We start from the raw sequence: 57,671 nt of genomic DNA on the forward strand, positions 1-57,671 counted from the left end.
CCACAATGGCACACCGAGGGCCAGCGGGGGCGCCTACAGCTTCAGAACCTTGCAGAATTCAAACTGGTTTGACGGGCTGGAGCACGCGGTCGCGGCCGGGCCCAAACGAAACCTCAACGTCAGACGATAACTGCATGGAAAATGTTGCATTTGAGCAATAATGGTTACGAAACTGTTAACAGGTGAATTCTTAAAAAACAATCTCCCATAGCTTGCGAATACCCTGCCTGAAACGGTGATGGGGTTTTGTCGAATTGCAGGTTGCTGTTCTTCGGGATTGCACACGATTGCCATGTGTACAGGCTGCAACGGGTGCGAGGTTCGAGGGTAAAATGAAATCAAATCTGCTGTTCGCGGTTTCTTTTTTTGTTTTGATTTCAACAACATTGCACGCCGCACCTACTTCTGCCTCAAAGGTCGGCGATACGGTTGCCAACCCTGTAACCGGCCTGGATACTACCGTAAGCGCGCTGATTGTAGACCCGGCTTCGACACCAACTGCGGGGACAACGGCCTTTGTCGAAACGGCGGACGGCTATGTTTTTCTGGTCAAAGACGCGGGCGACACAATCTATAATTCCGACAATCCCCCGCTTGCTTTTAATATTGTTTCCATAACTGGAACGACGGCCCAAATCAGCAATTCCGGCGCGTCTGGCACGGCCAGTTTGTCAACGCAGATGACCGTTTCCCAATACGACAGCAACTTCAACAGTTCTGGCACAACCGGAACGGTGACCCCGCCCGAGGATGTCTCGGGACCCAACGGAGTTACCCAGGTTGTTTACGGGCAGAACGGAAGCAACGGGCGTGATGGTGCGCTGGTTGTGCCGCCAAGCTCGGGCGGAGACGGGAAAGACGGTCCAACTCAGACAAAGACCCTGACCACCGATGTCAACGCGACCAGCAATATCGGCTGGCAGGTCGGCAGTGTCGGCGGTGATGGGGGCCAGGGTGGTGACTCGTATCTGAGTTTCTGGAGCGGGCGTGACGGTGGTGATGGCGGCAAGGGGGGCACGGTCAATGCGACGCAAACTTCGACCAGTACGATTCAGACGTCAGGTGATGGCAATGACGGTATTTTTGCGTTCAGCCGCAGCGGCAAGGCAGGGGATGGCGGAAGCGGATTTGCGGCGCCGGGCGGCGGCACCGGTGGGCACTCGGCCGATGGCGGCAACGTAACCGTAAACCAACAGGGCACTATATCGACAACCGGAGATGCCGCCAACGGCATCTATGCGCTGAGTGTGTCGAACAACGGTGGCAATGGCGGATCTCAGTGGGGGTTGGTCGGGTCCTCCGGTGACGGTGGTTACGGCGGCAGTGGCGGTACGGTGACCGTCAACACGGCGTCTACCGGCAGCATCCTGACAACCGGCGATTTTGCGAACGGAATCTATGCCCAGTCCATTGGCGGTTCGGGCGGATCTGCGGGGACCAGTGGCAACCTGTTGGTTTCCTTGATCGGTGGCGCGGATAATGGTGGCAATGGCGGTCAGGTTACGGTTTCACATGGCGGTGCGATCGAAACGCAAGGCGATTTCGCACGCGGGATCGTCGCGCAATCCATCGGTGGCGGCGGCGGCTCGGGTGGTACCGCGGGAGGTCTGGTGTCCCTGTCTTTGGGCGGGGTCGGCTCGAATGGCGGTAGCGGCGATACGGTCAGTGTCGCGGTCCTGGGCAGCGGCAGCATCCTGACCTCGGGCATAGGCGCCGACGGTGTCATGGCGCAATCCATCGGCGGCAGCGGCGGAACAGGGGCGAACTCTTACGGTCTGGTCGCCGTCGGCGGCACCGGGTCCAAAGGCGGCACGGGTGCTGCGGTCAGCGTCAGCAACTATGGGCGTATCGTGACCGGCGAAGACGGGGCCCGCGGCATCATCGCACAATCCATCGGCGGCGGCGGCGGTGACGGCGGCTCGTCCGGAGGCATGGTGTCCGTGGGCGGCAGCGGCAGCGGTGGCGGCAGTGGCTCGACCGTGACCATCGTGAATGACGGCATCATCACCACATCCGGAGACGATGCGATGGGCATTCTGGCCCAATCCATCGGGGGTGGCGGCGGCAATGGCGGCTCGTCCGGCTCGGTTGGGGCGTTTGTGGGCGTGGCCATTGGTGGCAACGGCGGGGCCGGGGGAACAGGCGGGGACGTCAACGTCACCCTGTCCAACACTGACAGCAGCCAGCCTTCGGCGATTCAGACCTCGGGCGCCCGTTCGACCGGTGTGTTTGCGCAATCCGTTGGTGGCGGCGGCGGCAATGGGGGCGGAGCAGTTTCGGTTGCCGTGGGGGCCTTTGGCGCGGCGTCGGTATCGGTCGGCGGCAAGGCAGGCAGCGGCGGCAACGGCGGAGCGGTGACTCTCAGCGGCAGCGGTTCGGCTTCGGTGCAAACTGGCGGCGACGACGCGGTTGGGGTCATGCTGCAATCGGTTGGCGGTGGCGGCGGTAACGGCGGCTATGCCGTGTCTGTTGCGGTCTCTGGCGGTCCGGTGTCCGGTTCGCTGGCCGTGGGCGTTGGCGGCAGCGGCAGTTCCGGCGGCACGGGTGGTCCGGTGACAGTTGGCCAGTTCAACAGCAGTGGTGTTGCGACGGCTGCAGGCTTTGAAGGTACGGTTGTGACAACCGGCAACCGCTCGACCGGTATGCTGTTCCAGTCCGTTGGCGGTGGCGGCGGAAATGGTGGCCTGGCCGTGGCCGCGACCGGAGGGGCCTCGGCCCTGTTCTCGGGCAATGTCTCGGTCGGGATCGGTGGTCAGGCGGGCAGCGCCGGGAATGGCGGTCTTGTACGGGTCTATACCAAGGCGGATGTCACTACGACGGGGACAAATTCCAGCGGGATCATCGCGCAATCGGTTGGTGGCGGCGGTGGTAACGGCGGCGGCAGTATCGCGGCCGGGATCAGCGCTAGCGGCGGGGCCGCGGTTGGCATTAACGTGGGTGTCGGCGGTGATGGCGGCGGTGCCGGTATCGGCGGCAATGTCACTCTGATCGCGGGTGGCAGTTCGATCCAGACCAGCGGTGCGTTTTCAAGCGGTGTTGTGGCACAGTCCGTCGGTGGTGGTGGTGGCAATGGCGGCTATGCCGTCGGCGCCAGCGCCGATATCGGCGGCGCGGCGGCCGGGTCGGTCAGTGTGGGACTTGGTGGCAAAGCTGGAGGTGGCGGGGCAGGGGGAACTGTCACCGCTCAGGTCGACGCGGATGTCACCACGCGCGGGGACGATTCCGGAGCGGTCGTCGTTCAGTCCATCGGCGGTGGAGGCGGCAACGGCGGCTTTAGTGTCGCGGCTGGTCTGGCGGCTGGCGGTGCCGGTGCGGGGACTGTCGATGTGGGCCTTGGTGGCGACGGTGGCAGCGGTGGCATTGGCGGGACGGTTACCGGCGTGCGCGTCAGTGGTGACGTCCGGACCGAGGGCGCGCGGTCGACAGGCGTTGTGATTCAATCCATTGGCGGCGGCGGTGGCAACGGCGGCTTCAACGTCACCGCAGGTGTTGCAGCGGCGGGCGCCGGGGCGGGGTCCATCGGCGTCGGCCTTGGTGGCAGCGGGGCCACAGGTGGCGATGGCGGTGTGGTCGAAGGTCAGGTTGCGGGCAATGTCACAACGCTGTCCGACAGTTCAAGCGGCGTGGTGTTCCAGTCCATCGGCGGCGGCGGCGGCAATGGCGGCTTCAACGTCACCGCTGGGATCGCAGGCGCTGGTGCGGGTGGCGGCGCTGTCACGGTGGGCCTTGGCGGCGACGCTTCGGGCGGTGGCATCGGGAAATCCGTCACCGGTCGCGTGACCGGAACCGTCAGCACAGGCGGAGCGGATTCGACCGCGGTTCTGGCGCAATCTGTCGGAGGTGGCGGGGGCAATGGCGGCTTCAACGTCAGCGCATCGCTGGCGGGCGCGGGCGTGGCCAGTGGTGCGGTCTCGGTCGGCCTTGGCGGTGACGGCGGAACCGGCGCGGCGGGTGGGACCGTAAATCTGACAACAACGAACTCGATTGTGACCGCGGGCGACCGGTCTTCGGGCGTGGTTGCACAGTCCATCGGCGGCGGTGGCGGAAACGGTGGCTTCAACGTCTCGGGTACCGGGGCAGGCGCGGGTACGGCCAGCGGCGCGGTCAGCGTCGGGCTGGGCGGCACCGGCGCGGGGGGCGGAAATGGCGGCGCAGTTACGCTGACTTCGAACGGCACGATCCTGACCCAGGGCGACTCGTCTACTGCTTTCCTGGCGCAATCCATTGGTGGCGGCGGCGGTAACGGTGGCTTCAACGTCAGCGCATCGGTGCAGGGGTCGGGCACTGCCGGGGGCGGCGTTTCGGTTGGGCTTGGCGGCAACGGTGCGGGTGGGGGAGACGGCAACACCGTTATCGCCACGTCGAACAACGCCGTTGAAACCCGCGGGGACAGCTCCTCGGGTGCCGTGGCACAATCCATTGGCGGCGGCGGTGGCAACGGCGGCTTTAACGTGGCCCCGGTTCTGTCGGGCGCGGGCACGGCCAGCGGTGCCGTGAGCGTCGGGCTTGGCGGGTCCGGTGACACCGGCGGCAATGGCGGCAACGTCACACTGACCTCGAACGGAACCATTCTGACCGATGGTTTCGCCTCAAGTGGATTTGTCGCGCAGTCCCTCGGCGGCGGCGGTGGCAATGGCGGCTTTAACGTCTCGCCGACCGTATCAGGCGCGGGCACCGGCGCGGGGTCGGTGTCTGTCGGGCTGGGCGGTTCGGGCGACGCCGGCGGTGATGGCAATCTGGTCACGGCCAACACCACGGCGAATGTGGTGACCAAGGGGGATGCTTCGGTAGGCATTCTGGCGCAGTCCGTTGGCGGCGGCGGCGGCAATGGCGGCTTTAATGTCTCGCCCGCATTGGCGGCGGCTGGAACGGGCTCGGGCGCAATAACTGTTGGTCTTGGCGGGTCAGGCGGTAGCGGCGGTACGGGCGGTATCGTCAATCTGACCGTTGCCAACAGCGTGAGGACAGAAGGCGCGCAGTCCAGCGCGGTTGTTGCGCAATCTGTTGGCGGCGGTGGCGGTAATGGCGGTTTCAACGTCTCAGCCTCGGTCGGTGGCGCGGGTACAGGCTCGGGCGCAGTGGCCGTGGGTCTGGGTGGCCGTGGAACCGGTGGCGGCAGCGCCTCGGCAGTCACCGCAGATGTCACCGGCAACCTTGTGACGCTGGGCGACACCTCAACCGGTTTGCTGGCGCAATCCGTCGGCGGTGGCGGTGGTAACGGCGGCATGAATATCTCGGTCGCAATTGCCGCAGCGGGTACCGGCGCGGGCGGCGCATCCGTTGGCCTTGGCGGCGCATCCGGCACCGGTGGCAATGGCGGTACGGCGGAGGCCACCCTGAACGGCAATGTATCGACCCAGGGCGACGAGTCCGGTGGCGTCATCGTACAGAGCCTTGGCGGCGGCGGTGGCAATGGCGGCATGAACGTCTCGGCCACGGTGACGGTTGCCGGAAAAGGCAGCGGCGGTGCCTCTGTTGGGCTCGGTGGCAGTGGCGGTAGCGGCGGCAACGCAAGCACGGCCTCCGGTATGGTTGTGGGCAATGTCACTACGGCAGGCGATAACTCAGGCGGTGTCCTCGTACAATCCGCTGCAGGTGGCGGCGGTAACGGCGGGCTGAATGTCTCGGCCGCAGTGAATATTTCGGGCACCGGCGGCGGCGCAATTGGCGTTGGCATCGGTGGGTCCGGTGGCGATGGTGGCAATGCAAGTACGGCCACGGGTTCGGTAACCGGGGACGTCACCACGAGCGGCGACAATGCGACCGGCGTTCTGGTTCAGTCCGTCGGCGGTGGTGGCGGCAATGGCGGCGTCAACATCTCGGGCGCGCTGAGCATTGCGCGCACCGGGTCGGGCGCGGCGGGTATTGGTGTGGGCGGTTTTGGTGGCGATGGCGGCACCAGTGGCGTGGTCGACAATACTTTCGACGGCAATGTCAGCACCTCGGGCGCACGCTCGGCGGGGATCATCGCGCAGAGCCTTGGCGGTGGCGGCGGCAATGGTGCCACGAATATCTCTGGCGCGATCTCGGTGGCCAGCAACTACTCGGGCGCGTTGGGGATCGGTGTTGGTGGTTTCGGCGGCGATGGCGGCGCGGCCGAAAATGTCACGCAGCAGGTCACCGGCAATGTTACCACGACGGGCGACGACTCGGTTGGCATTCTGACCCAAAGCCTTGGCGGCGGCGGCGGTAACGGCGGCACCAACATTTCGGCCGCCCTGTCCCTGTCCCGGTCGGCCAACGCGGCAGTGGCTATCGGCGTAGGCGGGTTCGGTGGCGGCGGCGCAGATGCGGGTGCGCTGGTGCAATCGACCGTCATGGGCGGAGTCTCGACCAGTGGCAATAACAGTACTGCCATTCTGACGCAGAACCTTGGCGGCGGTGGTGGCAATGGCGGTACCAATATCTCGGCCTCGCTTGGCATCAGTCAGGAAAACGGCGGATCGGTCAGCCTGGGCGTTGGCGGTTTCGGCGGCGGCGCGGGCAATGCGGGTGAGGTGATCAGCACCTTGCGGGCCGCGACGGATAGCAGTGGAACGACCTCGGTGGTGACGACGGGCACGGACAGTATCGGCGTCATGGCGCAATCGGTTGGCGGCGGCGGCGGTAATGGCGGCCTGAATGTCTCGGGCGCGGTTAACCTGACGGGGAAATCCGGCGCGGCGGTTGCACTGGGCCTTGGGGGTTTTGGTGGCGGCGGTGGTGACGCTGGGGCGGTGACGCTGGATGTTCAAAGCGACGTTGTGACGGCGGGCGACGGTTCACATGGCCTGTTCGCCCAAAGCCTTGGCGGCGGTGGCGGTACTGGTGGCGTGAATATATCGGGGTCTCTGGCGCTGACCAAGCCTTCGGGGTCGGACACGATCTTTTCGGTCGCGGCGGGTGTTGGCGGCTTTGGCGGGTCGGGCGGTGACGCCAGCGACGTTGATCTGGATTACACCGGCAATTTGCAGGCTGTGCCGATGGTGCAGCAATCCGACGGTTCGTTCGCCGTGGATGAAAGCAAAGGCGCCAGCGGAATTATCGCGCAATCGCTGGGTGGCGGCGGCGGCAACGGCGGCACCAATGTGTCCGGCGGCATCGCGATCAGCGGCAAACCCGGGGCGGGTCAGACAGACAGCAGCAAGTCTTACGCTGTAGTCGTCGGTGTCGGTGGTTTTGGCGGCGGTGGCGGTGATGCCGGGAACGTCGATGTGAACATCGGTGCAGGCAGCACGATCATGGCGCATGGCACCGGGCAATCCGGCCTGCTGGCGCAATCGCTGGGCGGCGGTGGCGGCAATGGCGGCCTGAACGTATCCGGTGGGATCGTGTCCGACAGCTCTCTGATCGTTGGTGTCGGAGGGTTCGCGGGCGACGGTGGCAAGGCGGGCAACGTTACGGTCACGTCCCAGGCGGATATCACGGTTACGACGAACCCCGACGATATCTCGATCCCCGACACCACCACGTTTGAGGACAAGCTGCGCGACTTCCTGGGTGATACGATTGTAGATGAGACCGAGGAACTGGCCTCGACCTTCGGGCTGGAGCGTCTGTTCATCGACATGGGTGTCTTCAACGAAGAGAAACCGGATACCGATGGTTCGGCCGGTCTGATGGCGCAGTCCATTGGCGGCGGTGGCGGCAATGGCGGCCTGAATGTCTCGGGCGGTATTGCACTCAGCAAGGACGGCAAGATCCCGTCGGTCACTTTTGGGGTCGGCGGCTTTGGCGGTGACGGCAATATCTCGGGCGATGTGACCGTGGATCATGCTGGCACCGTATCGGTCGCCGGCAACTGGAAACACGGTGTTCTGGCCCAATCCATCGCGGGTGGCGGCGGCAATGGCGCGCTGAACGTGACCGGGCAGCTGAACTATGGCGATTCCAACAATTCTGACGGCAAGACTGATCTGAGCATCGTGGGCGGCCTGGGCGGTCATGGCGGCATCGGGGCGGACGCGGGCAACGTGGTGGTCACGCAAACCGGCGATATCTCGACCAATGGCTATCACGCTCGTGGTATCTTTGCCCAAAGCATCGGCGGCGGTGGTGGCACCGGCGGCATCAACGCGACCTTTGTTGGTACCAAGGACAGCTCGCCCATTGCCATGGGCATTGGTGGCTTTGGCGGCGGTGGTGGAGACGCAGGCGATGTGACCGTCGCGCGCGGCACGGCTGCACTGGCGGCGGGGACCATCACGACCGATGGCGTCGGCTCGCACGGGATCGAGGCGTCAAGTATTGGCGGCGGTGGCGGCGATGCTGGCATCAACGCGGTGGTGGGCATCAGCAAGACGACCGGCAGCCAGAGTAATGGCGGCACCGGCGATTCAACCGACCGCAAAACGCCGACCAACACGGGCGTCGATGACTCGGTCATCGCCAATTACAACAAGGTGCTGGACGAGCTGGAAGGCAAAACCAACCCGGCGGATTCTTCCGGCAACAAAACCGGTGTGTCGGCCGTTGTCGCCATTGGCGGCGATGCCGGAACTGCCGGGGATGGCGGTACAGTGGATATCGACCACTACGGCGATATCGTCACGTTGCAGGACAGCAGCCATGGCGTCTTTGGTCAGTCCATCGGCGGCGGCGGCGGTAACGCGGCCCTGAACCTTGGCATGACCTATGAGCTGGCCTCGGACGCCACCAACAAGGGCTTTGGTCTGGCCATTGGTGGTGGCACGGGTGAAGGCGGTATCGGCGGCTCGGTTGACGTCCGCAATACCGGGAACATCACCACTGTCGGGGCGAATTCCCATGGTCTGTTCGCGCAATCCGTTGGCGGAGGCGGCGGTAACGCGGGTTACAACTCGGCCTCGACTTCGGTGGATGGTGGCAACGTCAACATTCAGATCGGCCGGACCGGCGGCACTGGCGGCAGCGGCGGTGATGTCTATGCCAGCTCGAACGGGATCATCAGCACATCGGGCAACGGCTCTTACGGGTTCTTCGCGCAATCCATCGGTAACGGCGGCGGCAACTCGTCTTCTACCTCGATCAGTATCGGAACACCAAAAACCGGAGACAGCAAAGGTAACAAAGCCAGCCTTTCGGTCGGCTTGGAAGGCGGCACCGGGGGTGCTGCAGGCGACGTGACCTCGGTGGTAGCGGGCATGGTGGTCACGCAAGGCACCGACGCGCATGGCGTGTTCGCGCAGTCGGTCGGAGGCGGCGGCGGCACTGGCGGCAAGGCCAGCAACTCTGCCGGCAAGGGTATCTCGGTTGCACTGTCCATAGGTGGCACCGGCGGCAGCGGCGGTGTGGGCGGCAAAGTCGACGTGACCAACACCGCACGGATCGCCACGTTCGGAGATCGCTCGATCGGCCTGATGGCTCAATCCATCGGCGGGGCAGGTGGTACCGGCGGCATGGTTCAGGCTGGTCAGTCGAACCTCGACACGATCAAGGCAGTGGTTAATCCGTCGTCCGTGGGCACAACCGCGTCGATCAATATCGGCGGCACTGGCGGCGACGGCATGATCTCGGATACTGTGACTGTTGTCAGTGACGGGATTATCACGACCGAAGGTACCATGGCGCACGGCATCTACGCTCAGTCCGTCGGCGGCGGTGGCGGCATGGGGGGTGTGGTCGAAAACCGCATCATCAGCCTGCGGAAGGAGATCGGCAACACAGCGACCCTGTCCATTGGCGGCACTGGCGGCACGGGTGCGACGTCGGCAGCTGTTTCCGTGACCAACCGTGACCTGATCCAGACCACAGGCGACAAATCCGTTGGTATTTATGCGCAGTCGGTTGGCGGCGGCGGTGGTGACGCGCAACAGGTGCGCAACATCATTCTGGGCCGGTCCTCAGATGGGTCCACGACGAACGCCATTCTTATCGGAGGCACCGGCGGCACCGGCGGGGCAGGCAGCACCGTGACAGTTGTCAACGAAACTGATGGCACGATCCTGACCACCGGCGCGGAAAGCCACGGCATCTTTGCACAATCCGTTGGCGGGGGCGGCGGCAATGGTGGTTCGACCATTTCGGTTGATGGCCGCTATGGAGGGGCTGAGGCCAGCACGCGGCGCGCGCTGCAATTCGGCCTAGGCGGCTCGGGTGGCACAGGTGGTATCGGCGGTACCGCGTCGGTGACCAATGCCGGGACAATCGTGACCACCGGCGCCGGAGCCCACGGTATCTTTGCGCAGTCCGTCGGCGGTGGCGGCGGTAACGGCGGCAGCTCGATCACAGGGACACTGCGGCTCAAGACCGGGGATAATAGCTCTCCGACCGCGCAGCTGAACATCGGTGGCTCGGGCGGCAGCGGCAACATCGCGGGCAACGTGGTGGTCACCAACAGTGGCGACATCCGTGTGGATGGCGCTGGGGCCTATGGCATCTTTGCGCAATCCGTCGGTGGCGGCGGTGGCAATGGCGGGCTGGCCGTTGCCATGGATGTGAATGACCTCAAGAACACCATGACCGGAAAATCCTATTCCAAGATCGCCATTGGCGGGTCCGGAGGGGATGGCGCGGATGGCGGCGACGTCACGGTCAACCACACGGGTGCGATTGTGGTGAATGCCGCAAACGGGTTCGGTATCTATGCGCAATCTGTTGGCGGCGGTGGCGGCAATGCCGGGTATTCGGTATCGTCTCCGCTAGTCTCAGTGCTGGACTACACGATTTCGCAGGCTCTGGGAGCACGCGAAGGGTCCACCGGGTCGGTGGGCAACGTGACGGTCAATACAACCGGGGACATCCTTGTGAACGGCGAGGGCAGCCAGGCCGTCTTTGCCCAGTCCGTGAACGGCGGCGGTGGCAATATCAATACCTCTGTCGATTTCACCACCACGACCAGTGGCGCAACTGGCAGCGTCGTCAGCAGCGATATTGCCCTGGGTGGTGATGACGTTTCGGGCATGGCGGGCAGTCAGGTTGCACAATCGCATACCGGTAATATCGCAACGACCAGCGACAGATCGACGGCTATGATGTTGCAGAGCATCGGCGGCGGCGGCGGGAGTGCGGCAACCAATGTAGATGTACAGGATGGCGACGGTATCGACATCACCGCGCGTCTGGGCGCGATCAACACCAGCGATGCCGGTGGCGGAGATGTAAACGGTAGTCGGATGGGGGATGTGGGCACCGATGGCGCGTTCTCATCCGCGGGCTCGGCGCAGTCCATCGGCGGCGGCGGCGGCAAACTGGTGCTGAACAGCACCGGAGCAGTTGATACGAACAAGGCTGCGTCTGTGATCCTGGGGTCGGACCCCAGTTTCCGCAACGATGGCGGCGATCTCAATCTCTCGCTGAACGGTGACGTGTTCACCAGCGGTGACCGGTCCTTTGGTCAGAGCGTCCAAAGCATTGGCGCGGGTGGCGGTGAAGTTGTCATCATCGGACTTGGTCGTGCAGATGTAACTCTGGGCGCGCAAGACGATTCAACCGGTGACGGTGGGAAAATTGACTTCACCAATATCGGAGACGTGACCACCAGCGGCTCGGGATCGCATGGCTTTGTCATTCAGAGCATTGGCGGTGGTGGCGGCCTTGTGTCGACAGATTTGGAGCCAAGTCAGGTCACTGTAAATCTCTCGCCGGCCAATGGTGGCGATGGCGGTGACATTGTATTTACTCAAACCGGGAACATTGTGACGACCGGAGAGAACGCGATGGGCGTTGTGGTGCAGTCGCTGGGCGGCGGTGGCGGCATGGTAGACTCGGTCTTCCGCGGAACTGCGGGCGGCGCGGGGTCGGGCGGCGCCATCGACATGGCTCTGACCGGCAATATCCTGTCGGTCGGCGAAGGCGGCATCGGCGTTCTGGCGCAATCCGAAGGGCGCGACGGGGCAGAGGCCATCACGCTGGGCTTCGATGGTGTCGTCATGGGCGGCACGGGGCAGGCGGACTCTGTTGCCTCGATCGTTGTGGACGGAGGTGCAACCAACGCGCTGACGCTGTCGGAAAACACGGTGCTGCTTGCCGGGAACAACCAGTTGGTGAATGGCGGCGACGGTGACGAGCAGGTCTCGGTTGCGGGCGCAGCCCTTGGCAACATGAACCTAGGCGCAGGCGCCAACAGCCTGACCGTCGAGGATGGCGGCGCCTTCTATGCACTGGACACGATCAACCTTGGCGATGCCGGGGTGATGCAGGTCAACGGCGACTTCGTTCTGGGCGCGAACTGGGGCCTGAATACCGAGTTTACGTCTAGTGTTCAGGCTGGCGATTTTGTCTTTGCCGGAAACGTCAGCCAGACCACGAACCTGACCGGTAGCCTGGCCTTTGGCGCCACCGCAAGCTCGGTCTTTGACGTGTACTTCCTGACCTCGGGGGCTTCGGGCGGTGACAGCGATCTGATCAATGTCACCAGCGATGCCACCATGGGCGGCACCTTGTTGCCACAGCTGAACACGCTGGAACGGGCCTTGCCGCTGGTTATCGTCAACCCCGATGGCACCGCGGCGGATGCAGGTACAACGATTCAGGACACCGTGGTGCTGGATTACTCGATTGGCCTGAATGGTTCGACCTCGGACGGCAGCTCGATCGATCTGGTGATTACACCGGACTATTCGACCACCAACATGAACGCGAACCAGGCAGCCGTCGGGGATTACATCAACCAGGTACTGAACGGGCAGGGATCGGCCGCGCAAGGTGAACTTTTGGCGCTGATCGGGAACATGATGTCCGAGGTGGACGTGATCGCTGCGATTGAAGAACTGACTGTGGGGGATTACGCCTCGGATGCGGTAGATGCCTATCAGGGCAACCGTGTGTTCGCCGACACCCTGCACAATTGCGAGCGCTTTACTGACTATCAGGCGGGAGACGATCCGCGCAATTGTGTCTGGTTCAACGCAGGAAGGTCCTTCTACGACCGTGACCAGACCGGCATCTACGATGAGCTGGACATCAACGCCACCAACCTCACGGCTGGTGTCCGTCTGCCGGTCGGGGATGAGCTTTACGCCGGGTTTGCAGTGGGCCATGACCGGATCAGCCTGCGCAACGGGTCGCAATACAATGCGACCGGTGATCGGTTCAATCTTGGTGCGTCGCTGACCAAATACACCGGCGCGTGGGAGTTTGCCGCCATGCTGTCCGCCGGGTGGTCCGACTATGACACCCTCAGGGCGGGCGGGATCATCGGTATGCTGCCCGGCGGCGGCATTGTGGACACCGTTGGCGTCAGCGCGATCAAGCATAAGATGAACCACCAGAACCTGCGGCTGAGCTTTGCCTATGACCACAGGTTTGCCGGTGGCAGCTCTTATCTGCGGCCCGAAATCGCGGTAGATGCCATGCGTCTGGCAACCGACGCCAACGGCGACGCAACCCTGTCGGGGGTTGTCCTGCAGGACGACAGCGAAATGATCTATGCGCTGACACCGTCGCTGGAGATCGGAACGGAACAGGTCCTGAGCGCCTCGCAGAAATTGCGCGCAAGCTTGCGGGCCGGTGCCATTATCTCGTCGGACGACACCGTGTCGGTCAGCGCCGGGTTTGCGGGGGCCAGTGCCGCGGACGGAGGGTTCTCGAACACCAGCTATATCGGCGATACTCATGGGCTGGTCTCGGCCCGGTTGGGGCTGTTCGCGTTGGATGACAGCAGCTTTATCAATCTGAGCCTTGATCATATGTTCGGAGACTCGACCGAGGCCGTGCAGGTCGGTCTTGGTCTGGGCGTACAATTCTAATCAATGAGGGACAGCAGTATGAAAACTTGGATTTGCGCAATGGGGGCCGCACTGGGCCTGGCACTTCCTCTTGCCGCGCAGGAAAACGACGCGCCGTTGTGGTCGGTCAATTGCAGCAATCTGGTCAACGGCACCGAACTGATCTGCGAAATGACCCAAAGCATTGTTTTGACCGAGAACAACCAAAGGCTTACCTCGATCGCGTTCGTGAAACCGGCGGGGAAAGACGAGGCCGAAACCGTGCTGACACTGCCGTTTGGTCTGCTGTTCTCTGAGGGACTGACTGCCAAGGTTGATGGCGCCGAGGTCGCGCGCCTCGAATTTCTGACCTGCGAAGCGCAGGGTTGCTTTGCCCGTTCCCCCGTTTCATCGGACTGGATGTCAGCGATGCGGGCCGGTGATCAGTTGACGGTCGAAGGCAAAAACAGGGTCGGAGATCCGATTTCTTTCGGGTTTGATCTGGCAGGGTTCAGCAAGGTGTCCGATCTTTTGCCCTGATCAGCCGATCAATTGCGAAGCGCATGATCCGGGCTAGTGTCTTTGCCGGAGGGTAACCCATGCAGAATGTCGCGCAGCTGAACGCGTGGTTGGTTTCGGACGGAAGGATGTTGGGTGATGAAACCCAGATCATCTCACGCTATTGCCACGCCTTGACGGAACTGGGCGTGCCCTTGTCCAGGGTTCGGATCGGGCAAAGCTATGCCAACCCTTTAATCAGCGCTTGGGGGATGATCTGGACGCCGGACGGGGCGCGGAAATACACCGTGCCCGCAGGGGTTTTGGCCACAAGCTCGTGGCAAGGCAGCCCGTTTCAACATGTTGTCGATACCAGAACCTGCCTGCGTAAGCGGATTATGGATCTGGACCTGACGGTGCAGCACGAGGTTTATGCCGAGCTTGCCGAGGGTGGCGTCACCGATTTCTTCGCCATACCGCTGGAATACGGTGACGGTTCGGTTCAGGGTTCAAGTTTCTGCACGGGTGATGCAGGTGGCTTCACCGATGCGCATTTGGCCGCGATCGAATCCACACGCCATGCGCTGGCGGCGGCTCTGGAGCCGATTGCGATGCGGGAAAGCCAGCAAAGTCTGCTGCGGACCTATCTGGGCGACGGACCCGCACGAGAAATCGGCAACCGCCATTTCAAACGTGGGGAACACAGAGCGGTGTCGGCCGCTATTCTGTTCGCCGACCTTCGGGGGTTCACGGCGAAATCGGAAACCTGGCCCGAGACCGAACTGCTGGCCATGATGGGGGATTACTTTGAAATGGTCGTCACTCCGATTCACCAGCAGGGTGGCGACGTCTTGAAATTCATGGGCGACGGCGTTCTTGCGATTTTCGAGGCCAGCGACGACGCTCAGACCGCCTGCGCGGCAGCGGTGAAGGCGGCAACACAGTCGCTGGACAATTTGCGGGATTACAATGCTGCGGCTGGCCGCAGGGGCGAGGACGCGATCGAGTTTGTCATCGGTATCGACTATGGCGCTGTGACTTTTGGCAATATCGGCAGCCCCGATCGTCTGGATTTCACCGTTGTCGGCCCGGCCGTCAACATTGCCAGCCGCGTGCAGGGTTTGTGCAAAGAACTGGGCGAGTCCCTTCTGGTGTCATCAAACGTGGCAGGACATGTCCGGCCGTTGGTCCAGACAATCGGAGAACATCAGGTCAAAGGGTTGGGGCAGGAGATCGAGATATTCCGAGTCATTCCGCAACCCGGATGATGATCAGAAACGGTCCCGCACACGTATGGCCGTTACTGCCCTGACAGCATCCTGCGTTTTTCGGCCATTGCCTCTCGGCGATTGCGTTCGATCCCCAATCTGAAGGACGCTTCGACAAAATCGATATGGTCTGTTGCGGCTTTTGCGGCGCGCGCCTCATCTCCGTCGATAACGGCCTTGCCCAGTTCCAGATGCTGGGCCAGCAATTTCTCTCCGGTGCCGTCAATCGTTTTCAGAAAATCGCGGTTATAGAAAACACCCTTGCGCGTGAGTTCGTAGATCGAAGCCATCATGTGGATCAGGGTCGCATTCTGGCTGGCATCCACGATTGCGGAATGCAGCGCAAAATCCGCTTCTTGCGAGGCCTTGGTGTCTTTTGCCTGCCAGGCCCGTTCATTCTCGGTCAGAATGTCTGCGATCCGCTCTTTATCCGCCTTGGTCGCACGTCGAGCCGCAAGGCGGGCGGCAAAGGCCTCTTGTTCGCGCCGGTATTCGAGATAATCAAAAAAGGCGGGTTCGTGCCGTTCGTACAATGCCAGCAGCGCGGGCATCATTGCCTGCCCGGTCAGCGCAGCCACAAACGTGCCCTCACCATGTTGCGTGGTGACCAGACCGCGCTCTTCCAGAACCGCCAGAGCCTCGCGCAGTTTTGGCCGCGATACCCGCAGCATCTCGGCAAGATCCCGTTCCGACGGAAGTTTGCGGCCCTGTTTCAGGATGCCGGACGCGATCAGATCCTCGATCTGGGCAACAACGGCTTCGGCCAGCGATTCGTGTCCGACCGGTTCAAAAATTGCCGTGGGGCTCATGGCGCTGCGCCTCCGCTAAGTGTCAGATTAGGAGTTATTGGTAAATAAATATAACCATGTCAGGCGAAAATTCAAGCGACCGTATTGGACGGAAAAATTGGGCACAGCCTTATGTATTCGAACGATTAATGGGCAAATCCCAAAGCTTGAAGTCGTAGAAATGTTCCGGAATAACGCAAATTTTGCGCAGACGTGGACGAGGGTGGTTTGACCAGTGGTAAATTAAATTGTTGACTGGTCTAGACTGGTAAAGTTAATTTACCACCGGAGAGGCGCTGGAAGAGCCTGCGCCACTGATTGGGGTAGACGCCCTGACCAACCTGGAGGAGATTTTATGAAAAAGACCCTGACGAGCCTCGCCGTGGCCGCCAGCCTGCTGGCCGCGCCCGCGGTTGCCGCTGACAAGCTGCTGCTGAAAACCCCGATCGCATTCTCGACCGAACTGCCGGGCCTGGGTTCGCCGATCCCGCGCGTGGCCGATCAGCTGGACCTGATGTCGGGCGGCACGCTGAAGATGAAAGTCTACGAGCCGGGCAAACTGGTTCCCCCGTTCGAGATTCTGGACGCCGTTTCCACCGGCAAGATCAATTCAGGCTACACCACTGCCGGTTACTGGGCGGGTAAAATCCCGGCCGCGCCGCTGTTCTCGGCCGTTCCGTTCGGCCCCGAGGCCGGCGAATACATGGCATGGATGTATTACGGCAACGGCCTGACACTGTATCAGGAGATGTATGATCAGGCGGGCTACAACGTCAAAGTTCTGCCTTGTGCCATCATCGCCCCCGAAACCTCGGGCTGGTTCGCAACCGAGATCAACTCGCCCGAAGACCTGAACGGTCTGAAGATGCGCTTCTTTGGTCTGGGCGGCAAAGTGATGCAGAAACTGGGCGTTGCAACCTCGCTGCTGCCGGGTGGTGAAATCTTCCCCGCGCTGGAAAAAGGCGCGATCGACGCGACCGAGTTCTCGATGCCTGCCATCGACGCGCGTCTGGGCTTCCACAAGCTGGTGAAATTCAACTACTTCCCCGGCTGGCACCAGCAAGCGACCGTGTTCGAACTGCTGATCAACAAGGACGTCTGGAACGAAGCCACCGATCAGCACAAAGCGATCATCGAAAACGCCTGTAAGGCCTCGATGGCGGACAGCTTTGCCGAAGGCGAAGCCATTCAGCACGCGGCTCTGATCGACAACGTTGAAAACAACGGTGTCACCATCAAGCAGTGGTCGCCCGAGATGCTGGATACGTTCCGTGCAACCTGGGAAGAGGTTGCTGCTGAAGAAGCCGCCAATGACGCCTTCTTCGCACAGGTTCTGGCCGACATGACCGAGTTTCGGGACGGCTACGACCTCTGGAAAACGAACGCTTTCCTCCCTCGTCAGTAATCTCCCTCACTGACGATGCCGGGGCGGCTTTGACCGCCGCTCCGGCCCTTATCCTTACTACTCGGAATTTCTAACCAATCACTGCCCGCACTCCGGGCTGCTGTGCGAGGAATGACCATGGCCAGCCAAAAGAACTTCAATGATCCGGTCGAAGCCTATGAAGGCATCCTGGAGCACCCCGAGACAGACCGTCAGAAGATTGCTGTCGCCATCGACTCTGGCGTAAAGGCCGTCGGCCATGTGGTCATGTGGGCAAACGTGCTGCTGATGGGCGCGATTTTCGCTCAGGTCTCGCTGCGCTACCTGTTCAGCCAGAACTATCCCAAGCTGGATGAAATCCAGTGGCATTTCTACGGCATCGTCACGATGATCGGCATTTCCTATGCCTTGATCACGGACAGCCATGTGCGCGTTGACGTGCTGCATATGCAGCTGTCGCGCCGCGCGCAGCGGGTTATCGAAGTGATCGGTATCCTGACCCTGCTGACCCCGTTCATCTATCTGATGGTGGATCAGGGATATGACTATTTCTACGAAAGTTTCCGCGTCAACGAACGGTCGGACAGCCCCACCGGCCTGCCTGCACGCTGGGCCTTCAAGGCAGTCATTCCGATCAGCTTCGTCCTGCTGGCACTGGCTGCGCTGGCGCGGTTGATCCACGACGGGCACGCGTTGCTGTACGGACCGGAATCCGAACGCGAAGGCGCACCGCTGCGCCGCATCCTGCTGGTGCTGGCCGTATTTGCCGCCGTCTGCGTCGGCCTGACTTTCCTGGTTGAAACGACCGAGGAAAAGCTGGTCATCGCGATGTTCCTTACCTTCATCGCGCTGCTGTTCACCGGTTACCCGGTGGCTTGGGTTCTGGCCGGTGTAGGTGTGGCCTATTGCGGTCTGGCCTATCTGTTCGACAACGACCTGATGCTGTGGACGGGGCTTGAGAGCACCTTTACTGGCCTCGACTACCTGACCCTTGGCGCCGTGGTGAACCGGGTCTATGCGACCATGTCCAACGCGGTTCTGGTCGCCCTGCCGATGTTCATCTTCATGGGTCTGATGCTGGACGAATCCGGTGTGGCCGAACGTCTGATGTCCTCGATGCAGCGCCTGTTCGGTACCGTTCGCGGCGGTCTGGCGATCACCGTGACCCTGATCGGGATCATTCTGGCGGCCTCGACCGGCATCATCGGTGCATCCGTGGTGCTGCTGGGTGTACTGTCGCTGCCCTCGATGATGCAGCAGAAGTACCAGCCGACGTTGGCTGCCGGCGTGGTTTCGGCCTCGGGCACGCTGGGCATTCTGATCCCGCCGTCGATCATGCTGGTGATCATGGCCGACCAGATGGCCCTGTCTGTGGGTGACCTGTTCATGGCTGCGGTCTTCCCCGGAGTGATCATCGGTGGCCTCTACCTGACCTACATCTTCATCCTCGCACTGGTGAAACGCGACGCGGCCCCCGTGCCCGAAGGTGCCACGGCCCCCGACTGGGCTGCGGTCAAGGATGTGCTGATCGCGGTCATCCCGACCCTGATGCTGATCCTTGCGGTTTTGGGTTCGATCTTTGCCGGTCTGACCACGCCGACCGAAGCCTCGGGCATCGGCGCGCTAGGTGCGACCCTGCTGGCCTTGGGCTATCGCAAGCTGACCTTCAAGAAACTGTGGAACGTGCTGGTGTCGACCTTCAACACCACCGCTTACATCTTCGCGATCTTCCTGGGGGCGACCGTGTTCTCGTATGTCCTGCGGGAACTGGGTGGGGACGAGTTGATCGAACACGTGGTGCAATCCACCGGCTTCGGCGCCAACGGCACGATCCTGTTCATCCTGTTCATCGTCTTCCTGCTGGGCTTCGTTCTGGACTGGATCGAGATCACGTTGATCGTACTGCCGCTGATGCGCCCCATCGTGAACGGCCTTGGCATCGACATTCCAGGCTTTGGCGTTCTGGATGAACCGGCGCTGGTGTGGTTCGTGATCCTGGTCGCGGTGACGCTGCAAACCAGCTTCCTGACACCGCCGGTGGGCTTCGCCCTGTTCTATCTGAAAGGCGTCTGCCCGCCCGAGATCAAGCTGATGCACATCTACAAGGGCATCATCCCCTTCGTACTGTTGCAGCTGACTGGTCTGGCGCTGGTCTTCCTGTGGCCGACCCTCGCCACCTGGCTGCCTTCAGTCGCTTACTAAGGAGCTGCCCCAATGCGTCTGAACCAATGCCATAACTTCCACGACTTCCGGCAGCTGGCCAAACAGCGGCTGCCGGGGCCGATCTTCAACTACATCGACGGCGGTGCGGATGATGAGGTGACATATCGGGAAAACACCAATGCGTTCGACCGATGTGATCTGTTGCCCTCGGTCCTGCGCGGGGTGTCGGATGTGGATATGTCGGTCACGGTGATGGGGCAAAAGCTGGATATGCCGGTCTATTGCTCGCCCACCGCCTTGCAGCGCCTGTTCCACCATCAGGGCGAACGCGCCGTTGCGGCGGCGGCCGAGAAATACGGCACCATGTTCGGCGTATCTTCGTTGGGCACCGTATCGCTGGAGGAGCTGCGGCAGAAACATAAGAACCCGCAGGTCTATCAGTTTTACTTCCATAAGGATCGTGGCCTGAACGCCGCAATGATGCAGCGTGCCAAAGAGGCGGGCGTCGAGGTCATGATGCTGACCGTCGACAGCATCACCGGCGGCAACCGCGAGCGTGATCTGCGCACCGGCTTCTCGATCCCGTTCCGGTTGACGCTGGGCGGCATGATCCAGTTCGCAATCAAGCCGATGTGGGGGATCAACTACGTCACCCACGAGAAATTCCGCTTGCCGCAATTGGAACAGCATGTGGATATGGGCGGTGGTGCCAGCTCGATCGGTGGGTATTTCACCGATATGCTGGACCCGTCGATGAATTGGGATGACGTGGCGCAGATGGTGCGGGACTGGGATGGTCAGTTCTGCCTCAAGGGCATCATGACCGTCGAAGATGCCAAGCGCGCGGCTGAGATTGGCTGCACCGGCATTATCCTGTCGAACCACGGTGGACGCCAGTTGGACGGCTCTCGCACGCCCTTCGATCAATTGTCCGAGATCGTGGACGCGGTCGGCGACAAGCTGGACGTGATGATGGATAGCGGTATCCAGCGCGGCACCCATGTCCTGAAAGCGCTGTCGCTTGGTGCCAAGGCTGTCGGTGTCGGGCGGCACTATCTGTATCCGCTGGCCGCCGCAGGGCAGGCCGGTGTCGAGCGTGCTCTGGGTTTGATGCGGGCCGAGATCGAGCGTGACATGAAACTGATGGGCGTCACCAGCGTCGACCAGCTGAGCCGTGAGAATATTCGGTTCCGCGCCGCATAAACCACTACGGGGGCTGCCGTGACCAATGATGAGCTGATCAAACATTTCCGTTCAATCGTTGGGTCGCGTCATGTCCTGACCGGAGAACGCGCGACAGAGCGGTTTCGTCGCGGGTTCCGCTCGGGCGAGGGCGAGGCGCTTTGTGTCCTCCAGCCCGGCAGCCTGCTGGAACAGTGGAAAGTGCTGCAAGCCTGCGTTGCGGCCGATAAGATCGTCATCATGCAGGCTGCAAATACCGGTCTGACCGAGGGCTCGACCCCGTCGGGCAGCTATGACCGCGACGTGGTTCTGATCAACACCCGCCGGATGGATACTCTGGTACCGTTGAACAATGGCGAGCAGATCGTCAGTTTTCCCGGCGCCACGCTGTTTGCGCTGGAAAAGATGCTGGCCCCGCTGGGGCGCGAGCCGCATTCGGTGATCGGGTCCTCGTGCATCGGCGCCTCGATTGTGGGCGGCGTGTGCAACAACTCGGGCGGGTCGCTGGTCGAACGTGGGCCGGTCTATACCGAACTGTCGGTCTATGCGCAGATCACCGAGGCAGGTGAGCTGGAACTGGTGAACCATTTGGGCATCGATCTGGGCAACACGCCCGAAGAAATCCTCTCCAGTCTGGACGCCGGAAAATTCGACCGCAATCCGGGAGCCACGAATAAACGCGCCTCGGCCAGTGATTACGCGCTGATCGTGCGGGACGTGGACGCCGAAACGCCGGCGCGGTTCAATGCGGACAAAGCCAAGCTTTTCGAATCCGCCGGATCTGCGGGCAAGATGGCCGTGTTCGCCGTGCGGTTGGATACCTTCCCCAAGAACCAGGCCGAGAAGGTGTTCTATATCGGCAGCAACAGCCCGGATGATCTGGCCGCATTGCGCCGTCATATTCTGTCCGATTTCAAATCCCTGCCGGTCTCTGCCGAATACATGCAGCGCGAGGTGTTCGACATCACGGCAAAATACGGCAAAGACACGGTTGTGATGATCGATAAGCTGGGCACTGACCGGCTGCCGATGTTCTTTGCCATGAAGGGCGCGGTTGATGCGCGGCTGCGGCGCATTCCGTTCCTGCGGAATTTCACCGACCGGTTCATGCAGGCGGCAGTCTCGGTCTGGCCACGGGTTCTGCCGAAGAGGATGATCGCGTTCCGCAACCGCTACGAACACCACCTTATCCTGAAAATGAAGGATGACGGTATTGCCGAGGCCAGTGACTGGCTACCCGAATTCCTGAAAGATCGCGACGCGGATTTCTTTGAATGCACCGCGCGCGAAGCCAAGATCGCAGGTCTGCACCGCTTTGCCGCTGCCGGAGCCGCCGTGCGGTATATGGCGATCCATGCGAATGAGGTTGAAGACATCATCGCTTTGGACGTTGCACTGCGCCGCAATGATCAGGACTGGCTTGAGAAACTGCCACCCGAGATCGAGAACCAACTGGTTCACAAGCTCTATTACGGCCATTTCATGTGCCACGTGATGCATCAGGACTACGTGGTCAGGAAAGGTGCCGACCCAAAGGCGTTGAAGGCCGCAATGCTAGCGCTGTTTGATCAGCGCGGTGCGGAATACCCGGCCGAGCACAATGTCGGACACCTCTACAAAGCCAAGCCCGATCTGGCGGCGCATTACAAGTGTTGTGATCCGACCAACTCATTCAACCCGGGCATTGGCAAGATGTCCAAGGCGCGCAACTACGGCGAGGACACCGCCGTCTAATCGATTTTGCGGCAGGCGCTGACCCAAACAAGCAGGCAAGGATCAGACTTGTGGGGCCCGGGCATAGGGAAGATGTCCTGTTTTCATCCAGACCTTGGCGCCGTCTGGGCCGGCAGTGGCGGACAAGGCTTGGTCTTCGGGCAGACGCAGCCAGTCGTTTTTGTTCAGAACGTCTCCGCCGGTTTTGATCGATCCGTCTATGATCAGGGCCTCGATCCCGCCAGATGCGCCGGATGCGAGGGTCGCGCCCGCGTCGAGGTGGCTATAGGTGACCACTTCGCGGTCGTCCTTGTGCAGGGTCGCGGTGGCGACGCCGTTTATCGGCGCGGACAGCTCATCCGCCATGGTTTTTCGGAACTGCGTACGATCATCCATGTCGAACTGCCAGAGCTTGACGAAGATGGTGCAACCGGGTTCTGATCCCGGCGTATGCTGCGATGTCGGCGGGTTGCGCACATAGGTCCCAGCGGGGAAATCGCCGTGTTCGTCCTGAAACACGCCATCCAGCACAATGAACTCCTCACCACCCGTATGGGTGTGCGCCGAGAATTTGCTGCCCGGTGCATAGCGCACGATGGTAGTTGCGCGTGCAACCTCACCCCCAATCCGGTCCAACATGCGCCGGTCTACACCTTTCATGGGCGAGGCCTGCCACTCTAGCTGATCAGAGTGAACAACGACGCGGGAAGAGAAGTCCGAGTTGAGTTCCATGAGGCGGGTTCCTTTCGACCTAAGGGGCTGCGATCTGCGCGCCTTTTTTTTACACCACATTTGAAGATGGGGCGGACGTTTGAGGATTTCCACCTTGCGAAATCGACAGAGGCGCTGAGATGCACTCTCAGGTCCCGCGCAACTGTGCTGCCAGATAGTCGATCAACGCTCGTATCCGCGCGGTCAGATGGCGGTTTTGCGGGTAGGCTGCATAAAGGCCGACGGAAACCGCCTCCTGCGGCTCAAAAATCAGTTGCAGCTGTCCCGCGTCCAGAAACGGCTGCGCGGTGTAAAGGGGAATGCGCCCGATCCCCAACCCGTCAGCTGCCATATGGGCCACGGCGCGTGGCGAGTTGGCTCGGAAATTGCCGGAAACCGGAACCGAGTATTCTCCGTCCAGTCCCTTGAAGGTCCAGTGATCGGCGGTGTTACCGGTGGTCTGCAACAAGCAGTTGTGAGAGGCCAGCTCTGCGGGGTCTTTTGGGGTTCCAAACTCCGCCAGATATTCCGGCGACACACAACATACGATCCGCATGTTCATGAGCTTGCGCGCCACGAGGTTCGAGTCTTTCAGGACGCCGAACCGAATGGCCAGGTCATAACCTTCCTCGACCATCGGGACATGATGGTCAGACAGGTGCAGCTCGATCGAAACCTTGGGATGCTCGGTCTGAAACGGTTTCAGCAGGTGGATCAGTTCCGCAGAGCCGAACCCGGTTGGCGCGGTGATCCGGATGCGGCCCGCCAGCTCGGTCTGGCGTTGCTGAACCAGCCCCTCAAGCTCATCGAACTGCTCCAGCAGGGGCAGACAGCGCTCGTAATAGGCACGTCCGGTGTCGGTCAGGGTGACGCTGCGGGTGGTGCGGTTGAACAGCTGGGCGTTCAGGCGGTCTTCGAGCTGGCTGACATATTTGCTGGCCAGCTTGGTACTGATGCCAACCTGCCGCGCGCCTTCGGTGAAGGAAAAATGCGCTGCCACGGCCACAAAGGCCCTCATGCCCAGAATAGTATCCATTATCTACGCTGTGTTCATAGTAAGTCACCAAATGGATATATTATCGCCTGCTGAAATTCAAACTAAGTCTGGTGCTCAGATGCTGATCCTCAGCCGAACCCTACCAATCAGAGAAAGACCCAACAGATGTCCAACGCTATCCGAATTCACAGTTTCCCACTGTCCGGCCATGCCCACCGCGCAGTTCTGATTGCCAGCCTTGCCGGTATCAAACATGACGTCATCGACGTTGATCTGGCCGGGGGCGAACACAAAGGCGGCGCATTTCTGGCGCTGAATCCTGTGGGACAGGTGCCGGTGCTGGAAGATGGTGATGTGGTCGTCAGCGACAGCAACGCCATCCTGGTTTATCTGGCCCGGAAATATGCTCCGTCCTACCTGCCGACAGATCCGGTGCTTGAGGCTGAGGTGCAGAAATTCCTGACCCTCGCCGCGGGCGAGATCGCCTTTGGTCCCGCCGCTGCGCGGCTGATCACCGTGTTCAACGCGCCGCTTGACGTGGAGTTCACCCATGCCACCGCCGCCAAGGTTCTGGGCAAGCTGGACGCACACCTTGAGGGGTGCGACTGGCTGGTCGGCGCCGCGCCCACCATCGCGGATGTGGCGATCTACAGCTACACCGCGCACGCGCCCGAAGGCGGTGTTTCGCTGGAGCCTTACGCAAATGTGCGCCGCCTGCTGGGCAATATTGAGGCGCTGGACGGCTTTGTTCCCATGCCCAGCACGGCGGTCGGTCTGAACGCCGCTTGACTCCAACCCTGTCCGGTTGCGCATTTGCGCAACCGGCCCCTTCGACACATGAGGTCCGCCATGAATGTTCCTGTCACCGTCGAAAAATCCCCTTTTCATGCAGGCGAACACGCCATGCAGGCCCGTGTGGGGAAGCGGGAAAAGGTCGAGAAAATGGGCCGGGACTTTATCCGCCCTTACATGCTCGACCAGCATCGGGAGTTCTTTGGCAAGCTGCCTTTCATCGTTCTGGGCAGCGTGGATTCCGACGGGTGGCCCTGGGCGTCAATGATCTCGGGCAGACCGGGGTTTGTCGGCTCGCCCAGTGACCGGCAGATGGACGTCGCTATCCGACCGCTGCAGGACGACCCACTGGGTGCTGCCTTGAAAATCGGCGCGCCTGTCGGCGTCGTGGGCATCGAACTGTCCACGCGTCGCCGCAACCGAATGAATGCAACCGTTCGCCATGTCGACGAGGATGGCTTTTCACTGGATGTTGTGCAGTCCTTTGGAAACTGCCCGCAATATATTCAAACCCATGATGTGACCTTTGTCCGCGAGCCCGAGGCTGATGTTGTACGCCCCCGCGGCGACCGGTTCTCTGAACTGGACGCGCAGGCCCGGGAAATGATTGCGACTGTCAATTCCTTTTACGTCGCCAGTTCTGTGAATACGGCTGAACACACAGGTGTAGACGTTTCACACAGGGGCGGGCGTTCGGGTTTCGTCAAGGTTGATGGCAACAGCCTTCTGGTCCCTGACTTTGCCGGCAACAACTTTTTCAACACGCTGGGCAATTTCCTTTTGAACCCCCGGGCAGGCCTGTTGTTTCCGGACTACCGGACCGGTGATCTGTTGATGCTGACCGGAACGGTAGAGGTTCTGGACGAAGACCATCCCGAAATCGCTGCGTTCCAAGGCGCAAACCGTGGCTGGCTGTTTCATCTGCGTCATGGGCTGCGCATCCATGACGCCTTGCCGTTTCGGGCCGAATTTCTGGAATTCTCGCCCAACAATTTGATGGGTGATGACTGGAAAACGGTTGAGGCCCGACAAAAGGCGGAAATGCAACGTAACCAGTGGCGCACCCTGCGGGTCGCCTCGGTGCGCGATGAAAGCGAAGTGATCCGGTCCTTTACCTTTGTGCCGACGGACGCGTTGCCCTTGCTGCCGTTCGAGGCGGGTCAATTTCTGACGCTACGTGTGCAGCCCGAAGGCGGGACGCCGGTGACGCGGACCTACACGGTATCCTCGGCACCGGGGGAGTCCAGTTACAGGATTTCGGTCAAGCGTGAGGCCGGCGGGGCGGTGTCGAACCATCTGCATGACACGCTTTCGGTCGGAGATCTTATTGAGGTTCAGGCCCCCAAGGGCCAGTTCTTCCTGAACCCGGTCGAGACCCGCCCCGCCGTTCTGTTCGCCGGAGGGGTCGGCATCACACCGATGATCTCGATGGTTCGCCACGTCCTGAACGAAGGCCTGCGCACGCGTCATACCCGCAGGCTGACCGTTTTCCACGCGGCGCAAACCGTGGCGCAGCGGGCCTTCCATGCGGATTTGCGTAGGGCCGAAGTTTCTGGCGACGGTAAGATCCGTTATGTCTCGATTATCTCGCGGCCCGAACAGGATGCGCGCGTGGGTGTGGATTTTGATGCCACGGGCTATATCACGCCCGCTCTGATCCGAGACACGCTGCCCTTGGATGACTATGATTTCTTCCTGTGCGGCCCACCGTCCTTCATGCAGGCCATCTACGACATGCTGCGCGAGCTGGGCGTACGGGATGATCGGATATTTGCTGAAAGCTTCGGCCCCGCCGCTCTGAAACGGCAATCCGATGGCGCCAAGCCCAAACCAAAGCCCGAGGCCGCAGTGGCGCAGGTCACATTTGAGGCCAGCAGTCGCAAGGCGCAGTGGGAACAAGGTGGACCGACCCTGTTGGAAACGGCCGAGGCGCAGGGGTTGGAACCGCCCTTCTCCTGCCGCTCGGGCTCATGCGGCAGCTGCCTGACGCGCAAAGTCGCCGGTAAAGTCACCTATCGTACCGAACCATCGGCAGATCATTCCGAAGACGAGGTTCTGATCTGCTGTGCCGTACCCGCCGCAGGGACAGACGAGGTGATACTGGATTTGTAGCACGGCCTGGCAGAAAGGGTTCGAGACATTGGCGCGGACGCAGGTTAGAAAGATAAGATTGCACCTGTGATCTTGTGAGGATTTCCGATGACCAACCCAAAACTCAGAACCACCTCGGGCAATGGCCGCATCTATGACAGCGTACTCGACACGATCGGCAACACGCCCACGATCCGTATCAACAATCTGGGGCCCGAAGGCGTCAACCTGTTCGTGAAGTTCGAGGCGTTCAACCCGGCCGGGTCGGTCAAGGATCGCCTTGCTGTCAATATCATCGAGGCCGCCGAGCGCAGCGGGGCCTTGAAACCCGGGCAAACCGTGGTCGAGGCGACCAGCGGCAATACTGGTATCGGTCTGGCCATGGTCTGCGCGCAAAAGGGTTACCCTCTGGTCGTCACAATGGCCGAGAGCTTTTCTACTGAACGCCGCCAGCTGATGCGGATGCTGGGGGCCAAGGTCGTGCTGACACCCAAGGAAGAAAAAGGCTTTGGTATGTACCGCAAAGCCGCCGAACTGGCCGAAAAGCATGGCTGGTTCCTGGCGCGCCAGTTTGAAACACCGGCTAATGCCGAAATTCACGCCGCCACGACCGCACGGGAAATTCTGGGCGATTTCAACGGGGAACCGCTGGATTACTTTGTGACTGGCTATGGGACCGGCGGCACGATCACTGGTGTCTCGCGTGTTCTGCGCGCCGAGTGGCCGGATACGAAAATCATCCTGTCCGAGCCTGCCAACGCGCAGCTGGTGGGCAGTGGCATTGCGACCGAGCGGGGCAAGGATAACGATCCCGTCGCCAGCCACCCGGCGTTTGAGCCGCATGTGATTCAGGGTTGGACGCCGGATTTCATCCCCTCGGTTCTTCAGGAATCCATCGACAAAAAATACTTCGATCAATTGATCCCAGTGCCTGGTCCGACAGGTGTTGAATGGGCCCAGAAACTGGCCAGCCAAGAGGGGATTCTGACCGGTATTTCCGGCGGTGCGACCTTTGCCGTGGCCATGGAAATCGCCGAACAGGCTGAACCCGGCGCATCTGTGCTGTGCATGCTGCCCGACACGGGCGAGCGGTATCTGAGCACACCTTTGTTCGGCGACATTTCGGTGGATATGACAGACGAGGAAGCCGAAATCTCGCAATCGACGCCCGGTTACCACGTCAGCTGACGCCGGGTCGCCTGACTGTGCCCGGACGCGTTCCTTGCCTAAAGCCCCCCGTAACTGCAATGATATTGGCAGGTTACGGGGAGTGATAGGGGGTGCAGATGCACAAAACCCGACTGTTTCTGCAGGCCGCGATCCTGCTGTCTCTGCTTTGCGTCTTCCCGCTCGTGGCTTGGGCGCAGACCCAGACTTGGGCCGAGGTGAAGCCGATCATGGATCGCCGCTGCGTTGTGTGCCACAGCTGTTATGACGCGCCGTGCCAGTTGAAACTGACGTCCCCGATGGGCGTCTTGCGCGGGGCCAGCAAGGAGGCCGTCTATCACACCGAGCGTTTGACCGATGCCCAGCCCACCCGGCTGGGGATCGATGCGCAGACTGTCCCGGAATGGCGAGGGCTGGGGTTTCATTCCGTTCTTCGCGGGCAGGATGCGAGCCTGCTTGAGCGGTATCTTGAATTGGGCCGTCAGAACCCGATGGTGACCGACGCTCCCCTGCCTGCTGAGCTTGGTCTGGCAATCGATCGCCCTCTGGTCTGCCCGACATCGGATGAGTTTGACGCGTTCAGCACGGCGCACCCGCTTGCGGGTATGCCTTATGGCACGGCACCGCTTGCCGAGGCCGAGTTTCAGACGCTGATGGGCTGGGCGCGCAACGGTGCGGATATGCCTTCCGCAGCGCCCGACATTCCCGACGCTATCCTGGCCCAGATCGCGGATTGGGAGGCGTTTCTGAACGCCACCGACCTCCGTAGCCAATTGATGAGCCGGTATCTGTACGAGCATCTGTTTCTGGCCCGGCTTCATTTCCAGGATGACGATCCTAGGCAGTTCTTCCAACTGGTGCGCTCGACCACGCCGCCGGGGGCTGAGATTGACGTAATCGCCACCCGTCGGCCGTTCGACGATCCGGGTGCGGCGCCGTTTTACTATCGGTTGCAACTGGTCACGGAAACGATCGTGCACAAGGAACATCTGGTCTATGCGCTTGGGCCGGACCGCATGGCGCGCTACCAACAGCTGTTTCTTGACCCCGATTGGACGCTGGCGGACCTGCCTCCGTTTGGGGACGCGGAAGGCGGCAATCCCTTCAGCACCTTCATGCAAATGCCCGCGCGCAGCCGTTATCAGTTCCTGCTGGATGATGCGCTGTTCTTTGTCCGCAGTTTCATCCGCGGCCCCGTTTGTCATGGAGAGACCGCCGTTGACGTGATCGAAGATCGGTTCTGGGTCAGTTTCCTTGACCCGGATGCGGATTTGTCGGTCACTGACCCCAGCTATCTGCAGGAGGGGGCCGCCTTTCTGGAATTGCCCGTGTCCGAGGCCGATGCCGGTGTGCTCGGCACATTGCAGGGGTTTTCGCACAAGAACCAGGTCAAGTATCTCGAGTTTCGGGACGCGCGATACCGGACCGCTCCGGTGTATCAGGCGGGGTTCGATTACAATTCGATCTGGGATGGCGACGGCACCAACACAAACGCCCTGATCACGGTGCTCCGGCATTTCGACAATGCGTCGGCCATGACCGGGTTTCACGGCGGTATCCCCGAAACCTCCTGGGTCATCGATTTTCCGATCTTCGAGCGCATCTACTATGACCTCGTTGCGGGCTACGACGTGTTTGGACGGGTTGAGCATCAGCTGTCCACGCGGCTTTACATGGATGAGTTGCGGATGGAGAGCGAGGATACCTTTCTGGCCTTCATGCCAAGGGACGTCCGGCCCCAGATACACAAACATTGGTATCAGGGCGTTCTGGCCGAATTGCACACCTATTGGCACCGCCGCCGCGTCGATGACAATTTCCCCACCGGCATTTCTTTCCAGACAGACCAACCAAAACAGGAATTCCTTCTGACCTTGTTGAACCGTGGCAACGGGTTGTGGCCAGTGACGGACCCAATCAACAGATGCGCGTCTGAGGCGTGCCAATCGGGTCAGCCAGCTGACGTGCTGCGTGATCTGGCCGATCAAACCGGCGAGTGGGTGAAATACCTGCCCGATCTGTCGGTTCTGGCGGTCGAACAAGACGGTGGAGAGACGGCGCTGTTCACCCTTGTGCACGACAAGGCGCATTATAACGTCGCTTTCCTGTTCGATGAAGAAGCGCGCCGGGACCCGGCGGCGGATGTTCTGACGATCCTTCCGGGGTTGATCGGCAGCTATCCGAATTTCTACTTTCACATCCGGCAGGATCAGTTGGCGCCTTTTGTCATGGTGCTGAAGAGCGCTCGGTCGCAAAGCGACTACATGGCTGCTGTAGAGCAATTCGGCGTGCGTCGGACCAGCCCTGAATTCTGGCCCTTGAGTGACCGGATTCACGATCTGTTTCAAAAACAGAAACCTATTCAGGCGGGCATTTTCGATCTGAACCGATACAAGGACCCGAAGCCAGGGGATGACCCCACTTAGGCGCTGCGCATTTGTTGGTCTGACACAAAGCTTGATCGACCGTGAGGGGCGTCAACTTGCCCGAAATCCCCTTGGTGCCTAAGTTAAACCTATGTGGTCCTTTGCAGATATCCGTCCTGCCTATAGCCGTGCCGAGCGTGTGAGCGACGGAGTTGTGCACATTCTGGGCGTCACGCTGGCCCTTGTTGCGGTCCCGGTGCTGATCGCGATCACCGCTTTTCACAGGTCCGAACCCGAGGCCATTCTGGGGGTCTCGGTCTATGGCGTCACGCTGTTGCTGATGCTGACATTTTCCGCGCTCTACAACATGATCGAAAGTGACAAGTGGTCCGAATTGCTGCGCCGTCTGGATCACTCGGGCATCTATGTGAAAATCGCTGGCACCTATACGCCGTTCCTTCTGCTCTCGGGCGGGCAGGGGCCGGGGCTTTTGATTGGGTTGTGGTCTTCGGCAACGCTGGGCTCGGTTTTGAAGTTGATTGATCCGGTCCGGTTTCGCTGGTTCGGGCTTGTCCTCTACCTGATGATGGGCTGGGCTGTTGTCTGGGCTGGCCCCTCCATGCTGAACGAACTGCCAACGGTGGTTGTTTGGCTGATGATCGCGGGCGGCGTGGTCTATACTCTCGGTGTTGTCTTTTATCTTCTGGAACACCTGCCCTTTCACAACACCATTTGGCACGTGTTTGTTCTGACCGGCACGGTCCTGTTCTTCATCGCAATCTCCGCCCGGATTCTGCTGGCGCCACACCCGGTTGCCTGACGGATTTCGGGGTAGGTATCTTCCCCGCACTCATGATCTGGCGCGAAGCCGTGGGTGTTTTCCCCTGACATAGGCCGCAAGGATTTCTTTCTGAGATTAGGGTCAAGAAATGAACACTTGGGGGGTTGACTTGCCTCGGTAGTAATCAACTAAAAGGGTCGGGAAAAATACCCGATAAAAAAAGTCGGACAGAACAAGGACTCCCCATGCTCAAACCCACGCTCAAATTCACTTCGGCGCTTGTTGCTGCGGCCCTGATCAGCGGTGCGGCCCTGGCCGATCAGGCCTATGGCCCGTTTCCGGTCACCGTTAAAGGCTATGAAGGCGACAAGACCAATTCGGTTTCGTATTCCGGTCAGATCGCGCGCCACGTGTTGCATGACAGCCTGAAAAAAGCGGCTGCCAAAGGCGATGGCGGCAACAACGCGGCCCAGGTCGAGGCGCTGATGCTGGCCTATTTCAACGGGTCGGAAGACGATCTGGAAATCATTGCACCCGCGTCGAAAGATGGCTTTCCGGTCAAGCAAGCGACCGTGAATGAAGTATCCAAGGGCAAGAACATCTCGGGCAAGTTCTACAACGGTGCCATGACCGCGTGGCCAGGCAACCAGTCGGGCGTCGACGTTGCGCTGCAGATGATCAAGATGGCTGCCGCATCCGAGCAGGGCTATGACCCGGTAAACGGCATGGACTGGGCGCAACTGATCTCGAAATTCACGCTGGGCGCGATGGCGTATAACCAGGCGGTAGACAACTATCTGGACGAAAAGCTGGACGCCGGCACCAAGCCCAACGACCAGCCTTATAAAGAAGGCGTCTACTATACCGGCAAAGAGCATGTCTGGGATGAAGCGTTCGGCTATTTCGGTGCCGCGGCGCATTCGGCCGGCCTGTCGCCCGAACAGATTTATGCCGTGGCCAAGCAGAAAGACCTGGCCGCTGCCGACGCCAATGGTGACGGTGTGGTTGATCTGAAAACCGAGATGGTCTTTGGCCCGGCTTACTATGCCGCCGGTGCCGACAAGGGTGGCAACCAGAACACCCAATACATGGCGACCATCTTCAACGCTTTCCGCGATGGCCGCGCGCTGATCGCCTCGGCCAATGGTGAAAAGCTGACCGACGCGCAGCGCGCCGAACTGAAAGCCTATGCCGATGTCATCGAAACCAACTGGGAGAAAACGCTGGCCGAGGCCACGTTCAAGTATGCCGGTTCGGTCTACAAGGATATCGACAAGCTGAAATCGGGCGAGGACAGCGACAAGGCCCTGCGCAACTACGTCAAACATTGGGGTGAGCTGAAGGGCTTCTCGATGGCGTTGCAGTCGGGCAAGAACAACCTGGGCGCAACTGCGATCGACCTGAACTGGATGATCGGCTTCAGCCCGGCGATGCCCGACGGCAAGATGGTCTCGGATATCGATGCCGACGGTAACTTTGTTCGCGAGCGCGAGATGACGCTGGATGACTATCAGGTCAACATGTTGAAAGTGCAAAAACTGCTGATCGACAAGTTCGGCATCGAAAGCCGCGCCAATGACGCAACCGCCGATCTGGCCGCGCTGGCCGAAAAGCTGGGCGCCACCGAGGCTGCCGAAACCGACTAAGGATCATCTGATCCTGTTCCGGCGGCCTCAGGGTCGCCGGGCTTTCCATCGAAAGAGACCCCTTGGAATTTCTCGATCACATAGGCGCGGTATTTGCCGATTTTTCGAACCCCAAGAAGCGCGTCTTCGTGGGGTATTTGTTTTTGACCGTTCTGCTGGCGCTGGTGTGGCTGGTGGCGGTGCGGCGGTCCTCGATCCGTGCGGCGTTGCGAGAGGTGTTTGATCGTACGATCCTGTTCTCACCATCAGCGCGGGCGGACTACAAGATCTTCTTGATCAACCGGGTTTTTACCCTGTTCATCTCGCCGCTGCTGGTGTCGCAGTTGGCAATCGCAACCGCGCTGTTTTACGCGTTGCACGACGTCGATTTCCTGCAGCGCGGCCTGTTCGCGGACACGCCTAAAGCTGTGATTGTCGCGCTCTTCACCGGGGTGATCTTTCTGGTGGACGACTTCACCAAATACCTCGTGCATCGCTGGATGCACCGTTGGCCGATGCTGTGGGCAATCCACAAGGTTCACCACTCGGCCGAGACGATGACTCCGATCACCGTTTATCGCGTACACCCGCTAGAGGGCGTTCTGTACGGTCTGCGCGCGGCGGTCGCACAGGGCACGGTGATGGCGGTGTTTCTGTTCTTCTTCGGCAGCGCAGTCGATCTGTACACCGTGCTGGGCGTCAATGTCCTGTCGTTCATTTTTCACGTGACGGGTTCGAACCTGCGGCACTCGCATGTTTCGATCCGCTATTGGCGCTGGCTGGAGCACATCCTGATCTCTCCGGCGCAGCATCAGGTGCATCATTCGATTGCGCGCGAACATCATGACAAGAACTTTGGCGTTGCCTTCGCTTTCTGGGATTGGCTGTTCGGGTCGCTGCACCTGTCCGAGCGGGACAGCAAGCTGACCTTCGGGTTGAAACCGTCCGAGGCCCATGCCTCGAACCTGCTTGATATCTATTTCCGCCCCTTTAGGGACATCGCGAGTGTTTTGCAGCGGCGGGTTGGGAAGGTACGCGCTGGACTGCAAAGCCGGTCGAAACAAGAGCGCGATCCCATAGCGTAACCCCTCAAACAGCTTTGGTTCGCCGGGCGGTTCCGCGCCGACCGGACAGTTAGCAGTTGAAATTTTCCGGTTTATCGATATTAGAAACTGCAGGCATGGAGTTTTGGACAGATTATCGATAAAATGGAAAACACCACCCCCACATGGACCCGCGAGGCGGCGCAGGCCGTATATGAACTTCCTCTGATGGACCTGCTGTTCCGCGCGCAGACCGTGCATCGCGAGAATTTTGACCCCAACAAGGTCCAGACCTCCAAGCTGCTGTCGATCAAGACGGGCGGCTGTGCTGAGGATTGTTCCTATTGTTCGCAATCGGCCCGGAACGGCTCGAAACTGTCGGCCTCGAAGCTGATCGAGGTTCAGCGTGTCCTGACCGAGGCCCGCAAAGCGAAAGACGGCGGTGCAACCCGGTTCTGCATGGGCGCGGCCTGGCGCGAGCCGAAAGACCGCGACATGGACGCGCTGGTTGCGATGGTCGAAGGCGTCCGCGACATGGGGATGGAGACCTGCATGACCCTGGGTATGCTGGATGACAATCAGGTGTTCCGTCTGCGTGATGCGGGGCTGGACTATTACAACCACAACATCGACACGTCCGAGCGGTATTACCCCGAGGTCATCACCACCCGCACCTTCGCCGACCGCATCGACACGATGAACCGCGTGCAGGAAGCGGGGATCAAAGTATGTTCGGGTGGTATTCTTGGCATGGGTGAAGAAATCGGCGACCGCGTCGATATGCTGGTCACCCTTGCCAATATGGGCCCGGCGCCCGAATCCGTGCCGATCAACATGCTGATGCCGCAGGAAGACACGCCGCTGGCCGATGCCAAGCCGATCGACCCGATCGACTTTGTACGCGTGATCGCAACCGCCCGCATCATGATGCCGAAATCTTATGTGCGCCTGTCCGCTGGCCGCAGCGACATGACCGAAGAGCTGCAGGCCATGTGTTTCTTCGCCGGTGCGAACTCGATCTTTGTTGGGGAAACGCTGCTGACCGCCGAGAACCCCGAGGAGGACACCGACGCAATCCTCTTTGCCAAGCTGGGGCTGCAGGCCGAAACCGTTGCCGGGCAAAGCTGTGCGGAAGCGGCTGAATGAGAGCATTGAGTCGCCTGCACTCAATGCTTGAAACGCTGGACGCCCGGCATCGTCGCCGGGCGCTCGCCCCGAGGCGTGGGCTGGACTTCGCCTCGAACGACTATCTGGGTCTGGCGGACTCGCCGTTGTTGCACCGCGCTGCGCAAAAGGCGCTGGAGCGGGGCGTGCCGCTTGGCTCAGGCGGGTCACGGCTGTTGCGCGGCAACCATCCTGAACATGAGGCGCTGGAGGAAGAGGCCGCCGCCTTTTTCGGGGCTGAGGCCGCCTTGTTCATGGGTGGCGGGTTTCAGGCCAATCAGGCGATATTCTCGACATTGCCAGCGGCGGGGGATCTGATCCTGTATGACGATCTGGTCCATGCCAGCGCCCATGAAGGGATGCGGACGGGCCGAGCCGAAACCCGGTCCTTTGCCCATAACGACGTGGCCGATGCCCGGCGCGTTCTGGCGGATTGGCAAGCCACTGGCGGATCTGGGCAGGTTTGGATCGCGGTGGAAAGCGTCTATTCGATGGAGGGCGACATTGCGCCCTTGACCGCACTGTCCGATCTAGCCGTCGAACACGGGGCCATTCTGGTCGTGGACGAAGCCCATGCCACCGGCGTTTTTGGTCCGAACGGAAAAGGTCTGGCACATGGCCTGACGACCGAAGTCTTGACCTTACACACCTGCGGCAAGGGCCTGGGCGTCGCGGGTGGCCTGATCTGTGGGCCGCGGGTGATGATCGACGCGCTGATCAACCGTGCGCGGCCGTTCATCTTTGCAACCGCACCATCGCCGTTCAATGCGGCCCTCGTACGGGCGGTGTTGGGCCATCTGCAAGCAGACACCAGCCTGACCGCCGCCGCAACCGCCCGACTGCACCACGCCCATGCCGAGGCACGCCGGTCGGGCGTGTCGCAGGATGTGCTGAACAGCCAGATCATTCCCGTCATTCTGGGGGACGAAGCGCGGACGATGCAGATGGCCGCGAGCTTGCAAGCGCAGGGCTTTGACGTCCGGGGTATCCGCCCGCCGACGGTTCCGCGCGGCACCTCGCGACTTCGGATCTCGGTCACCGGCAATGTGACCAACGCCGATATCAGCGCCCTGTTCGAAACACTAGCCCAGCACCAAAGCGAGGCCGCATGAGTACCGTAATTGTTGCCGGCACGGATACCGGCATTGGCAAAACCGCCTTTGCTGCGGGTCTGACCGCTGCCCTTGGCGCGCGGTATTGGAAGCCAGTGCAGTCGGGGCTGGAAGAGGCAACGGACTCGGAAATCGTCGCTGAGCTGACCGGGGCTGAGGTGCTGTCCGAGGCCTATCGCCTGAACATGCCCGCCTCGCCGCATTTGTCCGCCGAGGATATGGGGATTGAGATCGACCCGGCCCGTCTGACCTTGCCCCAGGTGTCCGGCCCCCTGGTTGTCGAAGGCGCGGGCGGACTGATGGTGCCGCTGAATCGCCAGGTCTTTTTCCTCGACGTGATTGCCCAATGGCAGGCACCCGTTGTGCTGGTTGCGCGCACCGCTCTGGGGACGATCAACCACACGACCCTGTCTCTGATGGCGTTACGCAATGCCGGGTGCGATGTGGTCGGCGTTGCGTTTGTCGGCGATGCTGAACCGGATGTCGAGCAGACCATCGCCCAGATGGGCAACACCCGTCATCTGGGCCGCTTGCCTTTCATCGACACCCTGTCCCGAGGCACTCTGACCGACGCCTTCGGCGCCATCGACGTCGACACAATCCGGAGCGCCCTGTGACCCCGCTTGAGTTTGACGCCCGCCATCTGTGGCACCCCTATACCAATGTGCTGAAACCCGGCCCGATGCACCTGATCACCGGGGCCGAGGGCGTCTGGCTGACGGCCGAGGATGGGACCCAGATGATTGATGCGATGTCGTCGTGGTGGTGCGCCGTGCATGGACATCGTCACCCGGCCATCATCGCCGCGATGCAGGCGCAGTTGGATCAGATGCCGCATGTGATGTTTGGTGGCCTGACCCATTCCCCTGCGATCGAACTGGGCCGCAGAATGATCGATCTTCTGCCTGATGGGCTGGACCGCATTTTCTACAGCGACAGCGGCTCGGTTGCGATCGAAGTGGCGCTAAAGATGGCGGTGCAATACCAGATGGCGCGGGGTCGTAAGGGCCGCACGCAGTTTGCCACCATCCGCGGCGGCTATCACGGCGACACCTGGAAAGCGATGAGCGTCTGTGACCCGGTCAACGGGATGCATGGGCTGTTCGCGGGGGCGCTGTCCGTTCAGCATTTCCTGCCCCGCCCGCAGATCGCCTTTGGTCAGGACTGGTCCGAGGATGGCGACCTGAACGGGTTGAACGCACTCGAAGACTTGCTGGAAACCAAAGCCGACCAAATCGCCGGACTGATCCTTGAGCCTGTCGTTCAGGGCGCGGGAGGGATGTATTTCTATCACCCGACATGGCTGCAACGGGCGCATGAGCTGTGCAAAGCGCATGACGTGCTGGTCATCTTCGATGAGATCGCCACTGGCTTTGGCCGTACCGGAGAACTGTTTGCGCTGCACCACGCCGGGGTCGTGCCGGATATCCTGTGTCTGGGCAAGGCGCTGACCGGCGGGCATATCACGCTGGCCGCCACCGTCACGACCGAGACCGTCGCGCGTCGGATCGGCGAAAGCGAAGCCGGTGTGATGATGCACGGTCCCACCTATATGGCCAACCCGCTGGCCTGCGCGGCGGCGGTTGCCAGTCTGGAGCAGCTATCCATACGGGATTGGCGATCCGAGGTTGCTGGGATCGCCGAACAGATGGAACACGAATTGGCACCCGCGCGCGGATTGCCGGGGGTCTCGCATTTGCGTGTTCTGGGTGCTATTGGCGTCATTGAGATGGAGGATTGGGTCGATCCGTCCGTTGCACATGGGCTGGCGCCGGAAACCGGTGTCTGGCTGCGGCCCTTTGCGCGGAACATCTATTGCATGCCGCCCTACATCATCTCTGCGGATGAACTAAGCCGGGTGACATCGGCCATGGTATCCTTGGCGAAAGGCGCGTCATGAAACAGCAGTGGCTGTCCCGCTCGGGCACCCATGAGGTGCTGTTGGTCTTCGGGGGCTGGGCGCTTGGGCCTGCGCCTTTCAAAGACCTTTCGGGCGATGCAGACGTTCTGTTCGTGGATGACTACACCCGGCTGGAAAACCCGCTGAGCGACCTTGCGCAATATGACCGGGTCACCCTGATCGCCTTTTCCTTTGGCGTGGCCTCGGCGGCGCACTGGCTGACGCAGACAGGGCTGCAACCGGATCGGTTGGTCGCGGTCAGTGGCACTCTGTCTCCAGCCGATACTGAACACGGCATCGCGCCGGATATGATCCGTGCTACCGCAGATCAACTGAGCACCGCCAGTTTCGCCAAGTTCTGCCGCCGCGCAGGATTGGACGGGTCTGCCCCCGCCATCGATATTGATGCCGCGCGGGCCGAGCTTTTCGCGGTGATCGAACGCGGCACGGCGCCGACTCGCAACTTTGATCGGATCTGGATTCCACAGCGGGACCGGATCATTCCGACCCGAGCGCAACAGGCCGCATGGGCCGGGCAGCAGGACGCCGTGCGTGAGATTTCCGCGCCACATGTTCCCTTTGCGGCCGATCAAAGCTGGAAGGAGTGGATCGCATGAACGCCCAGTTGACCGACCGTGTCCAGCGCAGTTTCAGCCGCAGTTTCATGACCTACCATGACTCGGCGGGTCAGCAGGCCAGGATCGCGGACCGTCTGGCGCAGGATCTGCGCGACGGCGGCGCGCCCAACCATTTCTCCTCGGCTTTGGAGTTCGGCTGCGGTACCGGTCACCTGACGCAACAGCTTTGCAAGCATTTCGCGTTCGATACACTCATGGTCAACGACCTCTCGCCCGAGGCCGATGTGACCGCTGCCACCCATGGGGCCGATTTCCTGTGCGGCGATGCCGAGACGGTCGCATGGCCAGTGCAACCGCATCTGATTGCGTCGGCGTCGATGATCCAGTGGCTTCCCGATCCCGCCGCATTCCTGCGGCGGGCCGCGATGGCGCTGGCGCCCGGTGGCTGGCTGGCCGTGTCGGGGTTTGGTTCGCGGCAATACCACGAGCTGGTTCAGGTCGGATCGGCGGCCAAGGCCCCCGGGCTGTGTGGGCCGGATGCTCTGACCGCTGCTGTCGAGGGTCTTATGGACGTTGTCTCTGCCGGGGAAGTGGAACGGCAGATGCACTTTTCGTCGCCCCGAAAGGTGTTGGAGCACCTGCGTCGGACCGGCGTAAACGGACGGGCGCAGAAAGCCTGGACCAAGTCCAGTCTTATGGCCTTTACCAATGAATACATCCGGCAGTTCGGGGGCGAATCCGGCGTTTCGCTGACCTATCACCCGACATGGATCATCGCCCGCAAACCCGGCTGAGCCGGTTTAGGCCAATCGTGTCAGGTGGCGTTGCATCACCGAATGGGCTTTGGCTGCGTCGCGATCCTTGATGGCGGCCAGAATGGCGGCATGGTCCGGATCGGCGCGTTGTCGCCATTTGGCGGTGTGCAGGTTGTTGAAATGCCACGCATACAGCACTTGCAGATTCCTGATCTCGGTAATCATGCGCGGCATGTTGCAGGCGGCAATGACGGCCATGTGGAACCGCTGATTTGCGTCCTCCCAGTCATCGGCCGTGGTGGCGCTGTCGCATTCTTCGTGAACTTGCTCGATCAGCGCGATCTGATTGGTTGTCAGGTTGGGCACGGAATGCAGCAACGCGACCGGTTCCAGCGCGCGGCGCATCACCCGCAACTCCTGAATGGCGTTCTGATCCATCGGCGCTACGCACATCCCGCGACGCGGCACGGCAACCGTTAGCCCCCTTGAGGCAAGGTTCAGCAGGGCTTCGCGTACAGTCACCTGGCTGACCCCGAACTCGCGGGCAATAAGGTCCTGCCGCAGCTTTTCGCCGGGCTTCAGCACCCCCTGGACAATCCGCGTCGACAGTTTGTCGGCGATGTCATCCGATTTCTTGATCTGCTGCTCGGACACCTGACCCTCGGTTCATTGCATGTGTTCACAGACGCTTACCGTCATGAAGAAGGTTGAGCAACAGAGCTGTGAACGGGTGGGTTTTGACGGGAACCAGAATGACCTGACGGCACTTGAGGCTCAGGCCCTGCAAGCAGGTTTCACAAATGCCAATCGCGCGGCTAGGGTACGGGGAATGGTCTGACGTAACAGTCTGAAAAGGGATAACAATGGATTTTGCCCCATCGCCGCGCGCCGTGGAATACCGCGACCAGCTGAAACGCTTTATGGAGGCGCATATCTATCCACGCATCCGCGACCACAAGGAAGAGATTGAGGCGGGCCATTTTCCGGTGTCTTTCATGGAGGATCTCAAGGCGCTGGCCCGGTCCGAAGGGTTGTGGAACCTGTTCCTGCCCTCCCTACGAGATGACGAACCCGGCACGCGGCTGACCAATCTGGAATACGCCCCGCTGGCCGAACTGATGGGGCAGGTGACGTGGTCGTCCGAAGTGTTCAACTGCAATGCCCCGGACACCGGCAATATGGAACTGCTGCACATGTTCGCCACGCCTCAGCAGCGCGAGGAGTGGCTGCTGCCGCTGCTGAATGGTGAAATCCGGTCAGCCTTTGCGATGACCGAACCGGACGTGGCCAGCTCGGACGCGACCAATATCACCACCTCGATCCGGCGTGAGGGCGATGAGTATGTTCTCAATGGCCGCAAATGGTTCATCACCAATGCCTGCCATCCGAACACCAAGATGTTCATCGTCATGGGTAAGACCGACCCGAACGCGGACCGGCACAAACAGCAGAGCATGGTGATCGTGCCCAAGGACACGCCCGGTCTTGAGATCGTGCGCAATCCCACGATCCTGAACATGCACGATCCCGAAGGTCATGCGGAACTGGTCTTCAAGGATGTGCGCGTACCCGCCGGTAATCTGCTGGGGGAAGAGGGCAGCGGTTTTACTTTGGCGCAGGCGCGGCTGGGGCCGGGGCGCATCCATCATTGCATGCGCTCGGTCGGTGCGGCCGAGATGGCGCTGTCGCTGATGGTCGAACGCGCGCAGGAGCGGAAGACCTTTGGCAAGCAACTGTCAGAGCAGGGCGTGATCCGGGAATGGATCGCGAAGTCGCGGCTTGAGATCGATCAGGCGCGGTTGCTGACCCTGCAGGCGGCGTGGAAGATTGATCAGGTCGGCGCAAAGGCGGCCCGGCGCGAGATTTCGTTGATCAAAGTGGTGGCGCCCAATGTGCACGCCAAGGTGACGGATCGCGCGATGCAGGTCTTTGGCGCGATGGGCATGACGCCAGACACGCCTTTGGCCGACAGTTACACCTGGGCGCGGGCGCTGCGCTATGCGGATGGCCCGGATGAGGTGCATCTACAGGCTATCGCAAAACAAGAGCTGAAAGAGTCGAACTTCGGCATGTCAGCGCAATGGCTGACACCGCCGAAGCGTTGACCTCTTATTTGCCCTTCCAGACCGGGTCGCGCTTTTCCGCAAAGGCGCGCGCGCCTTCCAGCTGGTCGTCGCTGGCGTAAAGCACGTCAACGGTGCGCAACTGGCGGTTGGTAATGCGGTTCATCGCGTCCTGGAACTTGCTGTCTTCGGCGTCGCGCACGACCTCTTTGATCGCGGCGTAGACCAGAGGGGGACCCGAGGCCAGCAGGCGGGCCAGCTCCCATGCGCGGTCCATCAGCTGATCGGCGGCGACGATTTCGTTCACCAGACCCCAGCGGTTGGCTTCCTCGGCATCGAACCAGCGGCCGGTCAACAGCAGCTCCATAGCGATGTGATAGGGAATGCGCTTGGGCAGTTTAACACTGGCCGCATCGGCCACGGTGCCCGAGCGGATTTCAGGCAGGGCGAAGGTGGCATGTTCCGCAGCGATGATCATGTCGGCCGAGATCGCCAATTCCAGCCCGCCACCGCAGGCGATGCCGTTTACCGCCGCAATCACCGGCTTGTTCAGATCGCGCAGTTCCTGCAGGCCGCCGAAACCACCGACGCCATAGTCACCGTCAACGGCATCGCCGTCTGCGGCGGCTTTCAGGTCCCAGCCGGGGCAGAAGAATTTCTCGCCCGCGCCGGTCAGGATGGCCACGCGCAGCTCCGGGTCATCGCGGAATTCGGCAAAGACCTCGCCCATTCTGCGGCTGGTGGCCAGGTCAATGGCGTTGGCCTTGGGCCGGTCCAGGGTCACCTCAAGGATCGCCCCTTCGCGGCGGGTTTTGATCGGGTCCATATCTCAGGCCTTTCTGATGAGGGCATCCACGGCAACGGCCTTGTCGGGCGTGCAGAGGAGCGGGTTAATCTCGACCTCGCCAAGCGTGTCGGCATTTTGCATGACATAGGCCTGAACGGCCTCAATCGAGTTAATGATCGCATCCATATCAGCCGCCGGTTGGCCGCGATAGCCTGCCAGCAGCGGTGCAATCTTCAGCTTGCCAAGGGCGGCGCGGATATCGTCGGGCGTGCTGGGCACCAGCAACGATGCTGTATCGCGCAGAACCTCGGTCAGCACACCGCCTGCGCCCAAGGTCAGCACGAAACCGTGTGCCGGATCGCGGACCACGCCGACGAGAAGTTCGGCAACGGTTCCTGTGATCATCTCTTCGACCAGAATCTCGTTGGTGCCGATATCGACGGCAACATCTGCCACGTCTTCGGCCTGAACGCCCAGTCGAACGGCGGAATGTTCGGACTTATGCGCAAGACCAACGCCTTTGACGGCGAAGGGCGCGTCCATTTCCTGTGCTGCGGCTTGGGCCTCCTCTGGGCCGCGCGCCGTACGGTTTTGCGGGATGCGCAGACCGCAATCGGCCAGCGCCTGCTTGGATTCGCCCTCGGTCAGGGTCCGGTTGGCCTCGGCGGTGCCCGGCAGCCAGACCGGATGCGTGGACGGTGCCGTGACCTGAGCCGCCGCGCGGGTGGCGGCCAGAGCTTCGCGCAGACCCATGAAGGGCACAACGCCACCGGCCATCAGTTCTTGTGCCACGTCTTCGGGAAGAAGTTCCGGCAGTGTCGCGGCAATGGCAAACCGCGCGGCGGTGTCGGCGCGGACTTTCATCGCCGCGCGCGAGGCGCAGGTCCAGTCGGTCGCATCAGTGGTTGGGTAGTCGATGATCGAGAAGGTCAGGTCGATGTCGTCGCCGGTCATGCCGGACCACGCTTTGGCCATCGCTTCTTCGTCGCGCCAGATATAGGTGTGATAATCCAACGGGTTATTCAGCGCGACCATAGGCCCGAGCGCATCGCGCAGGTGGGCTTTCTTGTCGTCAGTCAGACGCGGGAAGGTCAGACCCGTGCCCACAGCCATATCCGCGATCAGGCTGGCCTCACCCCCCGAACAGCTGATCGAGGCGATGTCGCCGCCCGGCAGCGGACCATAGCAGTGCAGCAGTTTCAGCGTTTCAAGGAAATCGGGCAGGGCGGCGAGGCGCGGGATACCCAGTCGTTCCAACAAGGCCTGGGCGCCCGCATCGCTGCCCGCCAGCGACGCGGTGTGCGATACGGTTGCGGCCTGCGCCTGTTCCGATGCGCCAACTTTAAGCGCAATCAGCGGGACGCCTTTGCCATGCGCTTTGGCCGCCAGCGCTTCCCACTCGCGGATGTCCTTGAAGCCTTCGATATGCAGGCCTACAGCAGTCACACGCGGATCATCGATCAGGGCCGAGGCAATCTCGGCCTGGCTGGTCTGCGCCATGTTCCCGCAGGTCACCATATAGGCAATCGGCAGGCCGCGTTTCTGCATAGTCAGGTTGATCGAGATGTTTGAACTTTGCGTCAGGATCGCAACGCCCTTTTCGACCGGGGTCGCCCCATGCTGATCGGGCCACAGCAACGCGCCGTCCAGCGCATTGATAAACCCATAGCAGTTCGGCCCCAGAATGGGCATGTCCCCGGCGGCTGCGATCAACTGGTCCTGCAGGTCTCCGCCCGTGTCATCCTCGGCCAAAGCCTCGGAAAAGCCCGAGGCAAAGCAGACGGCGCCGCCGGCACCCATGCTGGACAGGATATGAACCGCCTCGATCGTGGCGTGGCGGTTAATGCCGATGAACACGGCGTCGGGGGCTTCGGGAAGGTCTTCGAGGTGCCCATAGACCGAATGGCCCGCGATTTCCGTGGCCTTGGGATGCACTGGCCAGATTTGACCCGCATAGCCCATGCGTTCCGATTGCAGAATAACCTGTTGGCACCAGGCGCCGCCCCCAATGACGGCAATGGTTTTCGGGCGCAGCAGCCGGGTAAGATCTTTGTTCATCGACAGTCCTGATCGAGTCGTTGGAAATGCCCCCGGCGGCAAGCGGGTCAGGACAGGATGAGAGCGTAACCTGCCAGAACCCACTCACCGCCGGGACGTGGTCTTATGCGCCGAGGGGACGCAGAAGATCGCGGCTGATGATGTGACGCTGAATCTCGCTGGTGCCGTCCCAGATGCGCTCGACGCGGGCATCGCGCCAGAAACGCTCGATCGGGAAGTCATCCATCAGACCCATGCCACCATAGATTTGCAACGTTGTGTCGGTGACCCGCGCCAGCATCTCGGATGCATACAGCTTGGCCGAGGCGATTTCGCGGTTCGAGGGCAGGTTCTCGTCCAGGCGCCACGCAGCGGATAGGGTCAGCCAGTCAGCGGCGTCGATCTCGGTGATCATGTCGGCGATCTGGAAGCCGATGCCCTGGAACTTGCCGATAGGCTGACCGAACTGTTTGCGCTCGGCGGCATAGTTCAGAGCATAGTCAAAGCAACGGCGCGCGCGACCGACCGAGAAGGCCGCAACCGTAAGGCGGGTCGCATAGAGCCATTCGTTCATCACGGCAAAACCGCCATCGACCTCACCCAGAACCTGTGCGTCGGGCAGGCGGCAGTTGTCGAAGTACAGGATATAGTTCTTGTAACCCTTGTGGCTGACCGAGTTGTAGCCTTCCTTGACTTCAAAACCCGGGGTGCCGCGATCCACCAGGAAGGTGGTGATGCGCTTTTTGGGGCCTTTTGGGGTCTCATCCACACCGGTGGCGATGAAGACGATGAAGAAATCCGCGTGTTCCGCGCCCGAGATGAAGTGTTTCGATCCGTTGACGACCCAGTCACCACCATCGCGCACCGCCTGACATTTCATGCCACGCACGTCGGACCCTGCGTCCGGTTCGGTCATTGCCAGGGCGTCCATTTTCTCACCACGCACGGCGGGCAGCAAGTATCGCTCACGCTGCTCGTCATTGCAGGCCATCAGGATGTTCTGCGGACGTCCAAAGAAGTGCGTCAGCGCCATCGAACCACGGCCCAATTCACGCTCGACCAGTGTGAAGTCGAAATGCGACAGACCGGCGCCGCCGACCTCTTCGGGGAAGTTACAGGCGTAAAAGCCTAGGTCGATGCACTTCTGCTTGATCTGCTCGCCCAGTTCATGTGGGACCTGACCGGTGCGTTCAACCTCGGCCTCGTGCGGGTAGATTTCGTTTTCGACGAAGCTGCGAACAGTCGAAACGATCATTTCCTGTTCTTCTGACAGACCAAACTGCATGGCGCGTATCCTTAGATAGGTGATTGACGCAGGAAACGGCATTGCGCATTTTCGCGACATGCAGAGTTGGCACGAATTTGTGCAGGATTGGAAAAAATTTGACCCGCCAATATAACATTCTGATTTTCGACGGATTCTCGAACCATTGCCTTGCCAACATGGTCGAGCCGTTGCGTGCGGCTAACACTCTGGCGCGGCAGCGTCTGTATTCGTGGCGATTCTGTTCGATCGACGGAGGGACCGTTCAAAGCTCAAGTGGGCTTGCTGTGACGCCTGATGGTGAGCTTAGCGAACAGCGAGGGGACGTACTGGTGGTCATGCCGTCTTATGGGTATCTCAGGCTGGATACGCGCGAAACCATTCGTGCGATTCTGGCGGCCGCGGGAAAACACTCGCAGTTGGCCGGCTTGGATACCGGAAGCTGGCTGTTGGCCCGGGCCGGGTTGCTGAACGATCACCGCGCGACGATACACTGGGATGAACTGGCCCGGTTTGAAGAGACCTTTCCCATGGTCAATGCGGTTCAGGAGCGGTATGTGATCGACGGCAACAGGCTGACCTGTTCCGGGGCGATGGCGGCGTTTGATCTGGCCTCCGCGCTTATTCGCCGCGATCACGGGCCGCTGCTGTCGATGGAGGTCGCGCATCTGCTGATGAGCCGGGGCGGCGCGGATCATTACACGCTTCCGCTCAAGTCCGAAGACACTCTGGTCAACCGGGCGCTGACCTTGATGCAGGCGAATTTGGAAACACCGTTGCCGATCAAAGAGATTGCCCGCAAAATCGGATGCTCGCAAAAGCGGCTAGAAGGGCGGATTCAGGCCGAGTTGAAAACCACGCCGCAAGCGCTGTACCGACGTCTGCGCCTGAACCTTGCCCGCAAGCTGGCGGAAGAGACGGAACAGTCCATTGCGGAAATCGCCGGGCGTTGCGGTTATGAAAATGCCAGCGCGATGACCCGAGCATTCAAGGCCGAGTTCGGGCAAACGCCAACCGCGTTCCGCAGCGGCAATTGAGGCGCGGGCAGGGCTAAAAACATTGCGAACCAGAAAGCTTTCTGCACAGTAGCAAAGCAACCCCAAGGCGCAGGACGAGACCTGCAATTAAAGGAGTCACGACATGGCCCAATCCCCGGACGTCAACCGACAGATCGTTCTGAACGAACGCCCCAGCGGCCAACCGGATGAAAATACCCTGCGCCTGACCACGACCGAAGTTCCGACCCCCGGACTGAATGAGATGCTGGTGCGTACGGTTTATCTGTCTCTGGACCCCTATATGCGCGGGCGCATGAACGATGCGAAATCTTATGCCGAACCCGTGGCCATTGGCGGCGTCATGACCGCTCAGGTCGTGGGACAGGTCGTGGCGTCGAACCTCGAAGGGTTTGAGGCCGGAGATTATGTCCTGTCCGACAGCGGTTGGCAGGACTTTGCGATCTCTGATGGAACCGAGGTGATGAATCTTGGCAAATCCCCGCAAAACCCGTCCTGGGCTTTGGGAATCCTCGGGATGCCCGGCTATACCGCCTATGCCGGACTGCTGAAAATTGGTGAGCCGAAGCCCGGCGAGACAGTGGTGGTTGCAGCCGCTGCAGGGCCGGTGGGCGCGACCGTTGGGCAGATCGCAAAGATCAAAGGGTGTCGGGTTGTGGGCGTTGCTGGTGGCGCGGAAAAATGCGCGCATGTTGTCGGCAATCTCGGGTTTGACGCCTGTATCGACCATAATGCACCGGACTTTGCCGAGCAGTTGAAACAGGCCTGCCCGGACGGGATCGATGTCTATTTTGAAAATGTTGGTGGCAAGGTGCTGTATGCCGTGCTTCCGCTGCTGAACCCCTTTGCGCGGATGCCGGTCTGCGGTGTTGTCGCGTGGTACAACCTGCCGGGGCTGCCCGAAGGGCCGGACATGGGCCCTGCAATCATGGGTACCTTGCTGCGCATGAAGGTGAAAATGCAGGGTTTCATTATTTTCGACAGCTTCACGCGTGAGGTGTACGAGGAGTTCCGCCGTGACATGACCGAATGGATTGCCGATGGATCGATCCAGTACAAGGAACACATGGTCGATGGGCTGGAAAACGCACCCGAGGCCCTGAACCAACTGCTGAGCGGCGGCAATTTCGGCAAAATGGTGGTCAATGTAGGGGCGTAACGTCGTCCCCCAAAAGCACGTTCACCCGATGCCTGGCACCGGGTGAACATTGATCTAGTTGGTAAAATTAGGCTGTCGTGCCCTTGATACGGATGGCCGAGCCCAGCGACCCCGCGCACAGCCCGACGACTACCGCAATCAATATCTCGATTGTTTCGATATTGGCAAAGCTCCAATGGGCAAAGAGCAATGTCTCTATCACGCCTACCACGCCACCCATCAGAGCACCAAGCCACACGCGCCGTGTCATCATCCCCAGCGCAAGACCCAGAATACCCGGCAGGCTGATGACGTTGGCCCCGATTGTTCCCAGAAGTTCCAGCATTTCTTGCCCCTCTTATTCCGCGCGATCGGTCAGGAATGACCGAATCTCGGCACTGCCATCCGCCACCTGATGCTGCAGCTTGCCCGAGGGTTCGCCAGCCAGCTCTTCGGTGATTTCCTGATATGTCTCAAGGTAGTTCGGTGGCAGGGTGTGCGCGATGCCCTGGTGACAGTCGATGCAGGTCATGTTGTTGTCGATCGCGCGCTGGTGTTCGGATGCGGCGCGGGTTTCCTGGATTGTGAAGTCCATATAGTCAAAGTTGTGACAGTTGCGGCATTCGCGGCTGTCCGACGCCTTCATCTTCTTCCAGACGGCCGATGCCATGCTCAGCCGGTGCTCTTCGTATTTCTCTGGCGTGCTGATGGTGCCGACCATCTCGTGATAGACGTCCTTGACGGCCATGATCTTGGCCTTGATCTTGTGGTTCCACTCATGCGGCACGTGGCAATCGGAACAGATCGCGCGCACGCCCGAGTGGTTGTTGTAGTGGATCGTCTCGCGATATTCGCCCAGATTGGTTTCCATCGTGTGGCACGAGGTACAGAATTCCTCGGTATTGGTCAGTTCCAATGTCCAGTGGAACCCGCCCCAGAACAGGATACCGGCCAGAAAACCAGCCAGGACCAAAAAGCCCGAGCTGAACATGACAGCCGGTGTCCAGATTGCGTTCCAGATGCGGCCAATCCAACCGCGATTTTCGGGGGAGTCTGCCATATCGGTGCTCCTTTCAGACTTGCGTTGGATTAGTTGCCGGACGAGGGTTCAAACACGTTGTCGACCAACGCAGGAGCATCCGCCTGAGGCACGTGGCACTGATTGCAGAAATACCGGGTGCCTGCGATGCGGTCCAACTCGTTGCCGTCGCGATCCAGATAGTGGGTCATCGACAGGGTCGGCGCGTTGCGGTCACCGGCTTTGGTCCAGTCATGGCAGGACAGGCACTGATTGGTGCGCACGTCGATCTGGTACTGCTCGACCGAGTGTGGGATCAGCGGCGGTTGCTGGCGATAGTTGCGCTGCATCCGCCCTTCGACATCCTTGTGGATCTGATGCAGGGGGATGGGCTCATCTACATCTGCCCCACGTAGGGTTTCCACCTCGGCTGACTGGGCAAGGGCGAACCCGCTCAGGAGCAAAACGGGGATCAGGGCAATTCCGCCTGTCAGGATTGATTTTTTCATCTTGGCACTCCCTTAGATAGGTCTGGCTTCGCGCGGCTCAGGCGCGGGAACTGGATCGGAAGGTGCGACGACGTGGTCGTCGAACCGGTGAGTAAAATTGAAGACATCGACGGCGCAGACATCGATGCAGCGGCCGCAATTGGTGCAATCCGGCGACAGGATCAGAGGGGTCGTGCCGGGCTTGCCCTTCAATGCGGGCGAAATGATCTGGTTTTCGGGGCAGACCGCATAGCAATCCATGCAATCATCGCAGGCCGTCCGGTTGGCGGCGCTGACACGCAGCAGGCTTTTGCTGCCGATCAGGCCATAGAAGGCGCCGACCGGGCAGATATGGCCGCACCAGCCGTGGCGCGCGACGACCAGGTCAAAAACGAAGATCGCAACGATCAGCGCCCAGACAAATCCGGCCCCGAAGATCAGCCCGCGGTGCAGCATGGTGATCGGGTTGACCAACTCCCACGCGATCACCCCGGTCAGGCCCGAGACGATCAGCACAGTCGCCAACACCCACAGGCGGGTGCTGCGTTTTGGCTGCCAGCCTTTCGGCAGGTCCAGCTTGCGATGCAGCCAGTTTGCCGCATCGGTCACCGGGTTGATCGGACAAACCCAGGAACAATAGGCACGGCCGCCGATCAGCGCATAGGCGATCAGAACGATCACCCCACCGATCAGCGCGGTCAGTTCGGGCCAATGCCCGGCCACAAGGCTTTGCAACAGAACCAGAGGATCGGTCAGGGGTAGCACGCCAAGCGTCAGCGACCCTGCCAGCGTACCCTGCACGATCCAGATGCCGAACCAGGGGCCCAGCAGGAACAACGCCAGAAAGAACAGCTGACTTGTGCGGCGCAGCAGCAAGAAACGGTGCGCGCCGATCCAGCCTTTGGATGCAACAGCCTCTTGTCCGACCGGCAGATGGGTACGGGCGCTCATTGTCCGACCCCCGGTAGGTCATAAGACGGAGCGAAGCCGCCCGGCGTGGCCAGATTGTCCGTGCCTGGTCCCGGCAGGCGGTCGGGCAGGTCGATCAGGCCGTCCACAAGGGGACCGCCATGGCTTTCTTTTTCTTCCCATCCCTTGCGGTAGTGATCTGCGCTGCTGCCGCGCGCCAGTCGGGTGGGCAGCACCTTGATGGCGGCTTCGGGCAGAACGCAGCTTTTCTCGCACATGCCGCAGCCGGTGCAGCGGTCGGCATGTACGGTCGGAATGAACATCGCATGGTGACCGGAGCGGTCGTTATGCGCGGTTTCCAGCGTGATCGCCTCGTCGATGATGGGGCAGACGCGGTAGCAGACATCGCAGCGCAGACCGAGGAAGTTCAGGCAATTTTCCTGATCGACCAGAACCGCAACGCCCATTTTGGCGTCATCGATATTGTCCAGCCCTGGGTCCAACGCACCGGTGGGGCAGGCGGCGACACAAGGAATGTCATCGCACATCTCGCACGGCACATCGCGTGCCGTGAAATAGGGCGTGCCGGTTGCAACAGCATCGACCCCAAGTTCAGCCAGTTTCAAGGTATCGTAAGGGCAGTCCCGCACGCATAGCCCACAGCGGATGCAGGCCGACAGGAACGCTTCTTCCGGCAACGCGCCGGGCGGGCGCAATGCCTCGGCCGGCAGCGCGCGGGCATCGCGGGCCAACCAGGCCAGCAACGACCCGGCGACCACGCAGCCGCCTGCCGCGCGCGCCGAGTCCTGCAGGAATCGGCGCCGTTGCGGCGAGAGAGGAGTACCGGTCAGGGACATGGGGACTACCTTTGCGATCCTTCCCGGTTACGCGCGCTCTACCTTACACGCGCATTTCTTGAAGTCGGTCTCTTTCGACAGCGGGCAGGTTGCGTCCAGCGTCAGCTTGTTGGTCAGCTGATGCTCGTCGAACCAGGGCATGAAGACCAGTCCGCGCGGCGCTTTGTTGCGTCCGCGGGTTTCGACCCGGCTGGTGACCTCGCCGCGACGTGTCGACAGAACGATTTCCTGACCGCGCCGCAGACCCCGATCCTTGGCGTCCTGCGGGTGCATGTAGACGACTGCGTTCGGGTAGGCGCGGTGCAGTTCCGGTACCCGGCGAGTCATCGAGCCCGAGTGCCAGTGTTCCAGCACACGACCGGTGCACAGCCACAGATCATATTCTTCATCCGGCTCCTCGGCGGCGGGTTCATAGGGGGCAAAGATGATCTTGGCCTTACCATCCTTGTGGCCATAGAACTCTACGCCTGCGCCTTCGGACACATAGGGGTCATAGCCTTCGCGGAAGCGATAGAGCGTCTCTTTCCCGTCCACGACCGGCCAGCGGAGGCCGCGGGCCTCGTGATAGGTTTCGAACGGCGCCAGATCGTGCGCATGGCCGCGCCCGAATTCGGCGTATTCCTCGAACAGACCTTTCTGGACGTAATAGCCGAAATGCTCGGATTCGTCGTTGTCAAAGCCTTCGGCGGTCTCGGACAGCGGGAACTGGTCGATCTTGCCGTTGGCAAACAGTACCTCATACATGGTCTTGCCGCGATGTTCCGGCATGGTGGCAAGCAGTTCTTCGCCCCAGACCTCTTCGACGGTGAAGCGTTTCGAGAACTCCATGACCTGCCAAAGGTCCGACTTGGCCTCGCCCGGTGCTTGCACCTGCTGCCGCCAGAACTGGGTGCGACGTTCGGCGTTGCCGTAGGCACCTTCCTTTTCGACCCACATTGCGGTGGGCAGGATCAGGTCGGCGGAAACGGCTGTGACTGTCGGATAGGGGTCGGATACTGCGATGAAGTTTTCCGGGTTGCGATAGCCGGGATAGCCTTCCTCGTTAATGTTGGGCGCGGCCTGCATGTTGTTGGTGCACTGTACCCAATAGGCGTTCAGATCGCCGTCTTTCAGTTTGCGGTGCTGCAGCACGGCGTGGAAGCCGGGCTTGGCCGGGATGGTGCCAGCGGGCACGTTCCAGGCGGTTTCGCAGATTTCACGGTGCTTGTCGTTCATCACGACCATGTCGGCGGGCAGGCGGTGGGCAAAGGTGCCAACCTCACGCGCGGTACCACAGGCCGAAGGCTGACCAGTCAGCGAGAAGGGCGAGTTGCCCGGTTCCGATATCTTACCGACTAGCAGGTGCACGTTGTACATCAGCGAGTTCACCCACGACCCGCGGGTGTGCTGGTTGAAGCCCATGGTCCACAGGCTCATGACCTTGCGGTTCGGGTCGGCATATTGCTTGGCCAGTTTTTCCAGCCGGTCAGCGGGCACGCCCGAAAGTTCTGCGGTGTATTCCAGCGTGTATGGTGCGACCGCTTCGGCATATTCTTCAAAGCTGATCGGCTCCATCTTACCCGAATTCGGGTTCTCGGCCTCTTGCTGCAACTCATGAGTGTCGCGCAGGCCATAGCCGATATCGGTTGCCGTCTTAGTGATGTTGACGTGATTCTTGACGAATTCTTCGTTCACCGCGCCGTTCTGGATGATGTAATTGGCGATGTAGTTCAGGATCGCCAGATCGGTTTGCGGTGCAAAGACCATGCCATTGTCGGCCAGTTCAAACGAGCGGTGCTCGAAGGTGGACAGTACGTGCACCTCACAGCCCGGCTTGGTCAGGCGGGTGTCGGTCAGGCGCGACCACAGGATCGGGTGCATCTCGGCCATGTTCGAACCCCACAGCACGAAGGTGTCCGCGTGCTCGAGGTCGTCATAGCAGCCCATCGGCTCGTCAATGCCGAAGGTGCGCATAAAGCCCACAACGGCCGAGGCCATGCAGTGGCGCGCGTTGGGGTCGATGTTGTTCGACCGGAAGCCGGCCTTCATCATCTTGGCGGCGGCATAGCCTTCCCAGACGGTCCACTGGCCAGAGCCGAACATGCCAACGCTGGTCGGGCCTTTCTTGGCCAGCGCCTCTTTCCATTTTTCGGCCATGACGTCGAAGGCTTCGTCCCAGCTGACCGGCTCGAATTCACCGTTTTTGTCATAGACGCCATTCGATTTACGCAGCAGTGGCGTGGTCAGGCGGTCCTTGCCGTACATGATCTTGGACAGGAAGTAGCCTTTGATACAGTTCAGGCCGCGGTTGACCGGCGCGTCCGGGTCGCCCTGGGTGGCGACAACGCGGCCGTCTTTGGTGCCGACCAGAACCGAGCAGCCGGTGCCGCAGAAGCGGCAGGCCGCTTTGTCCCAGCGGATATCGGGGGCACCGGTTTGCGCATTGGCCTGACCGGTGGCCAGAGGGATGCCTGCGGCTGAAGCAGTGGCAGCGGCCGCTGAGGCCTTGAGGAAAGTCCGGCGAGATTCTGAAGTAGTCATAGCGTGAGCCTCCGGCTGGTGGTTTGGCTTGGGGCCTCGGGATGCGGAGCGCTTTCCGCGAGATCCTCGAAATGGTGATAAGTCAGCGTCAGAGAAATCACTCCGGGGATCTGATGCAGATCCATGATGATCTCGGACGCAAGGCGGTCGGGTGTGTCTTCGACAACGATGACGAAACGGCCATCTTCGGCCTGGGCGTGAACTTCGACGCCCGGCGTGTCCCGCATCGTTTGCGCGGCGGCGTCGGTCTGTTCTTGTGCAACATGTGCAAGGCAACCGCAGATATTCATTGAACCGTTTCCGTTTGAGTTATGGGCCGACGTTCAAACGCGACAGCATCGACAGGGCAGAGGGCCACACAGGCACCGCATCCGTTGCAGGTATCAGTATCCAGTGCGGGTTCTGCCCGCCCACCCAGTTGCAGTTTGAACCGGATGGCGTTCTGCTCGCAATTGTCCTGACAGACGCGGCAGCTGACGCCGTTCATGGACAGGCACGAGGCGTCCTGAATGGCCGCGCGCCAGGGCCAGTCGGCCAGACGTTCGATTTGCAGTGCATCCGTCGGGCAGGCCTTGGCGCAATCGCCACAAAACGTACAGGGATCGTCGCCGGGCTGGAACACCGGGAAACCATCCTGGCCAATCGCAATCACGTTCTCGGGGCAGGCCTCGGCGCAGTCTCCGCATTTGGAGCACTGATCCATAAAGCCCGGCACAGCCGAACCCGGCGGGCGGACGGTATTACTGTCCTCCCGGAACATGCTGGCGCTTAGAAACGCCCGACGGCTCGTCATCTGGCTCATGCGGCTGGACTGTTCGCGTTTGATTCTTCTTTTACGATACCTCATTAGCGGTTCTAAAGTAGATGAATTTTGATCCAGATCATAAACGAGAGCTTTATTTTTCATCGCTTTGCGTCCCTCTGATTGATCAGAACCGCCAACCCGGCTGCGGGGGCAGAACGGATCAACGGTTTTGCGCGATTTTTAGGCGCAAAACGCACCAAAATGCCCCGTGCGGCGGGCCAAAACCCTATTGTTACATTTTCTTGCTATGCGGCGTTGCAGCGTTGAAATTAAGTCCCATATCGAAACTCGGAACGCTGCACTGCAGAATTCGCGAAAGGATCGGCCCAAATGTTCAGGCTGGACGGGACCAATCATCCGACTGAGGCGCAAGCTGCCGATGCCGGGAATCAGGGTGGGTAAAGGACAGGATCATGTTTTCAAATGTTCAGAAGACTTCGCTTAAACTTGGTTCCGAGATGGCGCAGGATGCAGCCGCGGTTCAGGACCGGACCTTTGACATTGTGACCCGCGCGCTGGACCAGTCGGGCGTACAGTGGCACCTGTTGGCCCAATCGGCCCGGTTGCAGTCGGAAAAGATTGCCGAAACCCATTCAGAACGCACCCGTGACCTGATGCAGGGGTTCGCCGATGCGACCCAACGCCTTATGCGTTCGCACTCCATGGCGAAAGACTGGGCGAGCTACCTGAAGGACGCCTCGCAACGGGTGGTACTGACCATGGACGCGCTGCGCGAACGCGGCGACGTGTTTCTGGAGCACGAGGCGGCGGGTTGCCCTCCGGTTTTGGTCTATGATTACGAGGTCATCGTTGATGGGAAGACCCTGAAACGCGCCTGCAATTACCAACTGCTGCGCATCCTGCCGCCAAAGGGCGTCACGGTGGATGACAAAAAACGTCCTTATATCATCATCGATCCGCGGGCGGGGCACGGCGGCGGGATTGGGGGCTTCAAACCCGACAGTCAGGTGGGCGTTGCCCTGTCCAAGGGGCATCCTGTCTATTTCGTCAGTTTCGGACGTGACCCGGTGCCCGGCCAGACCCTTGCCGATGTCATGCATGCCGAGGCGGGTTTTGTACGCACCGTGCGGGCGCGCCACCCGAACAGCCCTCAACCCGTGGTGACGGGAAACTGTCAGGGCGGGTGGGCGACCTTGCTGATGGCCGCCTGCAATCCGGACCTGACCGGGCCGTTGATCCTGAACGGCGCGCCGGTCGCACCATGGTCGGGTGAGGTGGGTGAAAACCCGATGCGCTATAACGCGGGCGTTCTGGGGGGCACGTGGCAGCCGATGCTCTGGTCCGACCTGGGTGCGGACAAGTTCGACGGCGCCAATCTGGTGATGAACTTCGAACAACTGAACCCCAGCCGGAACTATTTCGGCAAGTATTTCGACCTCTACCGCGATCCCGAAGCGGGCTGGAAACGTTTCATCGATTTCGAACGCTGGTGGGGTGGCTACTTCATTCTGAACGAAGCCGAAATCCACTGGATTGTCGAGCAGCTGTTTGTCGGCAACCGGCTGGTCAAGAACACCGCGCAGCTGGAACCCGGCGTGCCGGTGGACATCAAGGCCATCAAAGGCCCGATCTTTGTCTTTGCCAGCCAGGGCGACAACATCACCCCACCGCAGCAGGCGCTGAACTGGATTGCGGCCACCTATGCGGACGAAGAGGAAATCCGCCTGCGCGGGCAGCGGATCATCTACATGTTGCATGACGAGGTTGGCCATCTGGGCATCTTCGTCTCGTCCAAGGTGGCGCGGAAGGAACATACCGAGTTGGCCTCGACTCTGGAGACGGTCGAGGCGATGGCGCCGGGCCTCTACGAGATGGTGATCGAAAACATCGAAGGCGAAGGTCAGGACAAGCAGTTCGAAGTCCGGTTCCATGACCGTACCCTGAAAGATGTGGCCGCGCTGGATGATGGTCAGGAGGACGAGGCCAGCTTTGCCGCCGTGGCGCATATGTCCGAGGTGCAGGCCAACGTCTATGAAACCTTCGGGCGTCCGGTTGTGCGGTCCCTGTCCACACCGATGGGGGCGAAAGTCCTGCGTGACCTTCATCCGTTGCGCGTGCAGCGGGCTGCAATGTCGTCTGCGAACCCGGTTATGAAAGGTGTAGAGCATCTGGCCGACACCGTACGCGAACAGCGCGACCCCGCCGCGCCGGACAATCCGTTCCTTGAGCTTGAGAAACTGACCGCCGACTGGATCGAGCAGGTCATGGATCTGAACCGGGACCTGCGCGATGCGTGGTATGAGGCCACGTTCTTTACCCTCTGGGGCGGGCCTTTGGCTGCGTGGTTCGGTAAGAAATACGCGGCGCATCGTACTTTGTCCGATCCCGAATCCCTGCGTTCCTTGCCTCAGGTCGAAGCTGCGCTGGCGCATATGAAGCAGGGTGGGTTGGCTGAAGCGGTGATCCGTCTGCTGCTTCTGCTGGGTGTCAGCAATCAGAGCTTCAGGGCCGAGATCCTGCACCGCTGGGCGCATGTTTTCAGGAATGAGGCGCCCTTCAAGACTCTGACCGTCGACCAACGCCAGCGGATGTTGCGCGAACAGACCGTGATCGTGACTTTTGATGAACAAGGCGCGATGGACTCGTTGCCCGATCTGCTGCCGCGTGCCGCCGACAGAAAGCAGGCCGTCAATCTGATCAAGCGTATTCTGGGCGATATCCCGAACCCGTCGCCCGAACTTGTAGAGATGGCGCAGGCGCTGTACGAGACACTCGATCTTGCTGAGATTGAAAAGAAATCCGATGCCCCGGCCAAACCTGCCCCCAAATCCCGGGCGCGCAAGGCTGCTGCAGTGAACAAGGCCAAGCCGCAATGAAGATAGAAGAAAACCGCACTTACGCACAGGTGGAGGTTGGGGACGAAGCACAGGTGACGCGCTTGTGCACAATTGATGACCTTTATGCTTTTGCCTCGGCCTCGGGCGACCACAACCCGTTGCATTTGGCCGCCTACGACGGTGATGGGGACGGCCGCCCCGAGGCGGTTGCACCGGCCCTGTGGCCAGCCGGTCTGATCGCGGCTGTCCTGGGCAATATCCTGCCCGGCGCGGGAACGCAGACCCGTTG

At 60.9% G+C, this 57,671-nt stretch carries 40 protein-coding genes (1 of these 40 only partly in view); 25 read left to right on the plus strand and 15 right to left on the minus strand.

Annotation, left to right across the window (positions count from 1 at the left end; translation table 11 throughout):
- Window positions 1-332 precede the first annotated feature (332 nt).
- From ACR0KW_RS17680 to ACR0KW_RS17690, 3 genes are read left to right on the plus strand one after another with little or no spacing between them, the layout of a single operon-like run.
- Window positions 333-13,646, plus strand: coding sequence for a hypothetical protein (locus ACR0KW_RS17680; protein WP_480806186.1), 13,314 nt, complete (start codon window positions 333-335; stop codon window positions 13,644-13,646).
- Window positions 13,647-13,664: 18 nt separating this feature from the next.
- Window positions 13,665-14,144 (plus strand): invasion associated locus B family protein, encoded by a 480-nt coding sequence (locus ACR0KW_RS17685; RefSeq protein ID WP_480806187.1) that lies wholly within the window; start codon window positions 13,665-13,667, stop codon window positions 14,142-14,144.
- Window positions 14,145-14,203: 59 nt separating this feature from the next.
- Complete coding sequence (locus ACR0KW_RS17690; RefSeq protein WP_480806188.1) at window positions 14,204-15,370, plus strand: adenylate/guanylate cyclase domain-containing protein; 1,167 nt, start codon at window positions 14,204-14,206, stop codon at window positions 15,368-15,370.
- 32 nt (window positions 15,371-15,402) lie between these two features.
- Here the strand turns inward: ACR0KW_RS17690 and ACR0KW_RS17695 are convergent, their stop codons facing one another.
- Window positions 15,403-16,179 carry a FadR/GntR family transcriptional regulator gene (locus tag ACR0KW_RS17695; protein WP_170326601.1) on the minus strand — a complete coding sequence of 259 codons (777 nt, stop codon included), beginning with the start codon at window positions 16,177-16,179 and terminating at the stop codon, window positions 15,403-15,405.
- 334 nt (window positions 16,180-16,513) lie between these two features.
- Between ACR0KW_RS17695 and ACR0KW_RS17700 the strand changes: the two genes are divergently transcribed.
- From ACR0KW_RS17700 to dld, 4 genes are all read left to right on the plus strand, one after another.
- Window positions 16,514-17,563 (plus strand): TRAP transporter substrate-binding protein, encoded by a 1,050-nt coding sequence (locus ACR0KW_RS17700; RefSeq protein WP_480806189.1) that lies wholly within the window; start codon window positions 16,514-16,516, stop codon window positions 17,561-17,563.
- Between the two features lie 117 nt (window positions 17,564-17,680).
- On the plus strand, window positions 17,681-19,744 hold the full coding sequence (locus ACR0KW_RS17705) for a TRAP transporter large permease subunit (protein WP_480806190.1): 2,064 nt from the start codon (window positions 17,681-17,683) through the stop codon (window positions 19,742-19,744).
- A gap of 12 nt (window positions 19,745-19,756) precedes the next feature.
- Entirely contained in the window at window positions 19,757-20,908 is a 1,152-nt protein-coding gene (locus tag ACR0KW_RS17710) for an alpha-hydroxy acid oxidase (protein WP_480806191.1), read from the plus strand.
- An 18-nt stretch (window positions 20,909-20,926) separates the two neighbouring features.
- Window positions 20,927-22,621, plus strand: coding sequence for a D-lactate dehydrogenase (dld, locus tag ACR0KW_RS17715; protein WP_480806192.1), 1,695 nt, complete (start codon window positions 20,927-20,929; stop codon window positions 22,619-22,621).
- 42 nt (window positions 22,622-22,663) lie between these two features.
- Here dld and ACR0KW_RS17720 read toward each other — a convergent pair whose 3' ends face one another.
- Together ACR0KW_RS17720 and ACR0KW_RS17725 are read right to left on the minus strand one after the other, a co-directional pair.
- Window positions 22,664-23,332 carry a cupin domain-containing protein gene (locus ACR0KW_RS17720; RefSeq protein WP_480806193.1) on the minus strand — a complete coding sequence of 223 codons (669 nt, stop codon included), beginning with the start codon at window positions 23,330-23,332 and terminating at the stop codon, window positions 22,664-22,666.
- A 127-nt stretch (window positions 23,333-23,459) separates the two neighbouring features.
- The gene (locus ACR0KW_RS17725) at window positions 23,460-24,347 is read right to left on the minus strand and encodes a LysR family transcriptional regulator (protein WP_480806194.1); all 888 of its coding nucleotides are present in this window, start codon (window positions 24,345-24,347) and stop codon (window positions 23,460-23,462) included.
- A gap of 126 nt (window positions 24,348-24,473) precedes the next feature.
- Between ACR0KW_RS17725 and ACR0KW_RS17730 the strand changes: the two genes are divergently transcribed.
- The 13 genes from ACR0KW_RS17730 (at window position 24,474) to ACR0KW_RS17790 (ending at window position 39,721) form a co-directional block, all read left to right on the plus strand.
- The gene (locus ACR0KW_RS17730; RefSeq protein WP_480806195.1) at window positions 24,474-25,097 is read left to right on the plus strand and encodes a glutathione S-transferase family protein; all 624 of its coding nucleotides are present in this window, start codon (window positions 24,474-24,476) and stop codon (window positions 25,095-25,097) included.
- A 60-nt stretch (window positions 25,098-25,157) separates the two neighbouring features.
- On the plus strand, window positions 25,158-27,212 hold the full coding sequence (locus ACR0KW_RS17735; RefSeq protein WP_480806196.1) for an FAD-binding oxidoreductase: 2,055 nt from the start codon (window positions 25,158-25,160) through the stop codon (window positions 27,210-27,212).
- 87 nt (window positions 27,213-27,299) lie between these two features.
- Window positions 27,300-28,379 (plus strand): cysteine synthase A, encoded by a 1,080-nt coding sequence (gene cysK, locus ACR0KW_RS17740; protein ID WP_480806197.1) that lies wholly within the window; start codon window positions 27,300-27,302, stop codon window positions 28,377-28,379.
- Between the two features lie 98 nt (window positions 28,380-28,477).
- Window positions 28,478-30,784 (plus strand): fatty acid cis/trans isomerase, encoded by a 2,307-nt coding sequence (locus tag ACR0KW_RS17745; RefSeq protein WP_480806198.1) that lies wholly within the window; start codon window positions 28,478-28,480, stop codon window positions 30,782-30,784.
- 91 nt (window positions 30,785-30,875) lie between these two features.
- Window positions 30,876-31,544 carry a PAQR family membrane homeostasis protein TrhA gene (gene trhA, locus ACR0KW_RS17750; protein WP_480806199.1) on the plus strand — a complete coding sequence of 223 codons (669 nt, stop codon included), beginning with the start codon at window positions 30,876-30,878 and terminating at the stop codon, window positions 31,542-31,544.
- Between the two features lie 206 nt (window positions 31,545-31,750).
- The gene (locus ACR0KW_RS17755; RefSeq protein ID WP_480806200.1) at window positions 31,751-33,151 is read left to right on the plus strand and encodes a DUF4856 domain-containing protein; all 1,401 of its coding nucleotides are present in this window, start codon (window positions 31,751-31,753) and stop codon (window positions 33,149-33,151) included.
- 62 nt (window positions 33,152-33,213) lie between these two features.
- Entirely contained in the window at window positions 33,214-34,215 is a 1,002-nt protein-coding gene (locus tag ACR0KW_RS17760) for a sterol desaturase family protein (RefSeq protein ID WP_480806201.1), read from the plus strand.
- Between the two features lie 123 nt (window positions 34,216-34,338).
- Entirely contained in the window at window positions 34,339-35,319 is a 981-nt protein-coding gene (bioB, locus tag ACR0KW_RS17765) for a biotin synthase BioB (RefSeq protein ID WP_480806202.1), read from the plus strand.
- Window positions 35,316-36,449, plus strand: a complete 1,134-nt coding sequence (locus tag ACR0KW_RS17770; protein ID WP_480806203.1) for an 8-amino-7-oxononanoate synthase — start codon at window positions 35,316-35,318, stop codon at window positions 36,447-36,449. The genes bioB and ACR0KW_RS17770 overlap by 4 nt, the downstream gene beginning before the upstream one ends.
- Window positions 36,446-37,066: a dethiobiotin synthase gene (gene bioD, locus ACR0KW_RS17775; RefSeq protein WP_480806204.1), complete on the plus strand. Its 621-nt coding sequence runs from the start codon at window positions 36,446-36,448 to the stop codon at window positions 37,064-37,066. The genes ACR0KW_RS17770 and bioD overlap by 4 nt, the downstream gene beginning before the upstream one ends.
- Window positions 37,063-38,349 (plus strand): adenosylmethionine--8-amino-7-oxononanoate transaminase, encoded by a 1,287-nt coding sequence (gene bioA, locus ACR0KW_RS17780; protein ID WP_480806205.1) that lies wholly within the window; start codon window positions 37,063-37,065, stop codon window positions 38,347-38,349. The genes bioD and bioA overlap by 4 nt, the downstream gene beginning before the upstream one ends.
- Window positions 38,346-38,966 carry a pimeloyl-ACP methyl esterase BioG family protein gene (locus tag ACR0KW_RS17785; RefSeq protein WP_480806206.1) on the plus strand — a complete coding sequence of 207 codons (621 nt, stop codon included), beginning with the start codon at window positions 38,346-38,348 and terminating at the stop codon, window positions 38,964-38,966. The genes bioA and ACR0KW_RS17785 overlap by 4 nt, the downstream gene beginning before the upstream one ends.
- On the plus strand, window positions 38,963-39,721 hold the full coding sequence (locus ACR0KW_RS17790; RefSeq protein WP_480806207.1) for a methyltransferase: 759 nt from the start codon (window positions 38,963-38,965) through the stop codon (window positions 39,719-39,721). The genes ACR0KW_RS17785 and ACR0KW_RS17790 overlap by 4 nt, the downstream gene beginning before the upstream one ends.
- Window positions 39,722-39,727: 6 nt before the next feature.
- On the opposite strand, the gene ACR0KW_RS17795 is transcribed toward ACR0KW_RS17790, so the two are convergent.
- Window positions 39,728-40,336, minus strand: coding sequence for a GntR family transcriptional regulator (locus ACR0KW_RS17795; RefSeq protein WP_480806208.1), 609 nt, complete (start codon window positions 40,334-40,336; stop codon window positions 39,728-39,730).
- A 209-nt stretch (window positions 40,337-40,545) separates the two neighbouring features.
- Between ACR0KW_RS17795 and ACR0KW_RS17800 the strand changes: the two genes are divergently transcribed.
- Window positions 40,546-41,787, plus strand: coding sequence for an acyl-CoA dehydrogenase family protein (locus ACR0KW_RS17800; protein WP_480806209.1), 1,242 nt, complete (start codon window positions 40,546-40,548; stop codon window positions 41,785-41,787).
- A 4-nt stretch (window positions 41,788-41,791) separates the two neighbouring features.
- On the opposite strand, the gene ACR0KW_RS17805 is transcribed toward ACR0KW_RS17800, so the two are convergent.
- The 3 genes from ACR0KW_RS17805 to ACR0KW_RS17815 all read right to left on the minus strand — a co-directional run bounded on the left by ACR0KW_RS17805 (window position 41,792) and on the right by ACR0KW_RS17815 (window position 45,854).
- A complete protein-coding gene (locus tag ACR0KW_RS17805; RefSeq protein ID WP_480806210.1) occupies window positions 41,792-42,571 on the minus strand; it encodes a carnitinyl-CoA dehydratase in 780 nt (259 codons plus the stop codon).
- 3 nt (window positions 42,572-42,574) lie between these two features.
- Entirely contained in the window at window positions 42,575-44,590 is a 2,016-nt protein-coding gene (locus tag ACR0KW_RS17810; protein WP_480806211.1) for an acetate--CoA ligase family protein, read from the minus strand.
- A gap of 103 nt (window positions 44,591-44,693) precedes the next feature.
- A complete protein-coding gene (locus ACR0KW_RS17815) occupies window positions 44,694-45,854 on the minus strand; it encodes an acyl-CoA dehydrogenase family protein (protein ID WP_170326578.1) in 1,161 nt (386 codons plus the stop codon).
- A 98-nt stretch (window positions 45,855-45,952) separates the two neighbouring features.
- On the opposite strand from ACR0KW_RS17815, the gene ACR0KW_RS17820 reads away from it, so the two are divergent.
- Window positions 45,953-46,870 carry a GlxA family transcriptional regulator gene (locus ACR0KW_RS17820; RefSeq protein ID WP_480806212.1) on the plus strand — a complete coding sequence of 306 codons (918 nt, stop codon included), beginning with the start codon at window positions 45,953-45,955 and terminating at the stop codon, window positions 46,868-46,870.
- Window positions 46,871-46,973: 103 nt separating this feature from the next.
- Complete coding sequence (locus ACR0KW_RS17825; protein WP_480806213.1) at window positions 46,974-48,008, plus strand: NADP-dependent oxidoreductase; 1,035 nt, start codon at window positions 46,974-46,976, stop codon at window positions 48,006-48,008.
- Window positions 48,009-48,075: 67 nt separating this feature from the next.
- Here the strand turns inward: ACR0KW_RS17825 and ACR0KW_RS17830 are convergent, their stop codons facing one another.
- From ACR0KW_RS17830 to napF, 8 genes are read right to left on the minus strand one after another with little or no spacing between them, the layout of a single operon-like run.
- Window positions 48,076-48,333, minus strand: a complete 258-nt coding sequence (locus ACR0KW_RS17830; protein WP_480806214.1) for a hypothetical protein — start codon at window positions 48,331-48,333, stop codon at window positions 48,076-48,078.
- Window positions 48,334-48,345: 12 nt separating this feature from the next.
- On the minus strand, window positions 48,346-49,047 hold the full coding sequence (locus ACR0KW_RS17835; protein WP_170326575.1) for a NapC/NirT family cytochrome c: 702 nt from the start codon (window positions 49,045-49,047) through the stop codon (window positions 48,346-48,348).
- Window positions 49,048-49,076: 29 nt separating this feature from the next.
- Entirely contained in the window at window positions 49,077-49,514 is a 438-nt protein-coding gene (locus tag ACR0KW_RS17840) for a nitrate reductase cytochrome c-type subunit (RefSeq protein WP_480806215.1), read from the minus strand.
- A gap of 12 nt (window positions 49,515-49,526) precedes the next feature.
- Window positions 49,527-50,444, minus strand: coding sequence for a quinol dehydrogenase ferredoxin subunit NapH (gene napH, locus ACR0KW_RS17845; RefSeq protein WP_480806216.1), 918 nt, complete (start codon window positions 50,442-50,444; stop codon window positions 49,527-49,529).
- Window positions 50,441-51,259 (minus strand): ferredoxin-type protein NapG, encoded by an 819-nt coding sequence (napG, locus tag ACR0KW_RS17850; protein ID WP_480806217.1) that lies wholly within the window; start codon window positions 51,257-51,259, stop codon window positions 50,441-50,443. The genes napH and napG overlap by 4 nt, the downstream gene beginning before the upstream one ends.
- A 27-nt stretch (window positions 51,260-51,286) precedes the next feature.
- Window positions 51,287-53,779 (minus strand): nitrate reductase catalytic subunit NapA, encoded by a 2,493-nt coding sequence (napA, locus tag ACR0KW_RS17855; protein ID WP_480806218.1) that lies wholly within the window; start codon window positions 53,777-53,779, stop codon window positions 51,287-51,289.
- The gene (locus ACR0KW_RS17860) at window positions 53,776-54,069 is read right to left on the minus strand and encodes a chaperone NapD (protein WP_170326570.1); all 294 of its coding nucleotides are present in this window, start codon (window positions 54,067-54,069) and stop codon (window positions 53,776-53,778) included. Before ACR0KW_RS17860 ends, napA begins: the two co-directional genes overlap by 4 nt.
- Entirely contained in the window at window positions 54,066-54,581 is a 516-nt protein-coding gene (napF, locus tag ACR0KW_RS17865) for a ferredoxin-type protein NapF (protein WP_480806219.1), read from the minus strand. Before napF ends, ACR0KW_RS17860 begins: the two co-directional genes overlap by 4 nt.
- Before the next feature lie 416 nt (window positions 54,582-54,997).
- Here napF and ACR0KW_RS17870 point away from each other — a divergent pair, with 416 nt between their 5' ends.
- Together ACR0KW_RS17870 and ACR0KW_RS17875 are read left to right on the plus strand one after the other, a co-directional pair.
- Window positions 54,998-57,421, plus strand: coding sequence for a DUF3141 domain-containing protein (locus ACR0KW_RS17870; protein WP_480806220.1), 2,424 nt, complete (start codon window positions 54,998-55,000; stop codon window positions 57,419-57,421).
- Window positions 57,418-57,671: the 5' portion of a bifunctional enoyl-CoA hydratase/phosphate acetyltransferase gene (locus tag ACR0KW_RS17875; RefSeq protein ID WP_480806221.1), read on the plus strand. It continues 1,141 nt past the right edge of the window; the window shows 254 of its 1,395 coding nt (coding positions 1-254); it begins with the start codon at window positions 57,418-57,420; its stop codon lies beyond the right edge, outside the window. The genes ACR0KW_RS17870 and ACR0KW_RS17875 overlap by 4 nt, the downstream gene beginning before the upstream one ends.

The sequence above is a fragment of the Ruegeria sp. CG11 genome, from assembly GCF_056537245.1.

Coding starts and splice junctions, on each gene's coding strand:
- ACR0KW_RS17870 (WP_480806220.1), top strand. CDS start 54,998: ATGTTTTCAAATGTTCAGAAGACTTCGCTTAAACTTGGTTCCGAGATG.
- ACR0KW_RS17825 (WP_480806213.1), top strand. CDS start 46,974: ATGGCCCAATCCCCGGACGTCAACCGACAGATCGTTCTGAACGAACGC.
- ACR0KW_RS17710 (WP_480806191.1), top strand. CDS start 19,757: ATGCGTCTGAACCAATGCCATAACTTCCACGACTTCCGGCAGCTGGCC.
- ACR0KW_RS17835 (WP_170326575.1), bottom strand. CDS start 49,047: ATGGCAGACTCCCCCGAAAATCGCGGTTGGATTGGCCGCATCTGGAAC.
- ACR0KW_RS17725 (WP_480806194.1), bottom strand. CDS start 24,347: ATGGATACTATTCTGGGCATGAGGGCCTTTGTGGCCGTGGCAGCGCAT.
- ACR0KW_RS17810 (WP_480806211.1), bottom strand. CDS start 44,590: ATGAACAAAGATCTTACCCGGCTGCTGCGCCCGAAAACCATTGCCGTC.
- ACR0KW_RS17805 (WP_480806210.1), bottom strand. CDS start 42,571: ATGGACCCGATCAAAACCCGCCGCGAAGGGGCGATCCTTGAGGTGACC.
- napF (WP_480806219.1), bottom strand. CDS start 54,581: ATGAGCCAGATGACGAGCCGTCGGGCGTTTCTAAGCGCCAGCATGTTC.
- ACR0KW_RS17680 (WP_480806186.1), top strand. CDS start 333: ATGAAATCAAATCTGCTGTTCGCGGTTTCTTTTTTTGTTTTGATTTCA.
- ACR0KW_RS17695 (WP_170326601.1), bottom strand. CDS start 16,179: ATGAGCCCCACGGCAATTTTTGAACCGGTCGGACACGAATCGCTGGCC.
- ACR0KW_RS17790 (WP_480806207.1), top strand. CDS start 38,963: ATGAACGCCCAGTTGACCGACCGTGTCCAGCGCAGTTTCAGCCGCAGT.
- napA (WP_480806218.1), bottom strand. CDS start 53,779: ATGACTACTTCAGAATCTCGCCGGACTTTCCTCAAGGCCTCAGCGGCC.
- ACR0KW_RS17815 (WP_170326578.1), bottom strand. CDS start 45,854: ATGCAGTTTGGTCTGTCAGAAGAACAGGAAATGATCGTTTCGACTGTT.
- ACR0KW_RS17705 (WP_480806190.1), top strand. CDS start 17,681: ATGGCCAGCCAAAAGAACTTCAATGATCCGGTCGAAGCCTATGAAGGC.
- ACR0KW_RS17700 (WP_480806189.1), top strand. CDS start 16,514: ATGAAAAAGACCCTGACGAGCCTCGCCGTGGCCGCCAGCCTGCTGGCC.
- ACR0KW_RS17685 (WP_480806187.1), top strand. CDS start 13,665: ATGAAAACTTGGATTTGCGCAATGGGGGCCGCACTGGGCCTGGCACTT.
- ACR0KW_RS17860 (WP_170326570.1), bottom strand. CDS start 54,069: ATGAATATCTGCGGTTGCCTTGCACATGTTGCACAAGAACAGACCGAC.
- trhA (WP_480806199.1), top strand. CDS start 30,876: ATGTGGTCCTTTGCAGATATCCGTCCTGCCTATAGCCGTGCCGAGCGT.
- ACR0KW_RS17690 (WP_480806188.1), top strand. CDS start 14,204: ATGCAGAATGTCGCGCAGCTGAACGCGTGGTTGGTTTCGGACGGAAGG.
- ACR0KW_RS17840 (WP_480806215.1), bottom strand. CDS start 49,514: ATGAAAAAATCAATCCTGACAGGCGGAATTGCCCTGATCCCCGTTTTG.
- ACR0KW_RS17730 (WP_480806195.1), top strand. CDS start 24,474: ATGTCCAACGCTATCCGAATTCACAGTTTCCCACTGTCCGGCCATGCC.
- napG (WP_480806217.1), bottom strand. CDS start 51,259: ATGTCCCTGACCGGTACTCCTCTCTCGCCGCAACGGCGCCGATTCCTG.
- ACR0KW_RS17830 (WP_480806214.1), bottom strand. CDS start 48,333: ATGCTGGAACTTCTGGGAACAATCGGGGCCAACGTCATCAGCCTGCCG.
- cysK (WP_480806197.1), top strand. CDS start 27,300: ATGACCAACCCAAAACTCAGAACCACCTCGGGCAATGGCCGCATCTAT.
- ACR0KW_RS17800 (WP_480806209.1), top strand. CDS start 40,546: ATGGATTTTGCCCCATCGCCGCGCGCCGTGGAATACCGCGACCAGCTG.
- ACR0KW_RS17745 (WP_480806198.1), top strand. CDS start 28,478: ATGCACAAAACCCGACTGTTTCTGCAGGCCGCGATCCTGCTGTCTCTG.
- napH (WP_480806216.1), bottom strand. CDS start 50,444: ATGAGCGCCCGTACCCATCTGCCGGTCGGACAAGAGGCTGTTGCATCC.
- ACR0KW_RS17755 (WP_480806200.1), top strand. CDS start 31,751: ATGCTCAAACCCACGCTCAAATTCACTTCGGCGCTTGTTGCTGCGGCC.
- bioD (WP_480806204.1), top strand. CDS start 36,446: ATGAGTACCGTAATTGTTGCCGGCACGGATACCGGCATTGGCAAAACC.
- ACR0KW_RS17720 (WP_480806193.1), bottom strand. CDS start 23,332: ATGGAACTCAACTCGGACTTCTCTTCCCGCGTCGTTGTTCACTCTGAT.
- ACR0KW_RS17785 (WP_480806206.1), top strand. CDS start 38,346: ATGAAACAGCAGTGGCTGTCCCGCTCGGGCACCCATGAGGTGCTGTTG.
- ACR0KW_RS17770 (WP_480806203.1), top strand. CDS start 35,316: ATGAGAGCATTGAGTCGCCTGCACTCAATGCTTGAAACGCTGGACGCC.
- bioB (WP_480806202.1), top strand. CDS start 34,339: ATGGAAAACACCACCCCCACATGGACCCGCGAGGCGGCGCAGGCCGTA.
- ACR0KW_RS17735 (WP_480806196.1), top strand. CDS start 25,158: ATGAATGTTCCTGTCACCGTCGAAAAATCCCCTTTTCATGCAGGCGAA.